We start from the raw sequence: 46,743 nt of genomic DNA on the forward strand, positions 1-46,743 counted from the left end.
AGACAGTGCTCATTTTTACGGTGGTGCTGTTCGGATTCGCCATGCTCATGGTAGTGGGGCTCTCGCGCGTCATCACGAATCCCATCAACGAATCGATCGATTTCGCATGGGGTTTCGCAAAAGGCGACCTGGGACGCAGGATTATCAATTACAACGATGACGAGATCGGCAGGCTGCAAAGCGCCCTCAACAGCCTCGCGGACGCCCTGCAGGACAAGATTAACGGGTTCCTGCTCGAACAAAACAAGCTCGCGGCGACGGTCCAGAGCATCCACGAAGGGATCGCGCTGATCGACACCAGGAAGCGGATCGTGCTCCATAACCGCGCGTTCAGCTCGTTCCTTACCATCGACCAGGAAATCCTCGATAGAAATTATTACGAGGCGATACGATCGAGTTCCCTCAACGCCAAGATCGAATATGCCTTATCGAGCTCCGTTCCCTGCTCGTTCGAAGAGGAGTTGCGCAGCGGAATCACCTGCGAAATTTATATCACCCCGATCTCAGGGGAACATGAGCTCAACGGGGTGCTCATCGTGCTTCACGATGTGACGGAACGCAAGCGCATCGTAAAACTGAAAACCGAGCTCGTAGGAAACCTCTCACACGAGCTAAAGACACCCATCACCATTCTGAAGGGATATCTTGAAACGTTGCGGGAAAACCGGTGCGACAAGGACACCATCGGCGAGCTGATCGATAAGGCGCTGGCGAGTGTCGAAAGGCAGAACTCGATAATCAACGATATGCTCAAGCTGAACATGCTCGAGACGACGCGGGCCTTCCAGGACGAGGACGTCGACCTGCGCGATGTTATCGAGAACTGCCTGAATATACTTACCCCGAAAGTCCGCGAGAAACGAATCGTGGTCGCCGCGCAGCTTGACGCGCTTCCGGGAGCCATCCGGGCGAACCGGTTCCTCGCCGAGGAGATCCTTTTTAACATCATCGATAACGGCATTAATTATAACCGGGATGACGGCAGCCTGACTATTGTCGCGCAGTTGCAGCACCGCAGGCTGGCGCTTGAAATCTCCGATACGGGGATCGGCATACCCCCCGAATCATTGGACAGGGTTTTCGAAAGATTTTACAGGGTAAACAAGAGCAGGTCGAGGGCGACAGGCGGAACCGGGCTTGGCCTCTCGATAGTGAAACACGCCGCAGAGCTGATCGCCTGGCAAATCTCGGTTAAATCGACGGAATCGGGATCCACGTTTACCATTGAGATTCCCATTGAGGAATAAACGCGCGGCCTATGCATGCGCGTGGTGACGTATGTCTTTCCCCTGTGCTACAAATACGACGACTTCGCTGATATTGGTGGCATGGTCCGCGATCTTTTCGATGTTGTTTGCGATGAGGATCAGGCTCGTTGCCACCTTGACGGACGATGAGTTTTTCTCCATCATCTCAACCAGTTCGTTTACGATGGTATCCCGAAGGCGGTTGACCTGATCATCCCGGTAAAGGATATGATGCGCGGCGTCGACATCCAGGGTCGCGAAGGCATTCAGGCTTTCCTTGAACATGCTTCGGGCCATTTCGGCCATTCGCGGCATGTCGACGAAGGGCTTGATCGCCTCCTGCTCCAGGACGCGCGAGACCCGGTGCGTAATGCTGATCGCATGGTCCCCGACCCTCTCCAGCTCGGCATTGATTTTCGAGACCCCCATGAGAAAACGCAGGTCGGAGGCCGTGGGCTGGTGCAGCGCAATCAGCCTGAGCACGTGCTCGTCGATCTCCATCTGCATTCGGTTTACCAGGGCTTCATTCTGCCTGATCGTTTCGAATTGCGACATGTCGTGTTCGAAAAGCGACCGGAATACCTCCTGCACCATCGATTCCGCGATGCCGCTCATCTTGATTATCTGGCCCTTCAGGGCCACCAGTTCTTCGTCAAAATGCCTGTCCATTATTCCCCTCTCCAATGCTTGAAAATACAGCCATATCAACCATACCGGCCCGTGATGTAATCCTGCGTTTTTTTATCCTTCGGGTTGGTGAAAATCTCCGCAGTTTTATCGAATTCTATCATGCTTCCCAGGAACATGTATCCGCAAAGGTCCGAAATCCTCGACGCCTGCTGCATATTATGCGTCACGATAACTATATTATACTGCTTTTTCAGGTCCAGCATCAACTCCTCGATCTTCATCGTGGCGATCGGATCGAGCGCGGAGCACGGTTCGTCCATGAGAATCACCTCGGGCTCGACCGCCAGCAGCCGCGCAACGCAAAGCCGCTGCTGCTGGTAGAGCGGCAGCTTGAGCGCCGATTCGGAAAATTTATCCTTTAGCTCTTCCCATAATCCCGCGGCTACCAGGCTTTTTTCGACTTTTTCCTGTATGGCTTTCCTGTTGTCTATTTTCGCGACGCGAAGGCCGAATGCGACGTTCTCAAAGACCGAGAGGGGGAAAGGGTTTGGCCGCTGGAACACCATGCCGACACGTTTTCGCAGTTCGTAAAGATCCATCCCCTGCTTGTAGATATTCGAGCCCTCGAGGAGCACCTCGCCGGTTATACGGACTCCTTCAATCAGGTCGTTCATTCGATTGAGACATCTGAGAAGTGTGGACTTTCCGCACCCCGACGGACCGATCAGGGCGATGATATTCTTACCCCCCACCGTCATATCCACCGACTTGAGCGCCTGGAAGTCGCCGTAATAGAGGTCCAGGTTGCGGATTTCCATTTTATTATCGATCATGTGAACGGCCCTCACCCGAAACGCCCGGTAATATAATCGTTGGTCCGTTTATCCCGGGGAATCGTGAAAATCTCCTCTGTGGGTCCATACTCGACCAGTTCGCTCATGAGGAAAAACGCGGTGTTGTCGGCGATTCGCGCGGCCTGTTTCGTATTATTGGTAACGAGTATGATCGTGTAATCCTTTTTCAGGACGGTCAGCGCGTGCTCGATCTCCGCGGTGGAAATGGGATCCAATCCGGAACACGGCTCGTCGAGTAAAATTACCTCGGGTTCCATAGCAAGCACGCGCGCAAGGCATAATCTCTGCTGCTGTCCCCCGGACAGGCGCATGGCCGAGCTCTTCAGGCGATCCTTAACCTCGTCCCAGAGAAACGAAGACTTCAGGCTGCTTTCGACAAGCTGGTCCAGCCTCTCCCTGCTTACGGTCCCTGATAATCCCGGGCCAAAGACGATATTGTCATAAATGGACATGGGCAGGGGAATAGGAAGCGCGAACACGATGCCAATCCGTTTTCGCAGGTCTACCGGGTCAAGATTGGGATGATAAATATCCTGATTATCAAGTAATATGCTGCCCTCAATGCGTATTTCAGGGATCAGGTCATTGAGACGGTTCAGGGAACGCAAAAAAACCGTCTTCCCGGACCCCGACGGGCCTATAATTCCCAGGATCTTGTTCACGGGAATTTTCAGGTTGATGGCCCTGAGCGCCTGGACGCGGTTCCAGTACACATTCAAGTTATGTATGCAGATTTTATTCGATTCTGTCATATTATTCGCGGGACATATCCTATTTGAGCTTGTTCGCGATGAACCTGTTCATGATCCAGTAGGACACGAGGTTTATCGTGAGTATCGATATTACCAGTACCGCCGCCGTCGCGTATGCGTTTTCATTGGAGATTCCCTCCCGCGCGAGCAGGTAAAAATGAACCGACATCGTCCGCACCGAATCGAACAACGAATTGGGCAGCCTGAGGGCGGAACCCGCGGTAAAAATTACCGCCGCCGTCTCCCCGATAGACCTTCCCACGCTGAGCATGATCCCGGTCACGATGCCGGGAAGCGCATTGGGAACCACGACCTTGCGCACCGTCTGCCAGCGGGTCGCCCCGAGCGAGTAACTCACTTCCCGGAACGAATGGGGAACCGATTTGATGGCCTCCTCGCTCGTGCGGATTATGGTGGGCATGATCATGAACGCGAGGGTCAAACCGCCGGAGATGATGGACCATCCCATCTTCAGGGTAGTGACGAAAAAGATATACCCGAACAATCCGAATATGATCGAGGGAATTCCGGCCAGGCAATCGGCGCCGAACCGGATGATCCTGGTCAGCCGCGATTCGCGCGTGTACTCGGTGAGGAAAATCGCGGTCCCGACCCCGAGCGGCGTGGCGATGAGGAGCGCGAGGATGGGAAGCGTTATCGTACCGATCAGTATCGGGAATATTCCCCCCGCGCGGCCCATATCCTCGGGATTCGAAAAAATAAAATCGGCGCTGATATGAATAAGCCCTTTTCCGAGCACGAATACGATGATGAAGACGAGTATCCCGAGCGTAAGCAGCGTCGCAACCACGAGGGTGGCGATCGCGGCAACCTGGGTATATCGGGGATGCAGCCTGATCATTTCTTCACCATATTCTTGATGGCCAGATTCGCGGCATAGTTCAGGACCATAATGATGACGAGAAGCACCACTCCCGTCGCGAACAGCGCCTGGCGGTGAATGCCGGTCGCGTATCCCATTTCCAGCGCAATATTCGCGGTGAGCGGACGAACCGAATCCAGCACCGAGGTCGGGATTTTCGCGGCGTTCCCGACAACCATGATCACCGCCATCGTTTCGCCGATCGCCCGCCCCAGTCCCAGGATGATCCCCGCGATTATTCCGGATTTCGCCGCCGGAAGCACCGCCATGTGTATCGTCTGCCAGTGTGTCGCGCCAAGCGCGAATGCGCCCTCCCTGTATGAGTTGGGCACCGCCTTGATCGAATCGATAGATATGCTAAGTATCGTGGGAAGGATCATCACTCCAAGGATGATCGAGGCGGCGAGTATCGATAAACCGGGTCCGCCAAGATATTCCCGAATGATGGGCGCCAGCACCATAACCCCTATGAAACCGTAGACGACGGAGGGAATGCCCGCCAGCAGTTCGATGGTGGGCTTTATTATCCGCATCGCCCAGCGTGGAAGGAACTCGGATAAAAATATCGCGCCCGCCAGTCCCAGCGGCACGCCTATTATAAGGGCGCCGGCGGTCACCCACAGGGAGCCGACGATCATGGCGAATATCCCGAATTTCCCGTTCAGCGGGGACCAGTCAGAAGAAAAAAGGAAATTGCCGGGGCCGATTTTGAAGATGAACGGCAGACCTTCTTTCAATATGAAGAGCACGATGAGCAGGAGCATCGCTATCGCGGAGAAAGCGATGCCGGTAAGAATCCGGCGAATTCCTGCTTCGGATATTAATCGCATAGTCTGGGGAAATAATCCTGGTTATATTCTCTATTTCGCCGGGAGCAGCCCGTTGGCCAGGATCGTTTTTTGACCCTGTTCCGACAGGATGTAGTCGATGAAGCTTTTGCTCAATCCCTGCGGCGCTTCACGGGTCATCAGAAAAACCGGCCTGACGAGCGGATACCGTCCCTTGTTTATTTCCTCGTTAACGCAGGCGACGCCATTAATCAGGAGCGCGCTTATCTTGTCGTTGACCAGGCCGTGCGAGATATAGCCAATGCTGTTGATGTCGTTCGCGACCGTTTCGCGGACCGTTCCGTTCGAATCCTGGATGATCGCCTCTTTGGTCAGGGTGACATTTTTTATGATCGTTTCGAATGACGACCTGGTGCCGGACCCTTCCTCCCTTGAGATCACCGTAACGGCGTGGTCTTTGCCGCCGGCATCTTTCCAGTTCCGGATCTTGCCGTTGTAGATGTCGCGAATCTGGTCGACGGTAAGCGTTTTCACCGTGTTTTTCGGATTGACGACCATCACGATGCCGTCCCGTGCGACTATTACCGTTTTAAGCGTAAGGGCTTCCTTGGGGAGAGTCACCATATCCGCCATCCCGATATCGGCCGCTCCTGAAAGCGTCGCTTGTATGCCGACCGCGGATCCTCCGCCCTGGATCGTGACCGAAGCGCCGGGAGTGCCCGCCATGAACTGGTCGGCAAGTTTCTCCGCGAAGGGTTGAAACGCCGTCGAACCGGCGACGGTTATCGCATTTCCGCTCTTCCCGCACGCGACAAGCCCTAAACCGGCGAGAAATATCATGATCACGAAGAAAATCTTATTGGGATTAAGTTTCATGTTTTGCTCCATCAAGGAAATGTGAATGCAAGGTAAAGGAATGATAAATTCAGTGTTGGAAGCATATTGGGACGGTCGGAAAATTGTCAATTGCATTTTTTGACCGAAGGCGGGCCGTTACGTCAGGGGATTCTAACTGCTCATTTCAATTCACCTATCTTCTCGAGTATCGTTCCCTCGTACGGATACATGCGCATGCGCAGCTCCGTGAAATGCTCCCGGGACGACCGATGGGTCGAAAACAGCACCTTCCACTGCCCCGGCTTTCCCGCATGGAACTCGGTGCTGCCGCGGGTGAAATTAAGCACGACACAGAGCTTTTCCTCCCTGTACGTGCGCGTGAAGGCGAATATTCCCTTGAGCCCCTTTACGAGCGGCTTCCAGTTTCCATGGGACAGCGCCCCGTGACGGTTCCTCAATTCGATGAGGGACCGATAAAAATTAAGCAGGGAGAAGCGGTCCGCGGCCTGCGCCTCCACGTTCACATCCAGGTAGTCGATGCACACCGGCAGCCACACCTTTCCCCCGGTGAAGCCCGCGTTGATCGCCGCCGACCACTGCATCGGCGTGCGCGCCGGGTCCCTGCCCGCGTAGATGGGCCAGAATTTCCTGCCCGCGGGATCCTTTATCTGCGCACGGGGAATCCTCGAATTGCGCATGCCGATCTCCTCCCCGTAATAGAGGAAGGGAGTTCCCCTGAGCGTGAGCAGGAGCATCGCCGTCACCCTCGCCCTCCTGTCCGCGTCCCCCGCCCCGGAATGCCGGTCGTAGTTCCTGGGCTGGTCGTGATTGGAGAACACGTTGCAGGGCCACCCGTTATCCGGAATGCGATTGTACCATTTCCGGATGCAGCGGTAATAGCGCCAGGCGTTGAATCGGCGGTACATTATCGAAAAATCGAACGCCAGGTTCAGCTCGTCCCGTCCGTCCCCCAGGTAGCTCGCCGAAAGGGCCGGATCGCCCGGCGGGTAGCAGAAGACCTCCCCCACGAGCATCCGGTCCCCGTATTCGTCGACCACGCGGCGTAATCCCTTCATGATGTCGTGGGATTCGGGGCGATTGCGGTTGTATTTTTCGAGCCTGTTGCTTAAGGGATAGAAGGAAAAGGGATTGCTGCGAAGCTTCGCGTCCTTGATGAACCAGTTGGCGACGTCAAGCCGGAATCCGTCCACGCCCCGGTCGAGCCAGAAGCGCATCTCGCCGTGCATCGCGTCGCGGAGCTCCGGGTTCCTCCAGTTCACGTCGGGTTGTTCTTTCAGGAAGGAATGCAGATAGAACTGGCCCGTCCCCGCGTGCCATTCCCAGGCGCTCCCCAGGAACGCCGACCTCCAGTTGTTGGGCGACCTGCCCCCGCGGCCGTCATGCCAGATATACCAGTCCCGCCGGGGATTGCCGCGCGAGGAAGAAGACTCCAGGAACCAGGGGTGCAGGTTGGAGGTATGGTTCATCACCATGTCCATGATGATCCTGATTTCCCGGCGGTGCGATTCCCTGAGAAGCGTATCGAAATCGCCCATGGTGCCGAAAACCGGGTCGATCGCGCGATAATCGCTTATATCGTACCCAAAATCGAGCATGGGGGATTTGTTGACGGGCGAGAGCCATATCCCGGCGATGCCCAGCCATGCCAGGTAATCAAGTTTTTGGGTGATCCCGGGAATGTCCCCTATCCCGTCGCCGTTGGAGTCGTAGAAGCTCCGTGGATACACCTGGTACAGGACGCCGTGCTTCCACCAGGTCCGTTCGATCATGGGGCCGATACTCCCGAAGCGTTATGCGGCACTCGTGAGGTCGTTCAGGAACCGTTTAATGATCCTGTCCGGATCGTATTCCTTCGCGCGCTTCAACGATTCCTTTTTGAACGACGCGCGCAGCTTCCTGTCTTTCAGGAACTCGAGTATCCGCGCCGCCATTTCCCCCTTCGTCTTGACGAGGTATCCGTTTATCCCGTCGACGATGATGTCCTTGGGACCCTTGGTCTTGTAGGCGACCACCGGGAGCCCGCACGAGAGCGCTTCTAAAACCACGCACCCGAAGGTGTCGAAGCGCGAGGGCAGGAGCAGCATATCGGCCGCGGAATATACCTCGGGGAGCTTCGCGTGATCGACCCATCCCAGGAACACGGCGTCGGGCATGGCGCGCTTGAGCGCCGCCTCCGCGGGTCCCATCCCCGCGACGACCAGTTTCACATCCGGATACGCGGTCCTTACCTTTTCCATGACGGCCGGCAGTTCCATCACGCCCTTTTCTTCCGATATCCTTCCCGCGAACAGGAGCACGGGCGCGTCTCCGTATACCCCGAACAGGTTCTTCCTGTCCGCGTCCACGGGACGGAACTCCTTCTCCGCCCAGTGCGCGGTGAGGAAGACCCGCGCCGGGTCGAATCCCATGGCGCCCCCCGTGAGCCACTTATGCTGGTCCGTGTTGAGCACGAAGAGCCCGTCGAACGCCTTGTAATAGGTCCGGAGCAGCCGGCGCAGGCGGTCCTTGTTGAGCTCGTCGAAATTGAGCACCTTGTCCGCGAACATCATCCAGTCGGTGTGCACGTAAAAATGCGCGGGAACCGAGTACGCGTATTTCAGGTAGAGCACCACCATGCCCATGGGCCCCTCGGTCGAACAGATGATCCTGCTGTATTCCCCCTCCTTGAACAGCCTGTGGATGTGCAGCAGGTTGGGAATCCTGACCGGCTGCTGTTCGTAGAACGGCATGGTGAGTTCCGATACGGGCGGCACCACGATGAGGTGATCCCCCGACTTAAGCGTACTGCTTGCGACCAGGAAATCGATGGGCAGGTCCTTCCTGCGCACCTCGTCCAGCATCGACGTGAGCACCATGGCCACGCCGTTGGAGTCTTCCAGGGTATCGGTGAGCCACAGGGTTCGCTCGGGATGGCGCAGCGTTCCGTAACGCTCGGCGAATTCTCCCAGCAGGGGCCTGGACTTGTACATGACCCGCGCGCTGGCAAAATAGGCGGCCGCGATGACCGAGGACGCGAGAAACGGAAAGGAGAGCCCGTCAAACAGCTCGGCGAGGTTCACCGTGCTCATCTTCCCGGCGCGCTCGGGCTCGAAATGCTCGAAGAGGCTCCGCATGTGGCTGGGAAGCTCGAAGCGCTCCATGATCTGGTCGACCTTGAGCGTGCCGAAATCGTTGTCCTTGTAGAGCTGGTCAAGCTTCGCCCCGAGGCGTGAAAACAGGAGGCGCTCCAGGCTGTCGTAGATCGCGTGCGTGGCGCGCTCAACTTTTTGCAGCGAGCCCGCGGGGTCGGCCCTGCGCGCCTCGGCGATCGTGGACGCCTCCTGGAACACCTCGCGGTACGCCTTGGGAACGACGAAGCGCTTCCCGAAGCCCGGGACCTTGCCGCTGAAACAGTCGTGGAATATTTTCAGGAAATTGATCGTATGTTTGTGCCGCCTGATCTCCGAAAAGGCGTTGGTCGCGATGAACGAGAGGAGCTTGTCCCGGGTCTCGCCCTTGTGCAGCAGGATATGCAGCATTCCCGGGTCCTCCATCTTGAGCCCTATCTGGCAGAAATAATCCAGGAAGGTTATCGCCATCTTTTCGCTGTCGTTATGCGACCCGAACGGCGCCATGTCTCCCCTGCGAATCGCCTCGAGCGCCAGCGCGGAGCGCACGATATTCGTCCCATGGTTCATCTCCGGGACGTGCAGCCGGACGCCGGTCTGCCCCGTGAAAATACCCATGTGGCTGTCCGAGCCCCCCGCCATGGCTTTTAAATACGGCCTGGAGCAATACGTGCCGGGTGGTATTCCGAATTTTCTCGCGAGCGATTCGATCTTTTCCGGGGTGAGCGATTCGATCCATTCCCTGACCAGCATGTTCTGCCATGAATCGCGCTGGCCGTTAATCACTTCGAAGCGCTCGAACATGAGCGACATCTTGTCGAAAAATTCAAGGGGCGGCCCCCCCGACGATTTGTAGTGGTAGAGCGGATGCGCCCAGATGGTCGGAATATCGTGCTCCAGGGTATATTCCTGGAAGCGGTAAATATCGGACCGGAGCTTCAGGAGCTTCCTTTCCTGTTCGGGTATGAATCCGTACGCGAGGACGTGTATGCCTATTTTGTAATCGGGCACCATGCAGCTGAATTCCGCACCCACGAGCACGTCGATGCCTTTTTCGAGAAGCTGCCAGCAGGAGCGCGCGTTGTTGTGGTTGGTGACGGTGAACACATCGCAGCCGTTGCCCCGCAGCACCTTGATCAGTTGATCGGTCTCAAGCCATGTTTCGGGAACGCCCAGCATTCTTCCGAGAAGCTCGTCCGGAACGTCGCTGTTCCTGTCGTGGCAGTGGAGGTCCATCACCAGGCATTCCTTCTCAGGAAAGCGCCGCTTCTGGCCCTCCAGGAATTCGTCGAGCGTCCGCATCACTTCATTTTTGAAAGCCTGTCCCGAATTCATGCCCGTTCCTCGCTTGATCATGATTGCCGGCCCATGGGGCGGCCCGCTCATTTGCCTCGATAGAGCAACGCTGTAATGATATTCGGATTAAGAATTTGTTAGTTTTCGGTTAATTTTTCCGCGGAGGGGTAACCCGGCCGTTCAGGCCGCTGTTTTCGTCCCCGATGCATATTTAAAGAAGAAGCCGAACACCCGCGCGAGGCGGAACGCCTCTTTGAGCGCATCGGCCCCCAGCGAAACGTCGCCATGGCTGATAAGGGGCGTAATGAGGAGCCTGGACCGGACGCGGTGCTCCGCGAGGCTTTCTTTCAGCAATTGCGATTCTTCGGGGGGGATGACATTGTCCCCCGCCCCGTGTATCAGCGCCACCGATGCCTTGAGTCCCTTCAGCTTGCCCACCACGGAGAGTTCGCGTAAAAGCCTTTTCACCTTGCCGGAATTTTTGACGATCGTGTCCCACTGGACCATCCTGAATTCCGGGTCCGCGATGAGCCTGTCGAACACGATACGCTCCTCCTCGTTCAAACGCTCAAGGTGCCGGGGGAGCAACGGGGCGCCCCGCTTGAGACCGTTGTCGAGGATCGCGGTGCGCAATACGCCGGAAATCTTGCCGGCGAGGCCGGGGACGTGACCGATGAAATTGTGCAGGATGATGAGCCTGCCGTAATCATCGATATCCTGGCGTCCCAGGAGATACCGGATGGCCGAGGTTACGTTGCTGTAGCTCCCCACCACGCAAATGGAATCGACGATGCCCGACACCTCCGGCAGCGCGGCGGCGATGATCGCCATTCCCCCGGAAAAGGACGGGGCGAACAGCGACACCCTGCCGGTGGGGCACAGCGCACGGTCATGCGAGAGGGCCGTGATCGTACCGGCGATTCCCGAAACGGTTTTAAAGCTGATGGCGAACGCGGCGATATCGCTGTAGAACGGCGATACCACGGTATAACCGCACGCGGCGAAGGCCTTGCACACGGCGGCCATCCTGGGGTCCCTGTTCGCGAGGGCGGCCATGCCGTGCACCACGAGGATGGTCCCCTTGCTTTTCCGGGCGCCCGAAGAATAGACGAGTATATCGACGTCCTCGCCGTTGATCCGGAGCCGCAATTCGCGCGCCTGGACCTTTGACGGCTTGAAAACCTGGCTTCGCATGATGAATGAAATGCCCGCAATGAACGATCTCATATCTAACCCCGATCTCCCGGTTTTTCGTGATGTCCCCTTAACCTTGCGCGTGCGGTCACTTTATGAACCGCTCTTCCTTATATGAATTGTTGAGGTTCGAAAGGTCGAGGATGGTGAATACATCCGCGCACTTGAAATTCATATCCACCGCGGGGTCGCCGCACACGCGCGCGCCGAAGTTGAAGTAATCGAGGATGAGCCGGGGCACGAGCTTTTTCGCGGCCTCCCTTATCGACTCCGGTCCCAGGAGATCGATCACCTTCATCGACTCTTCCAGGTTTTTCACCGCGTATTTCTTCCTGGGCTGGACCCCCAGCTCATTCGTATGGAATCCCGAGTTCAGCAGGAAGCGCTGCGCGAGGGCGATCTGCAGCGGTTCTACCGTCATGATGCTCGAGCACCCGAACACGTAGCGCGCGGCGATCTTTCCCATGTACGCGTATATCCCCTCCCAGAGCAGCCCCATCATGTTGCTCCTGCGAAATTCCTTCTTTATGCACGCCCTGCCGATCTCCAGCTTGTTTCCTTCCAATCCGGGAAGGCTTCCCAGGCTGAATTCCGTCTCGGAATAGAATTCCGTCGAGTACACGCTTGAATTCAGCCGGTAGGTTCCCACGCAGGTCCCCGAAAGCTTCTCGAACACCATGAGGTGGTCGCACATGGTGTCGTAGCGGTCCATGTCTATGCCGAAAAGCTTCTTCCTGCCCAGGAGCTCGACGATAAAAACCTCGTGCCGGAGCTTGAGGGCCTGTTCCAGCTCAAATTCGCTTTCGGCCGTTTTTATTATATATTCGCCCTTGTCGATTACCAGGTTCACCTTGGCCTTGAAGCCCGCGAGCTGCAGCATGTAAGGCCGCGCAAAGAGGGCGCCAATACCGTTCTCGAATTTCCCGGTTCCCTGCCCGTAATTCTGCTGTGTATATTCCATTGCACTCCTCCGGATCTGTATTTATCTGTCAGTCGGAAAATAGGCGTAGGGTTTAAATGAAATATGAATAACAAATGAATATTTGAAATAGTTCCCCCTCACCCATATTCATCGACCGCAACGTATTCTTCATTTTTTCTTAATCATTCCTGCATTTGTCCCGGTGACGCTGGCCCCGCAGTAGTGCCCATTTTACTTGAAAAGGAAATACTATGATTAAAAACGATCCTTTCGCACGGTCGAACTGGAAGATGATCGCGGGGCTGGTTACGCTGCTCTGCCTCCTGCTCTTCAACGGATTCTTCGGCATATATTCGCTCACCGGCGCGAAACGCACCACCGCCTACTTTACAGACGCGCGCGCCGCGGCGAAAGACGTCCAGGCCCTTTTCATGAAGCAGGTGCAAACCTGGAAAAACCTGCTTCTCAGCAGGGAACATGCGGCCGATTACCGGGCGTATTATTATGAATTTTCCAAGTATACCGCGCGTATCCAGGACGTGCTCTTCAACCTCCAGATGTCCCTGGACAAACACCCTGAAATCGAAACCATGATCAGGGAATCCAGGGATTCATACGGTGCTCTTTCGGACCGCTATGTAACCCTGATCTTCGCGATGGAGAGAAAGCAGGATTTTCTTGGCGAAGATCCCGCGGCCATCATGCAGGATCGGGAGGAGGCGGCGTTGCAGGACATGGAACGGATCGTCAAGGCGATAGACCGGCTCGCCGCGCAGGAGATTGAAAGGGCGGGCGATTTTTACCTGGTCATGGCGGCGTCGTCGCTGGGACTCGTCGTGATCGTCTTCATCTTTATGATCGTCCAGATCGTCGTCAACAACCGGAATACGCAGAGATGGATTCTCAGAATAGGGCAAAGGCTGAACAGTTACCTGCCGCCGCAGCTCGCCGGCTCCATTTTTCGCAACGATGGACAGCTCGAGGCCGCGAACGCGAGGAAGCATGTCTCCGTGTGTTTTACCGATCTCCAGGGATTTACCGCCATGACCGAACAGCTTCCCCCCGAAACGACATCACGTGTCCTGAACGAATACCTTTCCTCAATGACGCTTATCGCCCACGCATGGGGCGGGCTGGTCGACAAATTCATAGGGGACGGCATCATGATCGTGTTCGGGGCGCTCGACGACTACAGCGAGGCATCGCAAGCGCGCCGATGCGCGGGTATGGCGATCGAGATGCAGAATACCATGTCCATGCTCCGGGACAAGTGGACGGCGGCGCGGGTTGAATTCCCTCTTCGCCTCAGGATAGGCATTAACTCCGGCATCGCGACGGTCGGGACCTTCGGTCCGGAGGACCGGAAGGTATACACGGCGATCGGCTCGGTCGTAAACATAGCCTCACGGCTCGAACAGATCTGTCCCGCCGACAAGATTCTGCTCAGCGAGACTACCAATAAACTGGTGGCGGACAGTATAAGGTGTCGGGAGATCGGCGAATTCAGCGTCAAGGGAATAGCCGGGGAGCTTCGCCTGTACGAGATTACCCCGGATACGTCCGCGATTTTCAAGGCGTCGCAAGTTAAGTGGAAATAGCCGCGCGGGAAGGCATTCGACGGAAATGGTCAAATCCCCTTCATCTTTTTCCTGAAACGATAGCGCATAACGAGACCCGCCAGGTTCAGCACCAGGACGAGCATTATGAGCACGATGGCGGTTCCGTACTGGAGATGGCGCGTCGCCTGGATGTGCGTGCCGGCAGTGGCCATCACATATATATGGTAAGGGAGCGCCATCACCTCGTCCATGACCGAGCCGGGAAGGTCCGGCGTATAAAACGTGGCCGCCGTGAACATGATGGGCGCGGTTTCCCCCGCCGCGCGTCCCAGCGAGAGCATAACGCCGGTAAGAATGCCGGGCAGCGCGCTCGGAAGCACGATCTTGTAGATCGTCTGCCACCTGGTCGCCCCAAGCGAGAGCGACGCCTCGCGGTACGTTCCCGGAACCGTGATAAGCGCCTCCTCCGTTGAGCGGATGATGACGGGAAGGTTGAGGAGACCCAGTGTGAACGATCCCGCGGCGATCGAGGTACCAAAGTTCAGGAAGGTGACGAAAAAGCTCAGCCCGAACAGGCCGAACACCACCGAGGGCACGCCTGCGAGATTGTTGATCCCCAGACGGATGATCTTCACTATGCGGGGACTCTGCGCGTACTCGGTGAGATAGATTGCCGTTACGACGCCAATGGGGATCGAAATGACCGACGCGCCGATCATGAGATAAAATGTCCCCATGATGGCCGGGAATATCCCTCCCCCCGTCATCTCGTTGGTCGGGCTCTGCGTGAGAAATTCCCACGACAGCGCGGAGAAACCCTTCTTGAAAATGAACCCGAGCATCACGATCAGGAACACTATCACGGCAAAGGAAAGACCCCTCAGGATGAGGAACATCGCGCGCTCGGTCATAGCGGCACTGCGTTTCATGGCGATCTCCCCTACGATTCCTTGAACTTGTATTTATTGGACAGGTAGTCGGCGATAATGTTGAAAAACAGGGTGATAATGAAAAGAATGATGCCGATCGCGAAGAGGGCATGGTAGTGGGTGCTCCGGTACGGTGCCTCCGCCATCTCCGCCGCGATGTCCGCGGTGAGCGGCCGCGCCGGGTCGAAGGGCGACCACGGTATGATCGCCGCGCCGCCCGCCACCATGAGGACGACCATGGTCTCGCCTATCACGCGCGAAATGCCGAGTATGACGGCGGTCCAGATTCCCGAGAGGGACGCCGGGATCGTTATGTGGAATATGGTTTGCCACCGGTTCGCGCCCAGGGCGTACGACCCTTCCTTGAGCGACATGGGGACCGACGAGATCGCGTCCTCGCTGATGCTCGCGATGGTGGGCACCGCCATGAAGGCGAGCATGGCCGCGGCATTCAGGATGTTCAGGCCCGTATCAAGGCCGAACGTCTCCTGCATCCAGGGGGCCAGCACCACCATGCCAAAAAATCCGATTACCACCGAGGGTATGGACGCGATGATCTCGACCACCGGTTTCACGATTTCCTTGACGACCGGGTGGGCGAGCTCCGCCAGGTATACGGCCAGCGCGAGCGACAGCGGCACGGCGATGAGCGAGGCGAGAATCGTCACGAACAGCGAGGCGATGATGAGCGGGTACGCCCCGTAGCGCTCGGGCGTACTCGTAGGGTACCATGCGTCACCCAGTAAAAAATCCGACACGCTTATCGTCTTGAACAGGGGAATTCCTTCTATAAAGAGGAAGAGCATTATCAGCAGCAGTACCACGAGGCAGCTCAACCCTACCACGAGGAATGCCCGGCTGAGTATCTTGTCGTAAAGGATGCTGTTATGCGGTTTTGATGCGGCTTTCATGGCGCCTGCGCGTTCTCATCTGGATTATAATCCTTCGAGAACACAGAGCTTCGCCGGTGTAAATATTTTATGAAGTTTTATTAAAGTTGAGGTGAATTCGCCGCCATGATCGCGAGCGCCTGCCGGACGGCCTCCCCGATATCCGCGGCGCCCACGATTTCGGTCACGAGAGCGGCGCAGCGCGCCCCCCGCGAGGCGACCTCGCGAAGATTGTCCAGCTTGATCCCGCCGATCGCCACGAAGGGGATGTGCACGTTTTTCACCGCGAAGTCCAGGTACTCGAGACCCACGGGGGCGCACACATCGTCCTTGGTGAAGGTCTGGAAGAGCGGTCCCACGCCGATATAGTCGGCCCCCCGTGCGATCGCGTCGCGGGCCTGTTCCGGGGAGTGCGTGGAAAGCCCGATAATCATCTCGTCGCCCACGAGCGTCCGCACGGCCTCGATGGGCATGTCGTCCTGCCCGATATGGACCCCGTCCGCGCCCACCGCCATGGCGATATGGATGTCGTCGTTCACGATGAAGGTCGCGCCGGTCTTCGCGGTGAGGGCGCGCAGGGCGATGCACTCCTCGTATTTCCGGAGCATGCTGGGCGCCTTTTCGCGGTACTGGATGATCCGCGCACCCGCATCGAGCATCGCGCCCGCCACCTGTAGCACCGTTCTCCCGTTGGAAAATTTATCCGCCGTTATACAGTACAGCGGGTGGGAAAGCATTTTTTTCTTGGTGTCCGATATTTCCATGTTCCTGCCTCAATACCATTTGCTCTCGACCGGGACGGGCCGGTACGCATCGATGTACGCCAGCGCCTCTTCCGCCCCGGCCGTGCAGGCGAAAAGAGCGCTGAAACTCCGTTTCGCGAAATGCTCGTCGTATATCCGTTCGAACAGGCCCATGAGCCCGTCGTAGAAGCCCAGGGTATTGACGAGCGCGATAGGCTTGGCGTGCAGCCCCAGTTGCTTGAGCGTGATGATCTCGAGCGTTTCCTCGAGGGTTCCGAACCCTCCCGGCAGCGCGATGAAGGCGTCCGCGAGGGACTCCATGCGCTCCTTGCGCGACCGGAGGTCGGGGGTTACCACGAGCTCGTCCGCCTGCGCGTACGCAAGCCCCTTCTTTTCGATCGCCGCGGGGACCACGCCCGTCACCCTGCCCCCGGCTTCGCTCACCGCGCGCGCGAGAGCCCCCATGACCCCCACGTCGGCGCCGCCGAACACGAGCGTCCACCCGCGCCCGGCGATCGCGCGGCCCAGGAGGCGCGCTTCGTCGAAATGCGCCTGGGGGGCCCTGTCACTCGAGGAGCAATATACGCACACGCTCCTGCGCATCGGCCCCCCGCCCTCTTCTTTCTTCCGATCCATCCCCCGGTTATAGGAAACCGCGGGCCGGGCGGCAAGCATTTTATCTTTCCGCGTCCCCGCGCACTCATTTCGGTTGACATGATACGAATAATTTGTATAACGTGCCCGCCGGGGTACAATTATATCCACGTTTGCTTCCAATCGGGAACTGCCGGGGCGACAAGACCGGTTATCGAGCGGGACAGCGGACGAACGCCAGGATCAGGTTTCAATAACGGAATTCCCATGTACGGTTCGCTGTTACAGCCCGAAATAGAAGAGCTTATCAGGACCAGGAATTTTTCCCTGCTCAAGGAAATTTTCCGCGACTGGTCGCCGGAAGACCTGGCCGAGCTCATCTCGGATATTCCCCAGTCCGACCGGCTGATCGTGTTCCGACTGCTTCCCAAGGCGCTCCTGGCGGACACCTTCGAGCACATCCCCCTCGACATCCAGAAAGAGCTGCTCGAGAATATCGGCAAGGGGCAGATAACCTCCATCCTGAACGAGATGTCGCCGGACGACCGCACGGCGCTCCTCGAGGAGCTGCCCCCCGCGTTCGTGACCCGCATCCTGAGCCTCCTCTCGAAAGACGAACGCGAGATCGCGCGCACCCTGCTGGGCTACCCCGAGGATAGCATCGGACGCATCATGACCACCGACTATGTCGCGGTGCGCCAAAACATGACGGTGAAACAGGTGCTCTCGTTCATCCGCAGGCACGGGAGCGACAGCGAAACGCTCAACATGATCTACGTTGTGGATGAAAAGGGAAAGCTTATCGACGAACTGAGCATAAGGCGCATACTCATCGCCGCGCCCAACAAGAAGGTCTCCTCGATAATGGACAGGAAGTTTATCGCACTCGAGGCGACCATGCCCGAGGAGGAGGCGATCGGGCAGTTCAAGAAATACGACCTGTACGCCATACCGGTCGTCGATTCCGGGGGCTACCTGGTGGGCATCGTCACCATGGACGACATCCTGGACGTCGCCGAAAAAGAGGACACCGAGGACATCCACAAAATGGGGGGCGTCGAGGCTCTGGAGGATCCCTATCTGAACACACCCATTCTGAGCCTTACCCGCAAGCGCGCCACCTGGCTCGTGATCCTGTTCCTGGGAGAGCTTCTTACCGCCACCGCGATGGGGTACTTCGAGAAAGAAATCGCGCGGGCCGTGGTGCTCGCACTGTTCATACCGCTCATAATATCGAGCGGCGGCAATTCAGGCTCGCAGGCGAGCACCCTCGTGATCCGCGCCATGGCGGTGGGCGAGGTAAAGCTTCGCGACTTCGGACGGGTCTTTCTGCGGGAGCTCATGTCCGGTACGATCCTGGGCGGGATACTGGGGCTTATCGGCTTCACCCGGATCGCGATCTGGCAGCAGTTCATGGATATCTACGGACCGCACTGGATGCAGGTGGGCATAACCGTGGGGTTCGCGCTTGTCGGCGTGGTGCTCTGGGGCACGCTTGCGGGCTCCATGCTTCCCTTTATACTAAGACGTGTCGGCGTCGACCCCGCCACGTCCTCCGCGCCCTTCGTCGCGACGCTCGTCGACGTATCGGGCCTGGTCATCTACTTTTCGATCGCGAGCCTTTTATTGTCCGGCACCGTACTGTAGCATCGAATACGCGAAGGATGCGCGCCCACCGGCAGTTTATCTCACGGCAGGGCCGTCATCCCTCCCGCGGGCTTATGGTGTAAGCACCAGCCTGTGTGCCGCGTCCCCGTCAACCTGTTCCCTGGTCCACAACATGGGATGGTACTCCGCGTTCCGCCAGGCCGTTATCATATTTTCATACCACGGGCTTCCCGGGTGCCCGCTCTGTCCCGTGGAATTGATGCACACGCTCTTTTCCGGGTCGGCCATGTCGATGATCATGCGCATGGACGGGATGCTGCGCGCCTCGTAGTTCCCGTTGTGCACGTACCACATCTGGCTGTTCACGCACTCGGTGCTCCCCCCGATCGGCACGGGGCCCCCGTTCACGAGCTTTTCGATGAGGCCGATCCCGCTCGCGCCCAGGGGGTTGCTCACGAAGCGCGCCTTGTGCAGCTTTCCCCATTCCCAGCGCGCGCGGTTCCCGCCCATAGCCTCGACCGCGGCGACATGGCCCTCGCGGAAGGAGCGCGCGAGTATGTCGTCCCTGGTCTCGGTCCTGTCCTTCGTGGACGGATCGTCCCACCAGGCGTCCCGGGCATTCTCGAGAAGCAGGGCAACGGCGCGCATTTCCCTGTCCGTGCCGTCAAGCTTGACCGTGTCGCCCAGCTCTTCCTTGAACAGGTTGATCATGAGCTTCATCCAGAAGCAGCCGAAAAGCGCCGCGTGCGGGCTCTGCTCCGTCGCCACACGGTCCCAGCCCACGAGCCAGTCCCTTGCCTCCGTGAGCGCGAGATCGTCGAACTTGAGCGCGGCCAGATACGGGAGTATCTCATCGGCGGGAAGATACCTGTTGTCGCCGGCGATTGCCCGGTAGGTATCCACGGTGTGCGGCGCGAGCTTCGTCATGAGCTCGCCGATACGCTCCCCCCGGTACCCGTAGTTCCATTTGTTGAACGTGCTCCCGAAATCCGCGTTCCCCCCGAGCCTGGCGTTCAACATCGCGTAATACGACGCCGGGGCGGCCTCCTGGTTCGCGGCGACGATAAAGTTGCGCGCCGGGTTATAGGCGCGGGGGAGCAGGTCGTAGGGTATGTAGCCCTTCCATTCGTACTCGGAGCCCCAACCCGGCGTGGGCACCTGGCCGTTCAGGTTAGCCGGCCGGACGGGAATCCTTCCGGGCATCTGGTAGCCGATATTTCCCTTTGTATCGGCATATATAATGCTTTGCGACGGTACATCCCAGTTCCGGAGAGCCACGCGGAATTCCTCCCAGTTCCTCGCCTTGTTGAGGCCGATAATCGCGTGTACGATGCGCCCTGTTTCCAGGGCCGTCCAGCGCAGGGCGAGCGGGTCCGCGTTGTTGAACCCTCCCGGCTTATCGGCGGACGCATCATATTTGTTGTCGTTGATTATCGGTCCCAGGTGGGTCTCCCTGACCGTGATCGAGACGGCCGGTTTCCCGTTCCCGAACGTAATCACCTCCTGACGGACGGTCATCGCGCGCCATGCGCCGTTCCACTGGTATTGTAAGGGATTGTCGGGGTTCACCTTGATCATGTAAAGGTCGTTCACGTCGGGGTAGACGTTCGTGGTTCCCCACGCGATATCCCTGTTATGGCCGACTACCACCCCCGGGTTGGCGGCAAACGTAAACCCCGCGACATCGAACGGCCGGCCCGAGCCGTCGTCCGCGCAATGAAGGGCGACCTCGTACCAGATGGAAGGCATCTGTATCCCCAGGTGCGGATCGTTTTCCAGAAGCGGCTTCCCGCTCCTGGTCATGGGCCCGGTCGCGACCCAGCTGTTGCTGCCGGCCCCCTCCAGCCCGCCGTTGAGCCAGCCCAGGTCGGGAACCGGATCGTCACCCGGGTACCCGCTGAATTCACACGTCCTGAACGAAACCGCCATCCCGTCCGCGGCCGAGGAGGCGACATTCATCCCGATCGCGCGGGCGTCTTCCTCAAGGAGTACCGTGGGCTTCTTCCCGAACGGCCACGGAGGCAGGAACCATCGCTCGGCCATCTCCTTGCCCAGCAGGCGGTGGAGCTTCGTCCAGGTGACCTCCGGATCCCGGCTGAGGCCCAGGTCCCACGCCATGAGCTTGGAAAAGGCCAGCGTATCAAGTGCCGTCCATGGCTCAATCGTGAATTTGACTCCAGTGAGCCCGAGTATCGAATAATTCACGGAGAGCCCTCCGGGGCTTCGGCCTGCAATGTACGCGTTCACCCCCTCCGCGAACGCGTCGATCACGGCGCGCTCCGCCTGCGTGAATTTTTCGTAATCCCGGCGGCACGCCTGGTAGAGGCCGAGCGAACGAAGGTAGATATCCGCGGAAACAAGATTAGGTTTCTTGCCGGTGAGCTCCTCGATCTTTCCGGCGCAGGTATGGCGGAAGAATTCCATCTGCCACCAGCGGTCCTGCGCCTGCGCGTAACCCTGCGCGAAAAACAGGTCGTGCATGTTCTTCGCATACACGTGCGGGACGCCGTTCGAATCGCGGATGACCTCCACCCTGTCGGTCAGTCCCTTCGCCTGAAGGGTCCCGTCGATGCGGGGCATGGGCCCGCGGGTGATATGGAAATAATAACCGGTGCCGCCTGCGCCCAGGAGCACGACAAGCCCCAGGATCGAAAGAAGGATTATTTTCACGACTTTGCCGGACAGGAATTTTTTCATGGAAGCGCCTCCGCCTGGGGAAGGGTACCACCGTCTCCCGCGCGCACGCAAGCACATTCCGTGACCGGGACTATTCCTTTTCCACGGCGAGGCTTTTCATCTTTTGCTTAATTCCGGTTTCTCCGGCCGGATCGCCCTCATGGGACAGACCACCGCGCAGACATTGCATTTCACGCAGGTTGCCATATCGATTTTCGCTTTTCCGCTTTCTTCGTCCCATTTGAGCCCGGGACAGCGCCACGCGCGGACGCAGCGCCTGTTGGCGGGGCAGTGTTCCCCCATGCAGATATCCTGGTCTACGTGCAGAGCCATATTCGACACGATCCCCGTATTCCCGGCCCGCCTCCTCCGCGATGCGGAGAAGGAACCGGTTGATTTGATATTACCACATCACGAAAAATATTCCTTTTTTTTAAAACCATCCGCACGGAGAAAGGGAATAGAAGCGAGTGGCTGGCGCCGATAGTGCTTCCTGCCGCGTGACGCGCAACGGCGTTATTCAGCCCGGCGCGAATCAGGCGCCCCTGTAGCCCATCTGCGCCGAAATCCGGCTTCCCGTGTATCGGACCGCGTTTATAATCTTTTCCTTCTGCGCGCAAAAGGTCTCGGTTCTGCCGGTGACGGAAAACGCGGCGATTACCTGCCCCCGTTCGCCAAAGATGGGAGCGCTCACGCACGAGAGCCCCGCCACCGATTCCTCGTTGTCGAAGGCAAGTCCCTCGGCGCGCACCCGCTCAAGCTCGCCCAGGTAGGCGCCCGGGGAAACGATCGTGTTCGCGGTGAGGCCTGGGAATTCGCTCTTCTCCATGAGATGCTCCCTGCGCGGCCCGTCCATGAACGCGAAAAGCACCTTCCCGATGCCCGTCGAATGGAAGGGAATGACGGACCCGACCTGGGGAAACACCATGAACCGGCTCTCCGGCTCCACGCGAAGCACTATCACCACCTTGTCCCCGACGAGCATGCCCACGTGGACCGCCTCATGGAACTGGAGACAGAGGTTTTCCATCCACACGCGCGCCGTCGCGACCAGGTCCATATTGGTCGCGTACTTCATGCCCAGTTGGAAGAGCGCCGGCCCCAGCGAATACTTGAAGGTCGCGTCGTTCTTTTCCAGGTACCCCAGGTGCTCAAGCGTCTGCACGAGGTTCTGGACGGTGGGCTTGGGCAGTCCCAGCCTCCTCGCGAAGTCGGTGATCCCCAGGGGCGTATCGTCGTCGATAAACACGTTCAGTATCTCCGCTGCCTTCTGCACGGAGTTGATCATCTTTTTCGCGCCCGCCCTGCGGGGCGCGCGCGGCGCTGGTTTATGCGGCATCGGGGTCACCTTGTTCACAATTCAGGGAGATATATATCAGACTTGTTGCATAACTAAATTTTTTACGGGGTATAAGGGGCGAAGCCCCTTAAAAGCCCCCCGCAGGGGTTCCCTGCGAGCGCGAGACGGCAGTTTCGCAACAAGTCGATTTTTTTATTGACATACAACGAATTTCGACTATGCTCCATACAGTGTATGATGATATCATACACTGTCAAGAAGTTTTCATCATGACACGGTGCGCGGCCGCCCGGCCGTATCCGCGGGAGGGCGTCATTCGCCGGTACCGATCCGGGTGGAAGAATACGCGCGTCCGGCGCGTTGGGCCCTGCTTTCGAAACACAAACACACACCGCGAGGAGGAATCCATGAACGTTACACTACCGTGGGGCAAGGACACCCTGACCATCCGCGTACCCGACACATGGACCATGCACTACCCGAAACCGGAATCGAAGGCCGTCAAGGCCCCCGCCGACGAGCTTGCCGCCGTCAGGGAGGCGTTGAAAAAGCCCGTGGGTTCCGCGGCGCTCTCGAAGATGAAGCTCAAGGGCAAAAAGGTGGTCGTCGTCGTCGACGACAACACGCGCCCCACCCCGGTGTACAAGTTCTTCGGCATCGTGCTCAAGCAGGTCATGGACGCCGGCGCGAAAAGCGTGACCGTCATTCCCGGACTCGGCATCCATACCCCCATGACCGAGGCTGAGATGGCCGAAAAGATCGGCGCCGCCAACATGAAGAAGGTGAAATGGGAAAACCATTTCGCCTTCGATGCCGCGAAGAACCGTTACTTCGGGAAGACACGCCGGGGGACCCCCGTTTCGCTCAATGCGCACCTCGCGGACGCCGATCTCATCATCAGCCTGGGCATGGTGGAGCCGCACCTGTGGGCCGGGTTCGGGGGCGGGATGAAGAACATCCTCCCGGGCGTGGCCTCCGTGGACACGATCGCCGCGCATCATTCCATAATCGCCGAGCCCCCGTACCGCTACAACCGCGTGGGCATGATGCCGGACAAGAACTCGTTCCGCGGCGACCTCGAGGAAATCATCACCCTGATCAAGGCGCCCGTATTCTGCCTGAACGTAGTCATCGATCACACGCGCCGCATTATCGGCGCGTTCGCGGGCCATCCCATCGAATGCCACCGCGCCGCGATCGATTTCAACGTGCGCATCGCGGGCTGTCCGGTTCCCGGGAAAATGGACGCGATCATCGTCAATTCCAATCCCATGGACATCAATTTCAAACAGAGCATGAAGTGCGTGGGCAATTCCCTCCCCTCGCTTAAGTCCCGCGGAACGATTATCGGATTCCTGCGCGCCGAGCGCGGCATGGACGATATAATCGTCCCCGAAAAGTCCAAGCCAATCTGGCTGGTGAAGACGATTCTGCGCACCCTGGGGCCGTCCCGGGTGCTCGGGTTCCTGGAGAAAATCCGCCCGGGACTTAATGTCGAGGAGAAATTCCTGCTCTACTATTCGATGCAGCTGTTGCGCGAGTTCGACATCTACTTCCACGTGCCCACGATCACCGACGACGTGGTCAAACGGCTGGGCTTCTTCGTCCACGCACACGATCCCCAGGAGATCGTCGATATCGCCGCCCGGAAGATCGGGAAGCGGGCCCGGGTCGCGGTCTTTCCCCAGGGAGGGGCCACCTTCCCGCTGGTGAAGGATGATGATTGACTTTCTCACAATTTGATGCTATAAATCATCCGTCTCGTTTCGAAATCCTACAATATCCGCGAGGCGACATTATGGACAGGATGCGGGAATTTTTCCTCCACCGATATAAGGACCGGGATTACCGGGAGCAGCAGCGCGCATTCATAATAATCCTCCTCACCATCGTGCTCGCAGTGGTCATGGTCCTCAATGCCCTGGTTATCGCCGTGGTTCGCGGAAGGGGGTTCGGCGATTTCGCCGTCGTCGCGATTTTTGTGATTGAGGCGATTTTTGTTATCGCACTCATCCTCACCACAAAGGGGCACAGCTCCGTCGCGTCCCACTTCCTTCTTGCGCCCGTTACCGCGATCCTCTGGCTCATCATCTTCAACCTTACGAAAACCAAGGATATCCTCGTTGCGGCCGATACGATCGTCTACATGGTCCCGCTCATCATCATTGCCATGCTGGTTTCCGGGAAACGATCCGTCGTGTTCTATTCCCTTCTGCAGATCGCCGGGGTGGTCGCCTATTCGCTCATAAACGAGAGCCAGGGATTTCTCACGCACGAACAGGCGGTGGACTTTCTCGCCGATTCTACCGTCAGCTTCGTCATGACCGGCGTGTGCTGCGTCGCGGCGCTTTCCATGAGCGAACGGTCGCACAGGATGCTCGAGAAGTCGTTCAACGAATCCTGTGTGCAGGGGGACAAGATCCGCAGCATCCTCGTATCGTCGGGCGAGTCGGCGCGCAGGGTGGCCGAGGCCACCTCAATGCTCGTGGGCACCACGCTCACCTTTTCGACGAACGCGCAGACCCAGGCGGCCACGGTGGAGGAGCTCACGTCCTCGGTGGAGGAGGTGACCGCGAGCGGGGAAAGCGTGTACACCATGGCGAAAAACCAGCGCGACCTCACCGAGCGCGTCAAGGAGGAGATGGCGAACCTCTACCGCATCGTATCGGAGGCCGGCAGCGAAATGGGGTCCGCCCTCACCATCCGCGACAAGCTCAACACCATGGTCGAGAAATCGAAGACGGAGATACAGGACACCCTCAAGGTCATGTCGACAGCCACCTCCAAGTTCCGCGAGGTGCAGGACACGGTGGGCATCATCGAGGACATATCCGACCAGATAAATCTCCTGTCGCTCAACGCGTCCATCGAGGCGGCGCGCGCGGGCGAACACGGGCGCGGGTTCGCGGTCGTCGCCGAGGAGATCGGCAAGCTTGCCGACAACACGACGGGGAACCTGAAAACCATCAACAATCTCTTTGCGGGAAGCAACCAGGAGGTCCAGCGCGCCCTCGAGAGGCTCGAGCTCTTCATCGGTTCGCTCAATATGATGATAGCCTCCATCGCCGAGTTCGGGCTTAAGATAGACCGCGTGGTCGTGCTCGCGCGCGAGGACCTCTCGCTGAACGAGAAAGCCCGCGGCTCGCTGGACAGCGTGCTCTCCGAGTCCCAGAGCATCCTCACCGCCGCCGACGAGCAGAAAAACGCGCTCGAGGAGATATCCAAGAGCATCCAGGTCATCAACGAGACGACCCAGGAGCTCGCATCGAGCACCGACGACGTTTCCAAGTCGGCCGAGCAGCTCGCCGTCGCGGTTGGAAATCTCAAGGAGCTTTCCGTGGGGGAACCCGCGGTGACGTGAATTCCCCCCGGGGAGAGACCGCGCCCGGGCTAATATTTCCGGCCGGTCGGATTTCTACTTGCGCGGGATCCGGTTTCCCGTGTAGCATCCGGAAAATCGGCACAACAATTTGAATGGTTACGCCCCGCGGCGACCGCGTGATCCTGTGATCATTCAATACACTAATCGAGAGGACTATCCGCCATGAAGAAAAAGATCGCCCTGGGAGTCGCCGGTGCGTTGGCGCTCATCGTCATCGTGCTCATGCTTCTCCCCGGTCCGTCCCGCAAGGGGCTTCCCGAACAGGCCTATATCTTCCACAATGCGAACGTCATCACCGTCGATGCGAAAAACCCGAGGGCGGAAGCCGTCGCCGTCGCGGGCGGAAAGATCGTATTCGTGGGCTCCTCGAAAGACGCGCTTGCCCTTGCGCTCCCCGGCGCGAAAAAGATCGACCTGAAGGGGAAGACCGTGATACCCGGCTTCAACGACAACCACGCGCATACGCTAGCCGCCGGCAATTTCTACCTTCAGCCCCTCCTGTGGGGAAAAACCTGCGAGGAAATCGCCGCGGTCGTAAAGGCCGAGGCCGCGAAGAAGAAGCCGGGGGAACTGGTGCTCGGGAACTCCTGGGACTACGACAAGTGCCCCAAGCCCGACAAGGCACTCCTGGACGCCGCGGCGCCCGACAACCCCGTGTTCCTGATGCAGTACTCGGGGCACGCGGCATGGGCGAACTCGAAAAAGCTCAAGGACCTGGGCATCGACAGGAACACGCCCGACCCCAAGGGCGGACAGATCGTGCGGAATGAAAAGGGCGAGCCCACCGGCGTCCTCCGGGACGAGGCAATGGGGTCCTCCGCGTACGGCGATTTCCTGAAGGCGCTGCTCTCGGACGAACGCCACCGCGCCATCATCGACAAGGCCCTCCAGCTCTACCGCGAAAACGGCATAACCTCCGTACAGGACAATACCTGGGAGCCCTTCACGAACAGGCTGCTGTACCGGTACGATTTCGCGGGGACCCTCACGACCCGTTTCGACTGCTGGGCGCAGGGAGACTCCGTGCTGCATACGCTCTTCAACTGGTTTGCGAAGTTCGACGATCCCTGGGTCACCCGCGGACCGGTGAAATATTTCTCGGACGGGGCCTTTTCCACGAGAACCGGCTGGCTCACCGCGCCCTACGCGGACGAGCCGGGGAATTACGGGTCTCCCCGCTACACGCCCGAAGAGCTCACAAAGATAATCATGGACGCTGCGGCCACGAAAACCCGGCTTGCCTTCCACGCTATAGGCGATCGCGCGATCACCGAGGTGCTGAACGCGATCGAGAAGGCGCAGGAGAAATACCCCTGGACGAAGGACCTCCGCATGAGGATCGAGCACGTGCAGATCATGAAGCCGGCCGACATTGAGCGCATGAAGAGGCTGGGCGTCGTCGCGTGCGTGCAGCCGTTCGCCGCGTGCAATCCCGAAAAGGACGTGAAGCTCCTGGGCCAGGCGCGCGCGCGGACCGCATACCCGTACAAGTCGATGCTTGCGGCCGGCGTTCCCGTGGCCATAGGCAGCGACGCGCCCGCGGAAGTGGACTTCCAGCCGCTCCTGAACATCTACTATGCCGTTACGCGTAAAACCAAGGACGGAGCCGTCGGCCCGCTCAACGCCGCGGAATGCCTCACCCCTGAAGAGGCGCTCTATTGCTATACCATGGGCTCGGCCTACGCCCAGTTCATGGAAAACGAGAAGGGCTCGCTCACGAAGGGAAAGCTCGCCGACCTCGTGGTCCTGTCGAAGGACCTGACGCGCGTCGCCCCGAACGAGATCAAGGGGATAGAGGTGCTGGCAACCGTAACCGGCGGGCGCATCGTCTACGACAAGGGCGCGCTGCAGTAAAACCCGCCCGTTCTTCCCGAAGACGCGATTCTCGGACGCGTCTCCGGGATTTCTGATCGGGCATGCGGCTCCCTTCCCGCATGGGAAGGAGCCGCCCCGGCCCGTTTACGAATACATCCCGTCGATCACGTCCTTATAGGCCTCCAGGATCACCCTCTTTTTCGCCTTCTGGGTGGGGGTAAGCTGCCCGTTGGCCTCCGTGAACCTGGACTTGAGAACTGTGTATTTCTTAATATGCTCGAAACCCTCGAGCTGACCGTTGGCTTCCTTGACGTCGCGCGCGATCGCCTCGACGAGGAGCGGGACGGATACGAAGTCGTCGCCCACACGGACGCAAATCCTCGCGCCCGAGGCAGTCGACCACTCGATCCCCGAATCGTCGAAGGGGATGTTCGCCTTTTTGAATGTATCGATGAAATAGTTGAAGTTGGGCACGATGAGCGCGGTGATGAAATTCCGCTCGTCGCCCACCAGGAATATCTGTTCCACCGCCGTGCTCGTCGAGAACAGGTTTTCGATCTTCGCGGGGGCGATGTTCTTGCCTACCGCGGTGCAGATGATCGCCTTTTTCCGGTCAACGATTTTGAAATATCCCGCGGCGTCCTGCCGGACCAGGTCCCCGGTCATGAACCACCCATCCGCGGTGAACGAGGCCGCGTCCTCTTCCGGCTTGTTGAGGTAGCCTTTGAAAAGCCCCGCGCCCGAAATCTCGAGCTCGCCGTCCGGGGCCACGCGGGTATAGCTGCCGTTCGCGTTCACGCCCATGTAGCCCGGTTTGCAGGCCGTGAGCGGGTTCAGCACGCATGCGTTAAAGCTCTCCGTGGAACCGTACCCTTCGACCACCGCGAGACCCAGGGTGTAATAGAAGACGAGCAGCTCGGGCGCGATGCCGGCGCTCGCCGAGAACGAGAGGCGGAACCTGTTTCCGAAAAGCGCCCTCACCTTGGCGAAGAGCGTATCGGCCACCCTGAATTTAAGGCGAAGCCCGGCGGGGAGCCTCGACGCCAGGTCGAAGTCCAGTGCCATATTATAGCAGCCGTTCGCATCCTTCCGATACGCGAGCGCCTTCGCCCCCACGCCCAGCGCCCAGTCGAAGAGCTTTTTCTTCACGGGGCTCGCCGACATCTGCTGCTGGAACGTAACGTAGATTTTTTCATAGAGGCGCGGCACGCAGTTGATCCAGGTCGGGTTGTACCTCTGCATGTCGGCGAGAAGCGTTCCGGGCTTGTCGGCGTAGGCGATGCACGCGCCCTTGCAGAGCGCCAGGAGCTGGCAGGAACCGCGGTCGAAGATGTGCGAGAGCGGGAGGAAGCAGAGCGTGACGTCGTTCTCGGTCACCATCATGCGGTGGCGGTCCATGAACTCGCTCGTGCCCTCCATGCGGGAGGCCGCGGCCCAATGGGTGAGTATCACCCCCTTGCCCTGTCCGGTCGTGCCCGAGGTGTAAAGAATCGTGAACACGTCGTCAAGCGTCACGCCCTTCCACCGCGCTTCGTAGCCGGCCCGGCCGGTCTTCATCCACTCCCCGCCCCGCGCGGCGAGCTCTCCCATGCCCATCACCTTCGCGCCGTCCCCCCGGTAGTCCAGGTCCATTACGAAAACTTTTTCAAGAGAGGGCATCGAGTCCCACCCGCCCCTGATCACCCCCAGGGTCGATTCGTTATCGACGAACACGAACCTGCTTTTAGAATCGTTGATGATGTAGCGAACCTCCCCCAGGGAGAGCGTGGGATAAATGGTGACGCTCGTGGCGCCGCTGTTGGAGATGGCCATGTCCGCATGTGTCCAGTAGGGAGAGCTCGCCGACATGATCGCGACCTTTTCCCTGGCCTCCAGTCCCAGCGACAGCATGCCGCTGGCGAGGCGCTCAACGCGCTCCCGCAGACCGGCGTAGGTGAAGCTTCCCCCGCCGTCGCCCTTGTAAAGTTTCGGGTTGAAGCGCTGTGCGTCCCGTTCGGGGAAGCGGTCGCAGGTCTCCTTGAAATACTGCGGCACGGTCTTGAGCTGCATGTCGGTCCATTTCCATTTGGGCGGTTCGTTCATCTGGGTCCCCCTGTGCATCGGCGTGATTATTCCGTCGGCGCCCGTCACGCGGGCGCCGGTTCAACTATAGCAGGAATCCGGCAGTTCACCGGATAAATGATGATCTTTTTTTACGGGATGGATTTCGGGCCTTTGGCCCTCCGGTATTATCGGTTACCGTCCCCGCGAATCTTCGCCATGACGCTGTGGCGCCGTCCGTAGGCGAAATAGATGCATACCCCGGCGAGGAGCCAGCCCAGCAGGCGCAGCCAGTTCTCGACCGGCAGTGAAAACATGAGCATGAGGCACATGAGTATGCCCATGATGGGCGTGAACGGGAAAAGCGGCGAGCGGAAGGGCCTGTCGAACTCCGGGTGCGTTTTCCGCACCACCAGCACGGCGGCGCACACGATCACGAAGGCGAGAAGGGTGCCGATATTCGTAAGTTCGGCCAGCACGCGCAGCGGCAGGAACGCCGCCAGGAGCGCGACGAACAGCCCGGTGAGTATGGTCGATTTCCACGGGGTACGGAAACGCGGGTGCACCGCGCCGAAAAACGAGGGAGGCAGGAGCCCATCCCGGGCCATGGCGAGGAAGACGCGCGGCTGGCTGAGCATCATGACCAATAACACTGAGGTCATCCCCGCGATCGCCCCCACCCCGATGATGAGCTGCGCCCAGGTGAGCCCAAGCTGGCTGAAGGCGTCAGCGACCGGGGCGTCGATATTGATCCGGTCGTAGCGCACCATGCCGGTGAGCACCGCGGCGACCGCGATATAGAGCACCGTGCAGATGAGGAGCGAGGCGATGATGCCTATGGGCACGTCGCGCCGCGGATTCTTCGCCTCCTCCGAATGCGTAGACACGGAGTCGAAGCCGATATAGGCGAAGAAGATGATGGCTGCCCCGGCGAGCATGCCCAGGGGCGCACCGCCCGCGCCGGTCTCTCCCAGCACGGTTTTACCGAAGAAGCTCACGCCCGAAAAGCCGAAGGGCGCGAACGGCGTCCAGTTGGCCGGATCGACCAGGAAAATGCCCGCGACGATCACGAAGAGCACGATCACGAGCTTGATCCCGACCATGAGCGTATTGAACCATGCGCTCTCCCTTATTCCCTTCACGAGGATCGCGGTGACGAGCAGTGTAATGATGATCGCGGTAAGGTCGACATACGCGCCAGTCAGGTAAAACACCCCGGTCTCGGGATTGAAATCTATCGGCGCGCGCGCGAACTCGATGGGAAGCGCGAGCCCGAACACGCCCATGAAATTCTGGAAGTAGTGGGACCACCCGTGGGCCACGGTGGCCGATACGACCGCGTATTCGAGGACGAGGTCCCATCCGATAATCCACGCGAAGAATTCGCCCAGGGTCGCATACGCGTACGTGTAGGCGGAACCGGCGACCGGCACCATGGACGCGAACTCCGCGTAGCAGAGTGCCGCGAAGACGCAGGCGCCGCCGGATACCACGAACGAAAGCATGAGGGCGGGACCGGCCTTGTCATGCGCGGCTATGCCGGTGAGCACGAATATGCCCGTCCCGATGATCGCCCCTATCCCCAGGCTGGTGAGGGTCACCGGCCCCAGGACGCGGCGTAAACGGTTCTCGCCCTCCATCTCCTCGAGTAAAAGCTTCAGCGGTTTGCGGGCGAATAGTCGTTTCATGGCTGCTCCCGTATCCTGGTGTAATGGTGAACCGTTCCGTTACCGATCCAATGATCGGACGGCCGTGCGGCGGGTGTCAAACCAAATATATCCGGACCCGATAGGGAAAAGGCGCCTTTCCCGGCACGCCGGGCTTGTTCCCTATTTCCCCACGGCGTTGATCGTCCCTTCCAGCCGGCCCGACATCTCCGTGATCTTTCTCGAGTCCCCGGCGATCCTATCCGATTCGCTGACCATCGTCAGGGTCGTACCGTTTATTTCGGAGATGGATCTTACTATTTCATCGAGGGCGATCTTCTGTTCGCTGATACCGCCGGTTATCTCGTTCGACTTGTTCCTGACCCTGGCGGACTGGCTGCTCACCTGGAGGTTTACATCGGCCTGCTTTCGCACGTACTCGAAGATGCGGTTCATGCCGTCCGCGATCGCGTTGACCCGCTCGATCACGCCGGTGATCTTCGCGGTCACCTCCATGATGTCGTTCATGCCCTTGTTGATCTCCTCATTGCTGGACCGGATGAGCTTGTCGATCTCCCCTATGCTCGTAGCGGTCTGGTCCGCGAGCTTCGAAATCTCGTCGGCCACGACGGCAAAGCCCCTGCCCGCGTCCCCGGCGCGGGCGGCCTCGATTGCCGCGTTGAGCGAAAGCAGGTTGATCCGGTCCGAGATGTCGTCGATGATGCCGATGATGTTCCTTATGTCCCGCGAGCTTTCCACGATTTTCCCCAGGCTCCCGTTCATCTTCCTCACGGACTCCTCTCCAGCCCTCGCTTCCGTGGAAGTGCTGTTGGTCTGCTCCATGGTGTCGCCCGCGATGCGTCCCACGTCGTCTATGATTCTTGAAAGCTCTTCCATGTGGGAGATGAGCAGGTCCAGGCTCCGGGCCTGATCGCGCGACCCCTGGTTCATGAGCTCCATGCCCGAGGATATTTCCTCAATGGCCGAGGTGATCTCCTCCACGGACGCGGCCTGCGTATGCGATGTCTCGGAAAAGGTCACCGAGGAAGCCGTCATCTCCTGAGCCATGACCGCGAGCTGGTTCGAGGTATCCTTTGCCGACTGGAAGAGGCGCTCGATTATGCCCACCTGTTCCTCGCTTTTCCGGAATTCGCCCCTGAGGCGCCTCAGGGCGGATGCGAATATTCCCGCGATCAACTGGCTGAGAATCGTTATAAAGACAGCCGAGAAGGCGATATGTATGACCCCCGATGTCGACGCCTGGAGCGCCGCCGGATCAAGCCGATCCCGCGTGAAAAAGAAAATCCCGATATCGAGAATGACGATGAACGCGCTCAACCCCACGACCCATCGCCGGGTACAGAACAGCGTGGCCATCACGATCACCACCATCAGGTAGTAAAAGCTTGACGTGTAGATGGTATGGGGCGCCTCCGGCACGCGCGCCACGGCACCCAGGGCGAGCGCGAGCGTGGTTATACATACTATCATGTTCGCCGCGAAATTATAATAGCCCGCACGCAGGATCAGCATCGCCGCCACGCTGAAGCCTATGATTCCGCCCACGACGGGCCCCGTGGTTCGCAGCGCGGTGGGATTTATCAGCAGGGAGGCGAGGATCACGAGGGAACCCACCGTGCACAGGAAAATACAGAAATACAGCAATGCCCTCGAAAGCTTCTGTTTCAGAAAGGACGCGTCCCGGTACCGGGAGAGGAATGATTCAGCCAGGCGAGCCATGGGATGATACCTCCAACGATCTATTTTTTTCAGCAGACGGCGCCTAACGCCTCATTACAATAAAAAGGGGAATATTTAGATGCCCAACTGCTACGATATGTAATATTATAATAGGGGATTGCAAGTAAAAAATTCATGGGGCGCACGTTCACGCTGGACGCCGTCCAACGGCGGGCTGTTTCGTATAACTTCCCACCACCCGTCGCCTGAAATAAGGGGGCGCGGTTTCCCGCGCCCCCCGTGTGGTTTCACTATTCCGGCGAACGCCGGTGCGGCACACGAATTACTTCGTCTGGTAGAGCCTGTTGATGTCGGACTGGTACTTCTGGAGCACCGCGCGCCGTTTAAGCTTGAGCGTCTGCGTGAGCATCCCGTTTTCTACGGAAAAGCCCTCCGCCATGAGAAGTATCTTTTTGGGGACCTCGTACGAGCCGAACTTGCCCTTCAACTGCCCGCTAATCGTGTTTTCGAACAGCTTCACGACCTTTTCTTCCTTTATGAGCTCCGCGGGGGCCTCCGGCAGATTGTTCTCTTTCGCGAATTTCTGCAGCACGAGGAAATCGGGGTACACGAGTACCACGGTGTAGGGCATGTTGAGGCCGTAGACCATCGCGAATTCCACCAGGGGAATCAGCTTGATTTCCTCCTCGATCGCGGCGGGATATACGAACTTTCCGTTCTCCAGCTTAAACTGCTCCTTGATTCTCCCGGTTATATACAGGAAGCCGTCGTCGTCTATGTAGGCGCGGTCGCCCGTGCGAAGCCCCCCGTCCTGGGTCATGGTTTCCGCGGTTTCCTTGGGCTTGTTGTGGTATCCCTTCATCACGTTGGGGCCGTACACGACAAGCTCCCCGTCCCGGCTTTCCGGGCCGGTCTCCGTCTTGTCGATGGCGAACGTCACCTTGTCCAGGGCCTTGCCCACGCTCCCGATCTTGTACGCGAGCGGCGAATTGGCCGAACCCGCGGGCGATATCTCGGTCATTCCCCATGCCTCGTAGATGGGAAGACCGATATCGAAAAAGAATTCGGCGATGTTGGGGCTCAACGCCGCGCTGGAGCTCAGGGTCATCTTGAGGTTCCCTCCGAAGCGCGCACGCACCTTCGAGAAGACGATTTTATCGGCGATCGCGAACTTGAGATTCGCGAGGAAACTGGATTTCCCTTCGCGGGCGAGATCGCGTTTTTTCTGTCCCGAATTTTTTCCCATGAAAAACAGCGTCTTGGCAAGCCCTCCCTCGTCGTTCATGCGCGCGTGCAGACCGTCGTATACGCGGTTGAAAATCCTGGGCACGGCGACCAGCAGCGTGGGTTTCACGAGCCCCAGGTCGTCCACGATCGTCTGTGCGCTCTCGGCGAATCCGCATGAGCCGCCCATCCGCATGAGGGTGTTGAGCTCCGCGGTCTGGCCGTACGAGTGCGCCCACGGAAGAAACGACAGTGTGCGGGTATGTTGGTCGAGCATGGGCATGTTCTTGAGACAGGCATGCACGTTGCTGCTGAAATTCGCGTGCGAGAGGAGCACGCCCTTGGGCTCCCCGGTCGTGCCCGAGGTGTAGATGAGCCCGGCGATATCCTCGGGGCCGGGATGAATGGCCGGGACTGGATTGTCCGCGCCCAGCTTCTCGAGCTCGGCGAGCGAATCGGGGCCGGTTCCCTCGATCAGGAAGATATTCTTGAGCGACTCGATCTCGGTCGTCCAGTTTTTCACCTTGTCGAAAATCTCCTGGTCCCTGACGAAGAGGACGCGTGTCCCGCTGTCGGTAAGGATATAATTCCAGATTTTAAGGAGCTCCGCCTTGTACATGGGGATGAATCGCGCGCCCAGGCCGTAGGAGGCGTAGCAGCATGCGGCCCACTCAACGCTGTTGTTGTCGATGATGGCGACCCCGTCGCCCTTCTTGACTCCTATCTTGGCGAGACCGCCGCGGATGGCGTCAATCTTTTTCGCCGCTTCGCGGTAGGAGACCCATTCGTATGAATTAGTCTTCTTGTTCTTGGTGCCCAGCCATTCCCGGTCGCCAAAACGGGATAAAGTATCCTCGAACATCTCAACGAGATTGTCCGGTTTGTCCAGCGTATACTCCCTCATCGCGTCTTCCTCCTGGTTAATTGCCCTGTATTCGTGAGAGATCGGGCGATGGTGCCCGGATCGTTCAAGTTAAATCGGTGCGCGTCACGCCCCCCGGCGGGACGGATGTGCATTTGTGCCGTGCCATACACTATACGATGTAAACGTCCGCGAATGTGGTCGGGATAAAACCCTGAAAACGAACTTTCCTGGAATCTCACGGGGAGATGAGTACTCATACAACAAAAGCCTTTTTTTGCAAGTAAAATATTCACCGCGGAGCCGATCCGTCGTGCCCGGGTGGGAAAACTCATTCCCCGGGGGACGGGGATCCCGCCGTTTCCCGGACGGTAACCCTGTTTCTGCCCGCCCGCTTGCTTTTAAAAAGCGCATCGTCGGCGAGGGCGACGATACTCCCGGGCTCGAATTCCTTTGTAGGAAATACCGTCGCCGCACCGATGCTGATCGTCACCATGCCGGCAACCGGCGACGCCGCGTGAACGATACCGGATTCCTGGACCTCCCGGCGTATCGCGTCCGCGGCCGCCCGTGCCCCTTCCGCCTCGGTCTCCGGCATGATGACGGCGAATTCCTCCCCGCCATAGCGCGCCGGGATGTCGGAGGCGCGCTTGCAGTTCTGCCGGATTATGCGCGCGATCTCCCGGAGACACTCGTCGCCCGCCTGATGGCCGTAGGCGTCGTTGTAGTTCTTGAAATGATCTATATCCAGCATAAGAAGCGAGAGCGGCCTTCCGCTGCGCTGGAGGCGGAACCATTCCTCTTCCAGGCGGCCGTCGAAAAAGCGGCGGTTGTACACGCGCGTAAGCCCGTCCATGCTGGACAGGCGCTCCAGCTCGCGGATGAAATGCTCCCGCGCGACGGCGGCCTTCTCGCGGTCGGTGATATCGGTGAGCACGAAGAGCGTTCCCTGTTCCGGGTCGTCCGGGTCCAGGGGCGTCGACGAAACCATGAGATAGGAATCGCCCCGGTGAAGCACCGCGTCACGCGGCAGTTCGCGCGCTCCGGATTCTTCCTCGCCGGCTCCATCCGCCTGCATCCCGGCATCGTTCAGGAGATTGCGTATCGGCCTGCCCACCGTCTGTGCCTCCGATTTTCCCAGCATCTCCAGGAACGCGGTGTTCGTCCATGTGACGAGTCCCTCATGTACATGGGCCAGGCCGTTGGGGATGCTGTTCACCGTGGTGCGGTATATCGTGCGGTGCGAAATCACCCTGCCGTATTTCTTGAGAGCAACGAACGCGGCCAGGGCATAGAGCGCCATCGAGACGTTTCCCAGCGCGGGAAATCCGGGGCCCATTTTTTGCAGTAGAAACCTCGAAAGGCCCAGTCCCCCCATCGCCAGCACCACCCCGGCGAGGAGCACGGTTTTTTCGCTTCTGGCGTTCGGGTCCCGTTCGCGCCGTACCGAAACGGCCAGCCAGCCCGCGAGGAAAAGGAACATGCCCATCCACAGCGAATTGTAAACCATCTGCCAGGGGCCGGGATACGAGTCCCATCCGCCCGGGATTCCATATACGGCGGCGCTGGTATAGTTCGGGAAGGCGATGTGCGACAGGTACATTAAAAAGTAGGGCAGATAAATGAGCGTGCGCAACCTCCAGCCCACGGGCCGGATGAGCGAAATGATCTGTTCGCTCGCCAGGCCGCCGAACGCGAGCCACATGAAGCTGAGCACGCGAAACAGGAGAAAGGCGGTCTCCGGGTCCGCCAGCCTTCCCATCCTGGCCATGATGGAATCGTAGAAGGCCCAGGAAATGATGCCCACGAGCACCTGCTGGAGGGACCGCGCCCCGGACGCCCTCATGTCATGACGGCCCAGGTACATGAACATGGCGGTCGAGTATGCCACCACGAAGACCAGGTTTAATAGATAGAACAGTTCGGCGCCCTGGAAACTCATACCGGCCCGCTCCGTCGCGATCGGCGGCCTGTGTCCGGGTCGTCCATCCCCGCGCGCACAATGACGCCCTCCCCGGCGCGCGCCGCGGGCATGGGGTCGCCGATGCGCCCGTTCGCGCGATCACGGCTTGCTTCCGCGGGGTGTGCGATGAAAATTTGCATTTCTCCCATTTTCGGCAGCACAAGCATACAGAGGCGGCGGCCCCGCGTCAGCAACAAAATACTTTTCCCGGGAATTTGCGCCGTTTTCCGGCCTCGCGAAACAGTTGAAGCCGTCGTCTGCGAAGGTGCTGCGCGCGGAAAATTCTGCTTTGCCGGGGCGCACCCCCGGTATATAAAAAGACATGATCGATCCGACTGACACGGGCTTCACCCTGCAGGTGTTCTCCCACTCCGGATACCGAGATGGGGAACGTCCCTACCGTATCAGGATGGGCGATCATGAGCTCGCCGTTCGGGAAATCCTCGACCGGTGGTACGACCCCGGCGGGGAATATTTCAAGCTCCGGTGCGACGACGGCGGCATCTACCTGGTATTTCACGATTCATCGAACGACCGGTGGTCGCTCACACACTACCTGAAAAATACGGAAAAGGAGGACGGGCGTTGATACACCGGGCCGTTATCGGCGCGTGCATGGTGACGGGCGTGCTGCTTGCCGCCGCGGCGGGCTGCGACGCGCCGGAATATGCGCACACGGGCGAGCGCGAAGGCCGGTACGGCTACCCCGTGGAATTGCGCTACGAAACCCCCGACGGGTGGACAATCCACGCCACCCTCTCCCTCTCACCGCGGGCGCGCCGCCCCCTGCTCATCGACATCCATATGCTCCAGGCGGACCGCACCTACTACCCCGTGCGGCGCGAAACCCTGGAATTTTGCAGCGTGCTCGTGATCGACATGCGCGGTCACGGGGATTCGCTCTCGTACCGCGGGCAGACGCGCTCCTGGGAAACGAACGAGGGCAATATGTACTGGGGATCGTTCGACGATATCCGGGGGGGTATTCGATCCGTGGAGAAGGATCATGGCGCGTGGGTCGATACCGGAAAAATATTCCTCGAGGGAAACAGTTATTCCTGCGTTCTCATTCTCCAGTATTTCCTGGCGCACCCTGAAGGCGTGAGGGGTCTGATACTCATGTCCCCCGGAGACAGTTACGGCCAGAGCGTCACGCAGGCCTACTCCACGCTTCTCTCTAGCGCGTCACCGGCGCCTGTGTTCCAGGTGTGCTCTACGGGGGACTATTACTGCAACAATCCGGTTGCCGTCATGGAAAACATCTGGCGCACGCGCATGGCTGCGGGCGCATCGGGCGCGCTTCCGCTCATGAAATTCGTGATGGAAGAGGGCCGCGTCCACGGCACCCATTTCCTCTATACGCACCGGCACCGCTACCCGGGGACGATCATCGCGTGGATGAAGCGCGTGCTCGGCGAGCCCGATTGAGACCTACTCATTACCCACAAGTCAAAAAACGCCCCCCATACCCCCCGGCGCCCCTCGATCAATCCTCCTTCCAATCGAGCTCGGCGACGGCGACCTCGCCCTTCGTGAGCGAGGCGACCCACGGCCAGCCCGCGGTCGTAATGTACCATTTCCCGCCGGTGAAAATATATTCGGGTGCGTGCGCCTCCAGAACGGCGGCGAGCGCCGGGGAGTTCCCCTTCCCGCGGTAGGTGCCGAACGAGTACGGGTTCGTGCTGCGCAGGACGAGCGTCTCGTTGTACGAGCCCCGGTCCGGCCACACGCCCAGCGACAGCAAGAGCGGATTCCAGAAAAATGAATCGTTGTTGTAGGTCACCGACAGGAAGTACCTGCCGTTATGCGCAAACACGAACGGCGATTCGGCGGAGGACTGCGCCCCCGCCCTTTCCGCGCCCCACCCCATCGCAAGCGCGGGGCCGATATACTGCCAGTGCGCGAGGTCGAACGACTGGTACGCGTCCACCGAGGAATAGTAGCCGTCGCGCGCGGTCGCGTACATGAGCCACTGGCGTTGGGCGACCTTGAATACCATGGGATCGCGGAACTGCGGATTATGCGGAAGGAAGGAGCGATCGCCCTCCTCCTTCCAGGCGTAGCCGTCCGTGCTCGTCGCGAGGTACGCCCGGTGCGGCGAAAACCACAGGTAGTACCGGTCCTCGACGATCACGTGGGGCGCCCACGCGAGCCGGCCGAAATCGGCGACGGGGTCGCGCTCCTCCATCATGGAACCCTCCGGCGGGGGAAACTCGCGCGATACCCCGTGCGCGAAATATTTTTCCTTCGCGTAATCCCCCTCGCCAAAGGCCGTGATGCCCACTATATGCCACACGCCGTCGTGCGAGCGGAACACCGTGTGATCGTTCAGGTAGTCGCCCGTTTTTGAAGGGCGAAACACGGGGCGCCACGCGGACGCGATGCGGGGGGTCATCGCCGCCGCCCGGCGGTGCTGCGCGGTTGCGCACGCCACGGTGTGATCGAACGCGCCGTCGCCCGACTGCACCCGGAACAGGTACCGGGAACCCGGCTCGAGGTTTTCCACGAGGCAGCTCCCGTAGCGCGTCTCCGCGACACGCGTCTCGCCCGCGGGCTCAATGCGGAATACCGCGTAACGCTGTTTTTCCGGGTCGGCGATCCATCCCAGGTGGATCCAGTCGGGGCCGGAGTTCGTCCGTACCCCGAATTTCTCCTGGTAGAAGGGGATCTCGTCCCTGCGTATCGAGGCGTAAAAATCGGTCTTCGCGGGAAGGTCGATGACGACCCTGACCGCGATTTCGAGAAAAAGAAAGAGCGCGCAGGGGGCGAGAAGCAGTATCAGAACCTTTCTCTTACGCTTCATCGCCTGCCCCCGCTTCCCCCGGCTCACGGAAACCGGACAAACGCATACGAGAGGGGGCGCACCTTTACTACCGGCTCACCCTTGACCGGAAGCTCCTCGCCTGCGAGCGTCGGCAGCGTTCCGTCGCCCGTAACCGCGAGCGGCGCGCCGTTCAGGAGCACGACCGGGCCCAGGATGTCGGGCGCGTTCAGGCGGTACACGACCACCTTACGGTCCTTCATCGCCGGGAAGGTCACCGCGGCGTCCCGGTCATGGTTCAGGTTGATCACGAGCGCGCACAGTCCGCCCCCGGGCGAATCGTGGGCATACACGCGTACCTTGGAGGTCCCCTCGCCTTCGACCTGGACGCTATAGGATTTCCGGCCCATCAAACGTTTCCAGAGAAGCGAGTTCCAGTAATCGGGACGCGGGGTGAGAGTCTCCTGGTCGATCATCCCGTAATTCGAGCCGCACAGGGTCTGGCGCACCACCACGGCGTGGCCCGAGCGCGCGAGGAGCCCCAGCTCGTCCATCCACCACAGCCCGGAGATATAGACGTCCGATACGCCCGGCTCCCCGCCGTACTGCGCGTTCCCGGTCTCGCCCAGCCACACGGGTTTGCCCGGGGCGTATGCATCCCTGAGTTTTGTGACCTGCGCCGCCCAGTGACCGGCCTCGTCGAGGTAACCGGGATCCAGCAGGCGGGCCGGGTACGCGCGCCGCGAACCCACGGGTCCCCTGCGGGACTGCTGCGGGTAATAGTGCCAGCCCACGACATCGAAGAGCGCGCCGGCGCGCGCGAGGTAAGGCCCCTGGGTTCCGAATATGAGACCCAGGGGCTCACCCAGGACGGGCCAGATGGCGCTCGCCTGCCCCGTGCACAACGATGCAGGGTGATGCTTCTTCGCGAGCGCGCGCAGGGACGCGAGGTCCTTCTCGTACTGCTCCGCGCTCACCGTTTTGGACGGTCCGTACGCGTACCAGAACAGGTTCAGCTCGTTGCCCAACTCCCATATCGCGACGCGCTGGCCGCGCTTCGCCGCGTAGGCCATGAGCGATTCGGCGTTCGCGCCGTCCCAGCTCCCGTCCGGCCTGCGCGACGAGGGGCCCGTGTTCAGGGTGAACACGAACTTGAGCCCGTTACGCGCGTTAAACGCCAGGGCCTCGTCCCACTGCTTCCTGTTCATAAGCGACTCATAGCGCGCGGGCGGGGCTTTGCGCTCCTTCCCGTCGTCGTCCATGTCATAGTATATTCTATCCGCCTCCGTGCCGCCTATGCGCAGGTAGGCCGGCGCGAGCCCGCGCGCGAGAATGTCCATTTTCGGACTGTTGAAATCGAATACGGGGGCGTGCTTTTCGCCTCCTCCCATCTCCACGCGGTCGGCCTTGGGATTCCACCATTTCCCGCCCACGAGCTGCGAGCTGTCGATCGCGAACGATATGAATTCCGGGTCGACCGTGTTGACCGGCTTCGCGGCGTCTATGCGCACGCGCACGACGCTCTCGGGAGCAGCACCGGGATGCAGGGAGGCGTCACGGCGCTCCAGGACGAGCGAGGGTGCGGACTGGCCCTTGATGAACTCGGAGAATCCCCCGCGGGAGTTCCAGACCCCCACCCTGACGAGCACAAAGAAAAAAACGAAGACGACACCGGCACCGATAAGTAATTTCTTCCCCTTCATGGAAAACTCCTCCTAGAGGCGTGACGCGAACGGGCGCCACCTGGCCTCGATTTTTCCGGCGCGCAGCGCCAGGACCTCGTCGAATTGCATAAGGGCGTCCCCCTGCAGGGGATGAAAGAAGACGAAATCTCCCACGGAAAGCGCGACCTTTTTCGAGCCGTTCAACATGCCCTGGGAGGGGAGCATGTTCTCGTTGGGCGGGCTCCCGGTGAGCGCGTTGATCGATACGCCCGCCGGCGCGAGGATGATGTCCGACCATCCGCCCCCGCTCACGTAGAACGTCAGGGCCGTATTGGGGTCCCACCATGCGACGACCGAATGGAACGCCTCTATGAAGGGCACGCCGAACCCATCCATTTTCTTGAGCACCGGCGCGGCGAGGAAAAGGGCCGGGATGTGCCCCGCGAGCGTGAAGGTATCGAAGGTGGAAGGCATCACCAGGCACGAGCCGGCGGCCACGTCGTTCACCGGCATGGACGCGTCGTACAGGGAGTACGTCGTGCTCCCTCCCCCGTTGAACGAAAGGTCCCCGGTGAAAAGCGAGGGAAATTTATTTCGTCCGTAATCCACGAACGCGGCGTAGCGCACCATCACCTTCGCGAATTCCTTCCTGATCGCCGATTCCCTGGAACCTATGAAAAACGGCACGTGCGTCACGTGCCCGTCATATCCCATGAACCCGGAAAACACCAGACGGCCCGGGTTCGCGGTTATGAGATCGAGGAGCGGGGCGAGCTCTTCGGGGGCGCGCGCGCCGCCCCGGTGCAGACCCACGTCTATTTCAAGATTTACGCGAAGCGTGAGGTTCCTGCGCGCGGCGAAGTCCCGGTACTCGGCGAGCCTTTCCTTCGAATCGATGAGCCACTGCACCGCGTGCAGCGCCTCGGTGCGCAGGTGCGCGGGAAGCGCGTCGTAGAACGCCTCTACCGCCGCGACGGGAAAGGGGCGGCCGGGAAGCATATCGGTCCCGGGGCCCGCGTGCCGGAGCATCTCGCTCATGTGCGACAGGTGGAAGGGCATGAGCCTTTTCGTACCCGCCTTTTTCATGATATAGAGCAGCAGGTCCGGCGCGGGAAGCGATTTCATGACAATACGGTAGCGCAGCGGCGGGACTATGGCGCGCGTGACCAGCGCGATATTCGCATCCAGCCGGTCCATGTCGAGCGCCGCGCGCGGCTGCGCGATGCCGGCCGCCTTGAGCGAGGCGTTCATGCCGGTGAAATACGGCCCGTAGCCGCCGCCGGCGTCACCGGGCTTGCAGACGAATCCCGTTACGGCGATAAGCACGGCGATACCCGCCGCGATGATGATGCGATTACGCACACGCGCTGTCATAATGATTCCTCCGTATAAGGTCGCTTTTACCCGGGAAGCCATGGCGAACCGCACGACGGGATTCTTGCACCGCACGCGCGAATTGTCAAGAGAGGAATTGAATTGACGTTCAGTAAGCACATGTCCCGCGCCGGGACGCGTATCGGCGCGAAGCGCGTAGTTTCGAGGCGGGAGGGGGCCGATACGCTATTCGGCGGGGGAAGACAGCTCCAGGAATCGCAGCCACGCGGCGACGAGCTCGCGGAAATCGGCGATATCCATGTACAGGGGCGGCGCGTCCCCGGATTCCGGGATGATGCGCACATCCTTCACCGAAAGCACCAGGGTATTCGCGTTCCCGGTTTCCTGAAAGCGCTCAAGCCTCCCGGCCAGGATATCGTCCACCGCGGCGAGAATCCGTTTTGCCTGCGCCGCGCTCCCCTGGATGTCCGATTCCAGGTAGTCCCCGGCGCGCTCGTGCGGCCCGTCCATTTTCGCGCGCGCATCGCCGTCGGAATCGTAAAAGAAGTCGAAGGTCATGACCTAGCGTTCCTCGCGGTATATCGGGTAGGCGGTATTGATATCGCCGTTGTCCATGACGTAGCCCTCGATCGTGAAACCCCTTCCCGAGGGACCGTTGAACTTATACGCCTTGAAGGAGGTCCTGTTGCGATACGCGTGCAGGACCGCCTGGATCACCTCTTCCTTCTTCATGGAATCGGGGAAGAAGGTGGATATTTTTTTCCTGTCCTTCGCGCCCACCCAGACCTGCGCCATGTAGACGTTCTTCCTGTTGGGACCCTGTATCTTTTCGAGCACTCCTGCGTCCCCCGGATCGCCGCCGCCCGGCCTCGAATGGTAGCCCACCGGCCTGCCGTGCTCGTTGATCTCCCCGTGGAAAATGTGGGTGAGATTCACCCGGGGGCTCGTGTCCGACCATTCAACATGGGGCTTCCGCGAGCAGTCGACGGCGCACAGGAGAACAAGCGCCGCCATGAAACCGGTTAATCTGCGCATCATAAAAATGCCTCGTATCTGCGTGTGTGACGGAAATGAGCAAGAGGTAACGTCGTCTTGCACTATCAAGTGTGTCGGGATGGGCGTTTTTAGCAATAAGAATTTTTTGGGGAATTTATGGGTGGTGTAGCAGCCCCCGCCGAATTACTGTTACCGAACAACGGAAGGAGAACCGCGAATGCACGCGAATAAAGACAAATAGACGCGAATATCTTTCTCCAAATTCGCGTTCATTGGCGTTCATTCGCGGTTTCCCAACTCTCAGGTTGAAGCGGTTGTTAGCTGAAATTTTTCAAGTATGATCTAATCTGCATTTTAAATAGCTCCTGGCTATATTGGACGCTCTTTTCCTTTTCCTTAAATTTTTTATCAAACTCTGCTACTTGACTATTATCAAAATTATAAACATCACTTTGCTTAATCTTCCATTTTTTATTTCCGAAGAATCCAGGCCGCGTCTCCAATACAAGTAATCCCAATGGAAATTCTCCATCCATATTACTTACGTTATAATCAATTCCATTTTTAAATCCATGCTTACAATAATTGTGAGGATCACCATAAATTATTATTGCCGGAATATTTCTTTCTTGTACTATCATTTTTGTTTTTTCAATCAGCGCCGTACCAATTCCCTTCCTTTGATAGTCTGGGTGGACACAAAAAGGACCAAATGAAACAATTTCCACCTTTTCCTGGTCCTCTCCAATAAGCATGGATTTTGTATACATAATTGAACCAACAATATTTCCTTCAATTTCCGCAACACAATCAAGGTCTTTAATAAAGTCTTTGTGATCGCGTAATATATGAGATAAATAGTGTTCATCACATCCAGGAACATATAAATTCCAAAATGCTTCTCTTGTTAATTCTTCGACTTTAGAATAATCTTGTTCATTTTCCAGACGAATTGTTATTTTCATGCCATCTCCTATTCTGCGCGAAGCGTCCAGCTAATGATAGCGTCTAATTGACGGTATTTTTGCGAAACTGCCCCAAGATATAATTTTTCTTATTCATCTTAGTTTAATTGCTAGGTGCTAAAGCTCACTTAAAATTTCTATTGGTACTTCCTCTTTTTTAATTAATTCATTCTTACTATTGAAATATTTTACTTCTTCTGATTGTTTGTATTTATCATTTAAACAGACTTCTTTGTCATCTTTTTTAATACACCTCAAGCAAGATGTTTCATTGTATGATTCAATTCTATATATTTCCAAAGTATTAATATTTATTACTGTTGTATATTTTTTAAAAAAACCGCCACAAGGTCTACCTTCGCCTGCTTGAATATAGAAAAAGGCATATTCATTATTTACTTTTTCTAAATATCCGATGGATTTATTTTTGAAATCTGTATAAATCACTTTTCCATTTTTTGAAATTATATTTATACATCGAGATTCACCATAACCACTACAGCTACTTCCGGAGTTTGTTTTCGGATTTAAAGTGATTATTCGTATTTCTCCAATTACATTAAGTTCACATATTTTGGCATTGGCATCGTCAATAACTGTTTTTATAATTTTTTTATCGACTGTTTCGGAATTTGAAATGCTTTCATCACCAGTAACCAGTTGCGAACTATAAATCCATCCTTTTTGTTTGCCAGTTGAAGTACGTGCTGTAACTTCAGCCCATCTGATCGGTATATATTTTACTTTTTCAATTTCTATTTTGATTGATTCAATTTGAACATTATCTACTGAATCAGCTATTCGACGACTTAGGATATCAGGTTTCTCATAAAGGATGAATGGCAAATCTCCATTCAGAAAACCACCAATTTCGTGGTGTTTGAATATCTCATAATCAGGATTAATTTTTAAGTCGCCAGAGAAAACCCAACCGCGTAAATCGTACCATGCAACTCGAACCCAGAATCCATTTTTATCATCAATATTAATTTCTGTTGATTGAGCTTCATGAAGTATTAACATAGCCCCATATGGTAATACTTTAAGAACATTTGAATCCAATGTGGGCTGTTCTCTAATTTTAATGCCGTTTTTCGTTGAAACATACATATTCATACTTAGAGACAGTGGAAGACCGTTGTTCTTATTTTTATCAGCAGGATTCGCTTTACATCCAATTGTAAATAGCACAAAAACAAGAGTAAGACTAATAGTTCTCACTAGAACCTCCATTTTTAGCTTTGGCACACAACGTCCCTGGTGTATACGACGTTTTCACCGTAGCGATAGCGAAGGTGAAAATTTTCCGGGGCGCCCGTTTTCATATCTTGGGCGCGTAGGCCGAGGGCACAGCGACGAATCGTATGATGCTGTGTTATATGCAGTCGCCCCGCCTCTTTTATAATATTCAAACGAAACACGGATGTTGAGCTTAAAATATTTGGCGCTTCAGGAAACCGTGTGGAAAACTGACAAAATGACGATACTGAAGATATGAAAGAGACTCTGGAAGAATTTTACAATCATTTATTGGGAATAGAAAGCCCCTGGGAAGTGGA

At 58.2% G+C, this 46,743-nt stretch carries 37 protein-coding genes; 8 read left to right on the forward strand and 29 right to left on the reverse strand.

Annotated features, from left to right (window positions below):
* On the forward strand, positions 1 to 1,247 hold a 1,247-nt coding region (locus EPN93_10060), incomplete at its 5' end, for a HAMP domain-containing protein (GenBank protein ID TAL35475.1).
* A gap of 9 nt (positions 1,248 to 1,256) precedes the next feature.
* Here EPN93_10060 and phoU read toward each other — a convergent pair.
* The 10 genes from phoU to EPN93_10110 form a co-directional block, all read right to left on the reverse strand.
* Positions 1,257 to 1,916, reverse strand: coding sequence for a phosphate signaling complex protein PhoU (phoU, locus tag EPN93_10065; GenBank protein TAL35476.1), 660 nt, complete (start codon positions 1,914 to 1,916; stop codon positions 1,257 to 1,259).
* Positions 1,917 to 1,951: 35 nt separating this feature from the next.
* Positions 1,952 to 2,710, reverse strand: a complete 759-nt coding sequence (gene pstB, locus EPN93_10070) for a phosphate ABC transporter ATP-binding protein (GenBank protein TAL35477.1) — start codon at positions 2,708 to 2,710, stop codon at positions 1,952 to 1,954.
* Between the two features lie 11 nt (positions 2,711 to 2,721).
* The gene (pstB, locus tag EPN93_10075) at positions 2,722 to 3,483 is read right to left on the reverse strand and encodes a phosphate ABC transporter ATP-binding protein (GenBank protein TAL35478.1); all 762 of its coding nucleotides are present in this window, start codon (positions 3,481 to 3,483) and stop codon (positions 2,722 to 2,724) included.
* Between the two features lie 19 nt (positions 3,484 to 3,502).
* Positions 3,503 to 4,345 carry a phosphate ABC transporter permease PstA gene (gene pstA, locus EPN93_10080; protein ID TAL35479.1) on the reverse strand — a complete coding sequence of 281 codons (843 nt, stop codon included), beginning with the start codon at positions 4,343 to 4,345 and terminating at the stop codon, positions 3,503 to 3,505.
* Positions 4,342 to 5,196 (reverse strand): phosphate ABC transporter permease subunit PstC, encoded by an 855-nt coding sequence (gene pstC / locus EPN93_10085; protein TAL35480.1) that lies wholly within the window; start codon positions 5,194 to 5,196, stop codon positions 4,342 to 4,344. Before pstC (EPN93_10085) ends, pstA (EPN93_10080) begins: the two co-directional genes overlap by 4 nt.
* A gap of 30 nt (positions 5,197 to 5,226) precedes the next feature.
* Positions 5,227 to 6,126, reverse strand: a complete 900-nt coding sequence (locus EPN93_10090; protein TAL35481.1) for a phosphate ABC transporter substrate-binding protein — start codon at positions 6,124 to 6,126, stop codon at positions 5,227 to 5,229.
* A gap of 44 nt (positions 6,127 to 6,170) precedes the next feature.
* Positions 6,171 to 7,781, reverse strand: a complete 1,611-nt coding sequence (locus EPN93_10095) for an alpha-glucosidase (protein TAL35482.1) — start codon at positions 7,779 to 7,781, stop codon at positions 6,171 to 6,173.
* 21 nt (positions 7,782 to 7,802) lie between these two features.
* The gene (locus EPN93_10100; GenBank protein TAL35483.1) at positions 7,803 to 10,505 is read right to left on the reverse strand and encodes a glycosyltransferase; all 2,703 of its coding nucleotides are present in this window, start codon (positions 10,503 to 10,505) and stop codon (positions 7,803 to 7,805) included.
* A 90-nt stretch (positions 10,506 to 10,595) separates the two neighbouring features.
* On the reverse strand, positions 10,596 to 11,642 hold the full coding sequence (locus EPN93_10105; GenBank protein ID TAL35484.1) for an alpha/beta hydrolase: 1,047 nt from the start codon (positions 11,640 to 11,642) through the stop codon (positions 10,596 to 10,598).
* 55 nt (positions 11,643 to 11,697) lie between these two features.
* The gene (locus tag EPN93_10110) at positions 11,698 to 12,570 is read right to left on the reverse strand and encodes a GNAT family N-acetyltransferase (GenBank protein ID TAL35485.1); all 873 of its coding nucleotides are present in this window, start codon (positions 12,568 to 12,570) and stop codon (positions 11,698 to 11,700) included.
* A gap of 212 nt (positions 12,571 to 12,782) precedes the next feature.
* Here EPN93_10110 and EPN93_10115 point away from each other — a divergent pair, with 212 nt between their 5' ends.
* The gene (locus EPN93_10115; GenBank protein ID TAL35486.1) at positions 12,783 to 14,129 is read left to right on the forward strand and encodes an adenylate/guanylate cyclase domain-containing protein; all 1,347 of its coding nucleotides are present in this window, start codon (positions 12,783 to 12,785) and stop codon (positions 14,127 to 14,129) included.
* Between the two features lie 29 nt (positions 14,130 to 14,158).
* On the opposite strand, the gene pstA (EPN93_10120) is transcribed toward EPN93_10115, so the two are convergent.
* The 4 genes from pstA (EPN93_10120) to EPN93_10135 all read right to left on the reverse strand — a co-directional run bounded on the left by pstA (EPN93_10120) (position 14,159) and on the right by EPN93_10135 (position 17,255).
* Entirely contained in the window at positions 14,159 to 15,019 is an 861-nt protein-coding gene (gene pstA / locus EPN93_10120) for a phosphate ABC transporter permease PstA (GenBank protein ID TAL35487.1), read from the reverse strand.
* 11 nt (positions 15,020 to 15,030) lie between these two features.
* Positions 15,031 to 15,930 carry a phosphate ABC transporter permease subunit PstC gene (gene pstC, locus EPN93_10125; protein TAL35488.1) on the reverse strand — a complete coding sequence of 300 codons (900 nt, stop codon included), beginning with the start codon at positions 15,928 to 15,930 and terminating at the stop codon, positions 15,031 to 15,033.
* A gap of 80 nt (positions 15,931 to 16,010) precedes the next feature.
* Positions 16,011 to 16,673 (reverse strand): thiamine phosphate synthase, encoded by a 663-nt coding sequence (thiE, locus tag EPN93_10130; protein TAL35489.1) that lies wholly within the window; start codon positions 16,671 to 16,673, stop codon positions 16,011 to 16,013.
* A 9-nt stretch (positions 16,674 to 16,682) separates the two neighbouring features.
* Positions 16,683 to 17,255, reverse strand: coding sequence for a TIGR00730 family Rossman fold protein (locus tag EPN93_10135; protein ID TAL35510.1), 573 nt, complete (start codon positions 17,253 to 17,255; stop codon positions 16,683 to 16,685).
* Positions 17,256 to 17,513: 258 nt separating this feature from the next.
* Here EPN93_10135 and mgtE point away from each other — a divergent pair, with 258 nt between their 5' ends.
* On the forward strand, positions 17,514 to 18,893 hold the full coding sequence (gene mgtE / locus EPN93_10140) for a magnesium transporter (protein TAL35490.1): 1,380 nt from the start codon (positions 17,514 to 17,516) through the stop codon (positions 18,891 to 18,893).
* Positions 18,894 to 18,965: 72 nt separating this feature from the next.
* Here the strand turns inward: mgtE and EPN93_10145 are convergent, their stop codons facing one another.
* The 3 genes from EPN93_10145 to EPN93_10155 form a co-directional block, all read right to left on the reverse strand.
* Positions 18,966 to 21,608, reverse strand: a complete 2,643-nt coding sequence (locus EPN93_10145; GenBank protein TAL35491.1) for a penicillin acylase family protein — start codon at positions 21,606 to 21,608, stop codon at positions 18,966 to 18,968.
* Positions 21,609 to 21,647: 39 nt separating this feature from the next.
* Positions 21,648 to 21,863 (reverse strand): hypothetical protein, encoded by a 216-nt coding sequence (locus EPN93_10150; GenBank protein ID TAL35492.1) that lies wholly within the window; start codon positions 21,861 to 21,863, stop codon positions 21,648 to 21,650.
* Between the two features lie 202 nt (positions 21,864 to 22,065).
* On the reverse strand, positions 22,066 to 22,869 hold the full coding sequence (locus EPN93_10155) for an IclR family transcriptional regulator (protein ID TAL35493.1): 804 nt from the start codon (positions 22,867 to 22,869) through the stop codon (positions 22,066 to 22,068).
* 368 nt (positions 22,870 to 23,237) lie between these two features.
* Here EPN93_10155 and larA point away from each other — a divergent pair, with 368 nt between their 5' ends.
* The 3 genes from larA to EPN93_10170 all read left to right on the forward strand — a co-directional run bounded on the left by larA (position 23,238) and on the right by EPN93_10170 (position 28,066).
* Entirely contained in the window at positions 23,238 to 24,557 is a 1,320-nt protein-coding gene (gene larA, locus EPN93_10160; protein ID TAL35494.1) for a nickel-dependent lactate racemase, read from the forward strand.
* A 71-nt stretch (positions 24,558 to 24,628) separates the two neighbouring features.
* Positions 24,629 to 26,191, forward strand: a complete 1,563-nt coding sequence (locus tag EPN93_10165) for a hypothetical protein (protein ID TAL35495.1) — start codon at positions 24,629 to 24,631, stop codon at positions 26,189 to 26,191.
* Positions 26,192 to 26,374: 183 nt separating this feature from the next.
* Positions 26,375 to 28,066 carry an amidohydrolase gene (locus EPN93_10170; protein TAL35496.1) on the forward strand — a complete coding sequence of 564 codons (1,692 nt, stop codon included), beginning with the start codon at positions 26,375 to 26,377 and terminating at the stop codon, positions 28,064 to 28,066.
* Between the two features lie 105 nt (positions 28,067 to 28,171).
* Here EPN93_10170 and EPN93_10175 read toward each other — a convergent pair whose 3' ends face one another.
* The 5 genes from EPN93_10175 to EPN93_10195 form a co-directional block, all read right to left on the reverse strand.
* Positions 28,172 to 30,127 (reverse strand): long-chain fatty acid--CoA ligase, encoded by a 1,956-nt coding sequence (locus EPN93_10175; protein ID TAL35497.1) that lies wholly within the window; start codon positions 30,125 to 30,127, stop codon positions 28,172 to 28,174.
* Positions 30,128 to 30,255: 128 nt separating this feature from the next.
* Entirely contained in the window at positions 30,256 to 31,755 is a 1,500-nt protein-coding gene (locus EPN93_10180) for an amino acid permease (GenBank protein ID TAL35498.1), read from the reverse strand.
* A 141-nt stretch (positions 31,756 to 31,896) separates the two neighbouring features.
* The gene (locus EPN93_10185) at positions 31,897 to 33,453 is read right to left on the reverse strand and encodes a hypothetical protein (GenBank protein ID TAL35499.1); all 1,557 of its coding nucleotides are present in this window, start codon (positions 33,451 to 33,453) and stop codon (positions 31,897 to 31,899) included.
* A 283-nt stretch (positions 33,454 to 33,736) separates the two neighbouring features.
* Positions 33,737 to 35,542, reverse strand: a complete 1,806-nt coding sequence (locus tag EPN93_10190; GenBank protein TAL35500.1) for a long-chain fatty acid--CoA ligase — start codon at positions 35,540 to 35,542, stop codon at positions 33,737 to 33,739.
* Positions 35,543 to 35,831: 289 nt separating this feature from the next.
* Positions 35,832 to 37,442, reverse strand: coding sequence for a diguanylate cyclase (locus tag EPN93_10195; GenBank protein TAL35501.1), 1,611 nt, complete (start codon positions 37,440 to 37,442; stop codon positions 35,832 to 35,834).
* 343 nt (positions 37,443 to 37,785) lie between these two features.
* Here EPN93_10195 and EPN93_10200 point away from each other — a divergent pair, with 343 nt between their 5' ends.
* Both EPN93_10200 and EPN93_10205 read left to right on the forward strand, forming a co-directional pair.
* Positions 37,786 to 38,052, forward strand: coding sequence for a hypothetical protein (locus EPN93_10200; GenBank protein ID TAL35502.1), 267 nt, complete (start codon positions 37,786 to 37,788; stop codon positions 38,050 to 38,052).
* Positions 38,049 to 38,891 (forward strand): alpha/beta hydrolase, encoded by an 843-nt coding sequence (locus tag EPN93_10205; protein ID TAL35503.1) that lies wholly within the window; start codon positions 38,049 to 38,051, stop codon positions 38,889 to 38,891. The genes EPN93_10200 and EPN93_10205 overlap by 4 nt, the downstream gene beginning before the upstream one ends.
* Positions 38,892 to 38,949: 58 nt before the next feature.
* On the opposite strand, the gene EPN93_10210 is transcribed toward EPN93_10205, so the two are convergent.
* From EPN93_10210 to EPN93_10240, 7 genes are all read right to left on the reverse strand, one after another.
* Positions 38,950 to 40,266, reverse strand: coding sequence for a hypothetical protein (locus EPN93_10210; GenBank protein TAL35504.1), 1,317 nt, complete (start codon positions 40,264 to 40,266; stop codon positions 38,950 to 38,952).
* 23 nt (positions 40,267 to 40,289) lie between these two features.
* Positions 40,290 to 41,927, reverse strand: coding sequence for a glycoside hydrolase (locus EPN93_10215; GenBank protein TAL35505.1), 1,638 nt, complete (start codon positions 41,925 to 41,927; stop codon positions 40,290 to 40,292).
* Positions 41,928 to 41,939: 12 nt separating this feature from the next.
* The gene (locus EPN93_10220; protein ID TAL35506.1) at positions 41,940 to 43,382 is read right to left on the reverse strand and encodes a hypothetical protein; all 1,443 of its coding nucleotides are present in this window, start codon (positions 43,380 to 43,382) and stop codon (positions 41,940 to 41,942) included.
* Between the two features lie 66 nt (positions 43,383 to 43,448).
* A complete protein-coding gene (locus tag EPN93_10225) occupies positions 43,449 to 43,781 on the reverse strand; it encodes a hypothetical protein (protein TAL35507.1) in 333 nt (110 codons plus the stop codon).
* A 3-nt stretch (positions 43,782 to 43,784) separates the two neighbouring features.
* Positions 43,785 to 44,261, reverse strand: a complete 477-nt coding sequence (locus EPN93_10230) for a hypothetical protein (GenBank protein TAL35508.1) — start codon at positions 44,259 to 44,261, stop codon at positions 43,785 to 43,787.
* Between the two features lie 275 nt (positions 44,262 to 44,536).
* Positions 44,537 to 45,178 carry an N-acetyltransferase gene (locus EPN93_10235; GenBank protein ID TAL35511.1) on the reverse strand — a complete coding sequence of 214 codons (642 nt, stop codon included), beginning with the start codon at positions 45,176 to 45,178 and terminating at the stop codon, positions 44,537 to 44,539.
* A gap of 123 nt (positions 45,179 to 45,301) precedes the next feature.
* A complete protein-coding gene (locus EPN93_10240; protein TAL35509.1) occupies positions 45,302 to 46,432 on the reverse strand; it encodes an SH3 domain-containing protein in 1,131 nt (376 codons plus the stop codon).
* Positions 46,433 to 46,743 lie beyond the last annotated feature (311 nt).

The organism is Spirochaetota bacterium (assembly GCA_004297825.1).
In the GTDB taxonomy this organism is placed as follows: Bacteria; Spirochaetota; UBA4802; order UBA4802; family UBA5368; genus FW300-bin19.

Excerpts from the sequence above, each read along its gene's own strand:
- EPN93_10145 (TAL35491.1), bottom strand. The coding sequence starts at position 21,608 with ATGTGCTTGCGTGCGCGCGGGAGACGGTGGTACCCTTCCCCAGGCGGA.
- pstC (TAL35480.1), bottom strand. The coding sequence starts at position 5,196 with ATGCGATTAATATCCGAAGCAGGAATTCGCCGGATTCTTACCGGCATC.
- EPN93_10100 (TAL35483.1), bottom strand. The coding sequence starts at position 10,505 with ATGAGCGGGCCGCCCCATGGGCCGGCAATCATGATCAAGCGAGGAACG.
- EPN93_10195 (TAL35501.1), bottom strand. The coding sequence starts at position 37,442 with ATGAGTTTCCAGGGCGCCGAACTGTTCTATCTATTAAACCTGGTCTTC.
- EPN93_10090 (TAL35481.1), bottom strand. The coding sequence starts at position 6,126 with ATGCAATTGACAATTTTCCGACCGTCCCAATATGCTTCCAACACTGAA.
- larA (TAL35494.1), top strand. The coding sequence starts at position 23,238 with ATGAACGTTACACTACCGTGGGGCAAGGACACCCTGACCATCCGCGTA.
- pstA (TAL35479.1), bottom strand. The coding sequence starts at position 4,345 with ATGATCAGGCTGCATCCCCGATATACCCAGGTTGCCGCGATCGCCACC.
- EPN93_10150 (TAL35492.1), bottom strand. The coding sequence starts at position 21,863 with ATGGCTCTGCACGTAGACCAGGATATCTGCATGGGGGAACACTGCCCC.
- phoU (TAL35476.1), bottom strand. The coding sequence starts at position 1,916 with ATGGACAGGCATTTTGACGAAGAACTGGTGGCCCTGAAGGGCCAGATA.
- pstA (TAL35487.1), bottom strand. The coding sequence starts at position 15,019 with ATGAAACGCAGTGCCGCTATGACCGAGCGCGCGATGTTCCTCATCCTG.
- pstB (TAL35478.1), bottom strand. The coding sequence starts at position 3,483 with ATGACAGAATCGAATAAAATCTGCATACATAACTTGAATGTGTACTGG.
- EPN93_10105 (TAL35484.1), bottom strand. The coding sequence starts at position 11,642 with ATGAGATCGTTCATTGCGGGCATTTCATTCATCATGCGAAGCCAGGTT.
- EPN93_10115 (TAL35486.1), top strand. The coding sequence starts at position 12,783 with ATGATTAAAAACGATCCTTTCGCACGGTCGAACTGGAAGATGATCGCG.
- EPN93_10225 (TAL35507.1), bottom strand. The coding sequence starts at position 43,781 with ATGACCTTCGACTTCTTTTACGATTCCGACGGCGATGCGCGCGCGAAA.
- thiE (TAL35489.1), bottom strand. The coding sequence starts at position 16,673 with ATGGAAATATCGGACACCAAGAAAAAAATGCTTTCCCACCCGCTGTAC.
- EPN93_10175 (TAL35497.1), bottom strand. The coding sequence starts at position 30,127 with ATGCACAGGGGGACCCAGATGAACGAACCGCCCAAATGGAAATGGACC.
- mgtE (TAL35490.1), top strand. The coding sequence starts at position 17,514 with ATGTACGGTTCGCTGTTACAGCCCGAAATAGAAGAGCTTATCAGGACC.
- EPN93_10110 (TAL35485.1), bottom strand. The coding sequence starts at position 12,570 with ATGGAATATACACAGCAGAATTACGGGCAGGGAACCGGGAAATTCGAG.
- EPN93_10095 (TAL35482.1), bottom strand. The coding sequence starts at position 7,781 with ATGATCGAACGGACCTGGTGGAAGCACGGCGTCCTGTACCAGGTGTAT.
- EPN93_10190 (TAL35500.1), bottom strand. The coding sequence starts at position 35,542 with ATGAGGGAGTATACGCTGGACAAACCGGACAATCTCGTTGAGATGTTC.
- EPN93_10135 (TAL35510.1), bottom strand. The coding sequence starts at position 17,255 with ATGCGCAGGAGCGTGTGCGTATATTGCTCCTCGAGTGACAGGGCCCCC.
- EPN93_10170 (TAL35496.1), top strand. The coding sequence starts at position 26,375 with ATGAAGAAAAAGATCGCCCTGGGAGTCGCCGGTGCGTTGGCGCTCATC.
- EPN93_10230 (TAL35508.1), bottom strand. The coding sequence starts at position 44,261 with ATGATGCGCAGATTAACCGGTTTCATGGCGGCGCTTGTTCTCCTGTGC.
- pstB (TAL35477.1), bottom strand. The coding sequence starts at position 2,710 with ATGATCGATAATAAAATGGAAATCCGCAACCTGGACCTCTATTACGGC.
- EPN93_10165 (TAL35495.1), top strand. The coding sequence starts at position 24,629 with ATGGACAGGATGCGGGAATTTTTCCTCCACCGATATAAGGACCGGGAT.
- pstC (TAL35488.1), bottom strand. The coding sequence starts at position 15,930 with ATGAAAGCCGCATCAAAACCGCATAACAGCATCCTTTACGACAAGATA.
- EPN93_10180 (TAL35498.1), bottom strand. The coding sequence starts at position 31,755 with ATGAAACGACTATTCGCCCGCAAACCGCTGAAGCTTTTACTCGAGGAG.
- EPN93_10210 (TAL35504.1), bottom strand. The coding sequence starts at position 40,266 with ATGAAGCGTAAGAGAAAGGTTCTGATACTGCTTCTCGCCCCCTGCGCG.
- EPN93_10200 (TAL35502.1), top strand. The coding sequence starts at position 37,786 with ATGATCGATCCGACTGACACGGGCTTCACCCTGCAGGTGTTCTCCCAC.
- EPN93_10185 (TAL35499.1), bottom strand. The coding sequence starts at position 33,453 with ATGGCTCGCCTGGCTGAATCATTCCTCTCCCGGTACCGGGACGCGTCC.
- EPN93_10215 (TAL35505.1), bottom strand. The coding sequence starts at position 41,927 with ATGAAGGGGAAGAAATTACTTATCGGTGCCGGTGTCGTCTTCGTTTTT.
- EPN93_10155 (TAL35493.1), bottom strand. The coding sequence starts at position 22,869 with ATGCCGCATAAACCAGCGCCGCGCGCGCCCCGCAGGGCGGGCGCGAAA.